This window comes from Enterococcus ureilyticus (assembly GCF_001730315.1).
Classification (GTDB): domain Bacteria; phylum Bacillota; class Bacilli; order Lactobacillales; family Enterococcaceae; genus Enterococcus_L; species Enterococcus_L ureilyticus.
Map to the genome: position 1 here is coordinate 1 of NZ_MIKC01000038.1, position 57671 is coordinate 57671.

Sequence of the window (57671 nt, forward strand, 5' to 3'; positions counted from 1 at the left end):
ACAACAATAAAAAAAGCCTGATAAGAATGTGCTACCCTTACCAGACCTAGATTTCTATTCAGTTATTTGGCTTACCAACACAATTTGACGTAGAACCCTTTTCTTATGATTCTTCATCTAATCAACAAATTCAAATTCATACTCACCAATTCGAACAATATCGCCATCTTTCGCTCCACGAGCTCGTAAAGCTTCATCGATACCCATACCGCGTAATTGACGAGCAAAACGCATAACACTTTCATCGTGTTCAAAGTTCGTCATTTGGAACAGTTTTTCTAATGATTCTCCAGATAATATCCAAGTTGCATCAGAATCTCGATCAATCGTAAATTCTGGTCCTTCTGGTTGGAATCCATAATGAACTGTATCTTCTATTATTTCTTCCTCATATAATGGAAATTCTGGTGTTACATCAATTAAATCGGCAGTTGCATTAAGTAATGGTTCAATCCCTTTACGCGACACACCAGAAATTGGAAAAATCGGCAAATGATCTGCGTACTCATCAGTCCGTTCTTTTTCAATTTGCGCTTTAAATTTCTTTAAATTCTCTTCCGCTTCTGGCATGTCCATTTTATTTGCTACAATGATTTGGGGACGTTCCATTAAACGCATGTTATGTGATGCTAGTTCCTTATTGATAGCAAGATAATCTTCATAAGGATCGCGGCCTTCCATCCCACTCATATCAATCACATGTAAAATAACTCTGGTACGCTCAATATGACGTAAAAACTGTGTTCCAAGTCCAACGCCTTGAGATGCGCCTTCAATCAATCCAGGTAAATCAGCTGCTGCAAAACTTCGTCCGTCACTGGTTGATACCATTCCAAGGTTAGGAACTAATGTCGTAAAATGATAGGCACCAATTTTAGGTCTAGCAGAAGAGATAACAGATAGTAAAGTCGATTTTCCAACAGAAGGGAAACCAACTAAACCAACATCAGCTAGCACTTTTAATTCTAATTCAATTTTTCTTTCTTGACCGGGTTCGCCATTTTCTGCGATTTCAGGAGCTGGATTTTTAGCAGAAGCAAAACGAATATTCCCGCGTCCACCGCGTCCACCTTTGGCTACAGTCAATGTTTGACCATTTTCAATCAAATCTCCGATCAGCGTCCCTGTTTCAGCATCCCGAACGGTTGTACCTGGTGGAACTTTTACAAAGGTATTTTCTGAGCCGCGGCCGTGCATGCCTTTACTCATCCCATTTTCACCAGGTTGTGCTTTAAAATGACGATTAAAACGAAAATCCATCAATGTACGTAATCCTTCTTCTACAACAAGAATCACGTCTCCTCCTTGACCACCATCTCCTCCGGCCGGTCCGCCGTCGGGTACATATTTTTCTCTACGAAAGGCAACCATTCCATCTCCGCCTTTACCAGCTTTGACATCGATTGTTACCTGATCTAAAAACATGGACATCTTTTGTCCTCCTATCTTAAAGACAATGACTAACGTGTTTCGTTTCCAAACATAAAAAGAAGCGATTCGATCTCATCATTGCTTTTGTTTACATTATTTACTGCTCTTTCACTTTTTAATACTGCGATTTCATTGAAAGCCTTTCTTATTGTAAAGGTTAAAGCTGAATTTGTCTAGCCAAACTCGTTTTTATGAACGAGAATCGATAGTCGTTAGAGCTATGACAACAGCACTACTACTTAGCTATCTCGAGCAATCATCCATGTCATCATGAAAAACAGAAATCACGACATTAAATGATTCATATCGTGTAACTAACTCGCTGATAAAACGATTCTCCTTCTGCAATAACTTGTTAATTGGTCTGAAGTACCTCTACAATTTGAACTCTATTCATAGCCCCGACTCCATTACTTATAAGAAGACAAGATTTTTGACAAAAGTTTGAAAAGCGTTCATGCTATAAGTATAGCGTATTTCATCGTTTTTTTAAACAAACGATTCGATGATGCTGCTCATTTTTTATTACCCAACAATAAGCTTGATTAAGCTTATTATGTATCTAATTTAAGGAGGAAATTTAGTATGACAGTAAAAGTAGGAATCAATGGATTTGGCCGGATTGGTCGTTTAGCTTTTCGTCGCATCAAAGAAGTCTCTGATGATATTGAAGTTGTCGCAATCAATGATTTGACTAGCCCGACCATGTTGGCACAATTATTACAGTTTGACTCGACACATGGTACGTATCCTGGAAAAGTTACCGCGACAGATCATTCAATCGTCGTTGATGGTCAAGAAACTAAAGTGTATGCCGAAGCTGATGCAAGTAAGTTGAAATGGGTCGAAGAAAATGGCGTCGATATTGTTTTAGAGTGTACTGGTTTTTACACGTCAGAAGCTAAAGCTCAAGCGCATATCGATGCTGGAGCAAAGCGAGTTGTAATTTCAGCTCCAGCTGGTGATATGAAAACCATTGTCTATAATGTCAACGATGACACGTTAACATCAGAAGATAAGATCATCTCTGCAGGCTCATGTACAACAAACTGTTTAGCTCCTATGGCTTATTTCTTAAATAATGAATTCGGTATCGAGGTTGGTACCATGACAACCGTTCATGCCTACACCTCTACTCAAATGTTATTAGATGGACCAGTTAAAGGCGGCAATTTACGAGCTGCTCGTTCAGCCGCAGACAATACGATTCCACATTCAACAGGTGCTGCCAAGGCAATTGGCTTAGTTATTCCTGAATTGAATGGAAAATTGCAAGGACATGCGCAACGAGTGCCAGTCGTTGATGGCTCTTTAACAGAATTGGTATCGATTTTAAAAACAAAGGTTACTGCAGATCAAGTAAATGAAGCAATCAAAAAGCATACCATTGATAATCCTTCATTCGGCTATGACGATCGTGAAATCGTCTCTGGCGATGTAATCGGCACAACAGAAGGCTCAATTTTTGACCCAACTCAAACTGAAGTTACGACTTCTGGGGATTATCAATTGGTTAAAACTGTTGCATGGTATGACAATGAGTATGGTTTCACCTGCCAAATGATTCGTTTACTGGAAAAATTTGCTAATTTGTAATATCTGGCATTTTTACATTTAAAGAACAACACAATAAGCTTTTCACGAATGTACAGGTCTTCGTGAAAAGCTTGTTTTATATTGAATCTTCATTTAAAGTCATTAAGCATGTTCCGCAATATATTTCACTAATTCCTCTGTCTCCTCCCAACCTAAACATGGATCGGTAATCGACTTGCCGAATATTTTCCCATCCGCTTCTTGACGACCGCTTTCAAGGAAACTTTCGATCATAAATCCTCGCACCCAATTTTTCATATCAGTATTCCAAGTCCGATTGATTAAGGTTTCTTGGACGATCCTGATTTGTTCGGTATGCTTTTTACCAGAATTGTCATGATTTGTGTCGACGACAATAAAAGGATTTTGATACTTACCCGCTTTATAAAGATCAACTACTTTTACTAAATCTTCATAATGATAATTTGGAATATTCTCACCATATTCATTTAAGCCACCTCTTAATACAACGTGTGCTAAAGGATTTGAACTTGATTCGACTTCAAGACCATTAAAAATAAATTCTTGTTTCTGTTGTGCAGCATATAAAGAATTAAATAAGACCTTCAAATTCCCACTGGTCGGATTTTTCAACCCTGTTGGTTGGTCAATCCCGCTTGCGACAAAACGATGCTGTTGATCCTCAACAGAGCGTGCACCAACAGCGATATAACTCACTAAATCTTGTACAAATTCTAAATTTTCAGGATAAAGCATTTCATCAGCAGTTGTTAAACCAGTTTCACTAATAACACGGTTATGCAAACTACGAACTGCTGCGATTCCTTTGATCAGATTACTTTTTCCTTCGGGATTTTGTTGGTGTAATAAACCTTTGTAGCCGTCGCCATTTGTTCTTGGTTTATTGGTATAGATTCGTGGTACCATAAAGATTTTATCTTGGACTTTTTCTTGTAATTTAGCGAGTCGAGTGACATACTCCATTACAGCTTCTTCGTTGTGAGCAGAACAAGGCCCAATTATTAGCAAGATTTTTTTACTTTTTCCTTCAATGATTTCTTTTAATTCTTGATCTCTAATTGCTTTTAATTGTTCTTGTTCAGGTGTTAATTTAGATAGTGCTTTTACTTGTTCAAAATTGATTGGTTCACTCAATGCTTTAAAACTCATACGATAACTTCCCTTCATTTTATCTGACACTCAAACAATAAAAGACTGATCTAGTAAATAAAAAAGGCCTCGTCTTTTCCATTTCTGAAAAAGGACGAGACCGATCGATCCGTGTTACCACCTTTGTTTACAATTCGTTTGCACTCATTGACTTATCAGGTACAAAATTATACCCTGGCACAATAACGGGTGCACTTAGCCGTCACAGCCTACTTGATTCGGTGTGAAGTTCAAAGAGGAATTCGGATACCTTAGGATCATGCGCCTCTCAACAACCGGCTACTTTCTGTTCACCTGTACTATCTTACTAGTTCTTATCAAAACTTTTATTGTTTATTGAAGTCATTGTAAGAGATTCTTTCAAAATTGTCAATCTTTTTCAGAAAGAAAGTCACTGAGAAAAAGTTTAATGAGTTTTATCTAAGTGACACTTCAATTGGATCAGCATCATGTCATAGGTAATTTTATTATAGAACTATCCAGGATTTAAAGCGCTGATGCCACCTCGTCAGTTGATTGATTCTTTTTCTTTTGTTGGCACTCTTGGCAAATACCATGAAAAGTGAGACGGTGATCCTTTACTAAAAAATGATAGCGTTGCTCCACCACTTCTTCCACTTCTCCTAGCAAATCTTCTTCCACCTCTTCGATGTTCCCACATTCTAAACATAACAGATGGTGATGGAAGTGTTTTGCTCCTTCTTTGCGCAAGTCATAACGAGCTAATCCATCATTAAAACTTACTTTGTCAACGACTTTTAAGTCAGTTAAAATTTCTAGTGTACGATAAACAGTTGCTAAACCAATCTCTGGGCTTTTTTGTTTTACTAAAAAGTAAATTTCTTCGGCTGATAAATGATCTTTCTCATTTTCAAGCAATACCAAAACAGTTGCTTCTCGTTGAGGCGTTAGTTTGAAACCAGATTCATGCAATTGTTGTTTTGTTTTTTTTAAAGCAGCAGTAGAATCCATAAATGCAGCCCCTTATTTATAATTATTTTAATCTAGATTTGAATTTCTATAGCACTAAATTATAATAAGTATAAAATAACTCGAATATTTTTGCAAGTGATTCTCAATTAGAATGAAAGATCTATTCTTTTTCTTGTTGTTCTTCTTTTAAAATTGTAAATCCTGCTTTTTGAATAATTTTTCCTTGTTTCAATAAATTACCGATTGCACGTTTGAATTGAGCTTTGCTGATACCAAAAGTTTGTTTGATCTCTTCTGGATTTGATTTATCTGTAAATGGAATCTTATGCTCAGCAGAGCGTTCTAAGAATGTCAAAATCATTGCAGCATCATCACTAATTGCTTCGTAGCCACGAGGTTTTAAAGAGATATTCACAATACCATCAGGACGTACACCAATCACTCGACCATTGATGCGTTCACCTAATCGAGGTTCTTGATAACGTTCTGAAGGGTGAATAAATGCAATATAAAAGTCATCGGTCAAAACAAATGAACCGATCATCTTTAAGCGATACACGATACCACTGATATTTTCATTTTTCAGCTCTTCTGTTCCTGGTTTTGCCATCGCCTTAAAAATCTTCTCATCGGCTAGTTCTCCCCAAATTCGTTCCTTATTATCAACTTTTAAGGAAACCATCAGCTGGTCGCCTTTTTTAGGCCATAATTCACGCATTACAGGCAGTTCATCTAAAGAGACAACAACATCCTTATCTTTTAATCCAATGTCCACAAAGGCACCTAAATCGCGCCTAGTGCCTGTGACTGTTCCAAACGCATATTGCCCGACTCGAGCAGTTGGAATATTTGTTGTCATTTCAGGTTCTTGTTTTTGGTTCATATAACCAAAGCCTTCTACAGCTTCCCCAATTTCATGCGTTCCTTCTTCCTTAGATAAACGCAAAGTAATCCCATTTTTTTGTAAAAAGTAATGGGTCTCATTTTCATCGATCACTAATGCTGTAAAAATATTCGCTAATAGTTCGTTCATACTATTCTCCTTCTGGCACTTAGCCTAAAAAAATCCGTAATACGGCAATTGTAATGATTCCTACTACAACTGTTTTCATTAAATCTTTTGTACGAATAGCAACAAGTAAAGTAGGAATACAACTTAACGCTTCTAACGTTTTCACTTTAGGAAAGCCTGTCGCCTGAACTTCTAAAATACTCTGAAATAAGAGTGCCGTCAAGATACAAATTGGAATATAAGATAAAAATCGAAGAAACCAATCTGGGAAATCCACACGTTTTGAAATTAGAAAAGGAAGTATCCTCGGTATCCAAGTGACGATCGAACAACCTAAAATTGTTAATAATACATAATTGCTACTCATGATGATTCACCATCCCAACTGTACAACCTAAAAGAGTTGCAAATAAAACGGATAGTTCTGGCGAAAGAAAACCCATTAATAAATAAAGTGATACGCAAACTGTGCCTAAAACGATCAACGTTTCTTTCGTATATTTCTTTATTGGTCCATCTACTTGCAAAACAAATAGTCCAGCAAACATTGCCACCAAAGCAAAATCTAATCCCAATAAATAAGGGTCAGGAATCCATGTACCTAAAACTCCACCAACGATTGTTGAAATAATCCAAGCTAAATAAGCCGTTATATTCAATCCATGCGTCCAAGCTGAACTGACTCGATGTTCGTTACTCAAAGCCCCCATCAGAACACCATATGATTCATCTGTCAATAGTGTACCAATACCAATGCTAGTAATCAGCGGCTCTTTTTTAAAATAGGACGCAACAGACATACTCATTAAGAAATGCCGTAAATTGACTAAAAATGTTGTAAAGATAATAGCTGAAATCGGTGAATGAATCACAAGCATACCACAGATTATAAATTGTGCTCCGCCAGCATAAACCAAAATCGACATTAACGCTATTTCTAAAACCGATAATCCGACGTTTTTACCAACTACACCTGCTGCAATCCCGATGCCCAAATAACCTAAAATGGTTGGTATACAAGCATAGACACCTTCCTTAAACGTTAGATATTCTTTTTTTTCCATACTGTTCTCCTTGCTTCTAAAATCAATCGTCATCGATTTTTCCTTTTATATGCAGTGGAAGAAAAACGAGGGTGAAACAAAAGGAAAAAACACTTTTGTCCCAACCTCACTTTTATTTTCACAAAAATTAAATACTATCTTCCAGCATTTCTTGAAGCATTACCTTTAAACCAACCCGTTTTGGCATTGATCGTCACAAGATATTGATCATCAGCTCCATAGAGATTGTAATAACCTTCACCATTGATGATTCTTGCTGGTTGTAACGAGTAGGCTCCGGCTGTTATATAGCCTCGTTCGATACACGTAGCAATTACTTTCTCCTGAACACCAGGTGCCCAACTCCAAGCAGGATTGCTCAGATCACTGACATCGTTGGAATCCACCGAATAAACTGGAGCCGTATAAACTCCTTGTGCATTAGGAGCAGAAAAAGTATCTGAATCTGGTTGAACACCTGCTGTTGTTTGTGTATTATTTTCTAGATTATCAGAAACTGCTGGTGTTTGCTCTGGCACAACTTGTTGCGTTGGAATAGATGCAGCCTCTGCATCGGCCAATGATTTATCTGCCTTAACTAAAACATCACTCAAGGGCTTCCGTAATTCTACGTTTTTAACTTGATCTACTTCATTTTTTGCCGTTGTATAATTTTCTCTTGTCAAAGCTTCTGTCAATGCATTATCCTTATAAAAAACATCGACCGCTGCTTTCGCTTTTTGTAATTGATCATACTGGCTCACAGCTTGATCAGTCGCTTGATTTAATAATGTATCAAACGCATCTTGCTCTTCACGCTTGGCAAGATCAATTTTTTTGTCTGCTTTGATTGTTGCATCTTTTAGCTTGCTACCATCAATGATTGGCTGAGTAAATAGTTCATTTACTTTTGTGATCGCTGCTTGTTTATCAATGACTTTATTATATGTTTCCTCTAATGCCTTATAATTAGACGTTTCTTTTAATGTATCTAAATTTTCTTTGATCGTTTTTGTGCTAACACTTACCATTTCGGGTTTTAAAAACAATTGTTTATCATCGGTAAAATAGCTATTTAACTCTTTTTCGGTTTGTATTACTAATTTGTCTTTGTTTTGTGTTACCTGCCCTTGGTCAGCAGATTTGTTCTGCATTTGATTATACGCAAACCATGAACCTCCGGCTAAGACAACAGCTGCCGCTAAAACAATAGAAAGTTTCTTATAATTGTTCGTTACGGCTGTAGTAACAGCCTTATTTTTGCTTTCTTCTTGCGTTTTATTTGTCTCGGTTTGCTTTTCAAATTGATCTTTTATGGTATTAGACACTTCAGGTTCTTTAAAGAAAATAGGTGCCGCATCCATCTCGATTTCCTCGGGCTTTTTACTTTTTGATGGAATCTCCGCTTGTTTATTCGGTAATGCTTTCGGACCAATCGGTGTTGTTACACCAGTTTCTGCAGGCTTAGTGAATTTTGTGATTTCATCTTTTGGTCTATCTTTTCTTATTTGTTCTGACTTTTCATTCGTTGAGCCATTCGTCTCATTTTCTAGTTCATTTGATTTCACTTCATCTTGTCCTATATGATTTGATTCTGACGGCTCATCGATTTTAACCAATTGATCACTTGCTAATTCGTTATTAGATTCTTTATTTGTTCGCACTGGGCTGTCTGATTGCTCGTTTTTATGTTCATTGATATATTGATTCAGTGCTGCAGTATTTTCCAGTTCTTCTTTTTTTGAGATCACTGGGCTTGTTTCTTCTTTTGTAGAGGATGACTCCTTTGTGTTTTGTCTAGTATTTTCCTCTGGCGTTTCTGTTTTAGTTTCTGCTATTCCTTCTGTTGCTTTTTCTTCTGTTTTCTCTTCATTGAACATCGTCATTACATGACCGATGCTCATATCTTTCAATTCAGACCATTCGATATTTTCATTTTGTTCTTTATTTAGAAAACTAGAAGTCTCTGCTTTTTTGTCTTGTTTCTGTTGTGTCTGCTCTTCATTAAATGAGTAACCACATTCAGAGCAAGTTTCTGCTTGATTATCTATTTCGGTGCCGCAATTCGGACATTGTTTCGTCATTCATTCCGCCTCACATTCTACTGATTCCTAAATCTAATCTACCATAAAATCTTGTTTCTTCCAATATGTACTTTATAACTTTTTTGTTACGATTGTTAAAAACAGCCCTTTCCGAAAGAAATCGAAAAGAGCTGTTCAAATTTTAAGAAAAACTTCTTATTCAAGAAAATCTTTTAATTGTTTAGAACGAGAAGGATGACGTAGTTTACGTAGTGCTTTGGCTTCGATTTGACGAATTCGTTCACGAGTTACACCAAAAACTTTCCCCACTTCTTCTAGAGTACGGGTACGTCCATCATCTAAACCAAAACGTAAACGTAAAACATTTTCTTCACGATCAGTCAGTGTATCTAAAACATCTTCTAATTGTTCCTTCAACAATTCATAAGCAGCATGTTCAGCTGGACTAGTTGCATCTTGGTCTTCAATGAAGTCTCCAAGATGAGAGTCATCTTCTTCACCAATTGGCGTTTCTAAAGAAACAGGCTCTTGTGCTATTTTCAAAATTTCGCGGACTTTTTCAGTTGGTAAGTCCATTTCTGCACCGATTTCTTCAGGCGTTGGTTCCCGACCTAAATCTTGTAACAATTGGCGTTGGATACGAATCAATTTATTGATCGTTTCCACCATATGCACAGGAATCCGAATCGTTCTTGCTTGGTCAGCGATAGCACGAGTGATTGCTTGACGAATCCACCAAGTAGCATACGTTGAGAATTTAAACCCTTTACGATAGTCAAATTTCTCAACAGCTTTCATTAGTCCCATATTTCCTTCTTGGATCAAATCCAGGAATTGCATCCCACGACCTACATAACGTTTGGCAATTGAAACAACTAAACGTAAGTTTGCTTCTGCTAAACGTTGTTTTGCTTCTTGGTCGCCTTCTTCGATTTTTAGTGCTAATTCGACTTCTTCCGCTGCAGTTAATAATTGTACACGCCCGATTTCTTTCAGGTACATACGAACAGGGTCATTGATTTTAACACCAGTAGGGGCAGATAAATCTTCCATTTGGGCTTTTTCAGCAACTTTTGCATCTTTTTTTAGACTATGTTCACTTGGATCACCATTCTCATCTACGACACTGATACCAGCATCTTCAACTTTTTGGATCAATTTTTCCATTTCGTCTGCATTCAATGTAAACGGCGTTGCTAATTTGTTTGTTAAATCATCATAAAGAACATTGCCTTTCGGTTTGCTCTCTTTGATAAAGGCCGCCAATGCAGCTGCATATTTTTTTTCTGTTTCTTTTTCCATGAAAGAAGGCCCCCTTCATTTTTCCATTCGATTAAATATATAAATAATAGTCAAATACATTATCTGGACATATTCATTATGACAATGTACGACTTTTTTGCAATTGTCTTACTAAGTTAATCACTTCGATCGCTAGTTCGTCTACCAATTGTTTATTCCCAAGACGTTCAGCTTCTTTTTTTTGCAATTGTTTTTGCTGAATCAAATCGTCTAAACTAGAATTTGCAATCACCCTTATCACATCCGCAATCTCTCTTTCAGAACTTTCTTCTGAAATCGTCTGTAACGAAATATCGATTGCCAATTTTTTTATCGTTTCTTCTTTTAAATAATCGATAAAATCTGCAAGTAAAAAGTCCGAGTGAACACTCATGTAGCTATCTAATAATAGGTAAAGCTCTTGATATTGATCATGTGCGAAATTAAACTCAGGTAATTGAATCAATTGATTTCGAACACTTTGTTCATTCATCAAACGATACAATAATGTACGTTCTGCTTTTTCTACTTGTGTTAACGGTAATTTATTTTGTGTAGAAGGAACAACGACTTCTTCAAACATTTCTGGCGGTTCCATTAGACCCGTCATTTCATCAAACGCTTGAGGCGGCGGTGCGACTTGTTGCTGTCTTTCCCTTCTCTTCGTAGAGCGTTGTTGTGTTTCCAGTTGTTTTAACTGTTCTTCTAAAGAGTGGAAGGACAACTGAAATTCTTGCGCCAACTGATTTAGATAACGATCACGCTCTAGAGGCGATTGAACTAGTAACAATTCCTGTAATAATTCATTGACATAATCGAGCTGCTCTTTTTCATTATTCATGTTTCTAGTCAAACGGTGATACTGCATTTTAAAGCTAAACACCGTTTCTCGACCATGGAGTGCTAACTCCCGAAAAGAGTCGTTGCCGTATTTTCTTAAATAATCATCTGGATCCAATTTTTCAGGAATACTTACGATACTTAATTGAAACCTGCTATGTTCACTTAATAATGAAATTGCTCGATTTGTTGCTTCTACTCCAGCAGTATCTCCATCATAGCAAACAACAAGTTCTTTTGCTACACGTTCAAGTTTACGAATCTGCTCATTAGTCAAACTAGTTCCCATAGAAGCAACGCCACTAGTGATACCAGCCTGCCATGCCGCGATCACATCCATAAAACCTTCAAATAAAAACACGGTATTTTCCTTACGGATTTCTTTGCGCGCTTTATCAAAGTTAAATAATGTCTCTCTTTTATTAAACAAGATGGTTTCCGGACTGTTTAAATATTTAGGCATATCGTCACCTGGAAAATCTTCTGTTTTAAGAAGTCTCCCAGAAAAGGCAATCACGTTTCCGCGATCATCGCTGATTGGAAACATCACTCGTTGATAAAAGCGATCTAAAAATTCACCATTATCTCTTTGGATAAACAATCCAGATTCTTTAGATAAATCTTCAGCGACTTCTTCATTTTGGAATACTTGACTTAAAAAGTCGCGTTTTTGAGGAGCAAAACCGATTTTAAATGTTTCAATGAGTTCTTTTGTTAACCCACGTTCCAATAAATAATTTAACGCCGGTTCACCTATCTGAGTATTCATCAAAACATGATGATATAAATCTGCTGCCTTTTTATGAAGTTCGATCAATTTGCGATTTTGTACGTTTTCCGTTGGGTTAGAATCCATCGTATTAGTCCAATCGATATTCACTGGGATCTGCTCTAACTCAGCAACTCTGCGGACAGATTCGGGGAAATTGATTCCTTCTATTTCCTGCAGAAAATTAAAAACAGTTCCACCTTTTCCGCAGCCAAAACAATGAAAAATTTGCTTGTCTTCTGCTACTGAAAATGAAGGGGAACGTTCTTCATGAAACGGACATAGACCCATATAATTCTTGCCGGATTTTTTCAATTGAACATATTGTCCAACTACATCAACAATATTCGTACGTTGTCTTACTTCCTCAATCACTTCTTGAGGGATTCTTTGTGCCACTGTTCTCACCTCCAAAATAGCGAAAAGCTAATTTATGCGATAGTCAGTAAAAAAGCACTGAAATCTTCAGCGCGACTTTTATAAAGACACAATTACACATATTTCATTGTATCATACTAAACATAATTTTCAAGTAAATTGCATCTTTATTTTCAAAACATTTGATTTCATCTGATTAGGTTTACATAATAATAGTATAGTAACCTTCGTATAATGAAAAAGAAAAAACAGATATACGTTCATCTGTCTTTTCTCTTTAACTTTTTCAACGTCTATCTCAAAATCACACTTTGGTTTGCGTATCTTGTGCAGTCCATAATTCTTTAACAACAGGAATATTTCCTAATTCTGTCATATTACTTGGTAAAATCACTGTGTTTGCATCACTGCTAACAACTTGTTTAAAGGCTTCTATTCCTAGGTAAGCCAACGCTTGTTCATTCAAATCACTATCTTTGATGGCTTGATTCAAAGCCAAAATACGTTGTCTTTCTGCTTCTGTTGTAATACGGATTCGTTCGGCTTCTGCATCAGCATCAATTTTCGTACGTTGCGCACGAGCTTCGGCATCGATTTTTGTTTGTTTTGCACGAGCTTCGGCGTCAATCTGCATCTGCGAAGCATTCGCTTCTGAATCCAAAATAATCGATTGCTTTCTACCTTCTGAAATCGTGATCGTCGATTCTTTATCTCGACTAGCTGTGATTAGTTTATTCATCGAATTGACAATTTCATCCGAAACAGAAATTTCACCAATATTGATTCGGTCGATCGACAAACCATAACCTGCCGTAATATCCTTTACACTTTCAAATAAACTAACATTGATTTCTTCTGTTCCATTCAGCACTTCATTTAAATCCATTTTACCGATGATTCCACGTAAGTTTGACTGACAATCTTGAATCATTGAGGTAACAGAATCTTCGTTATCATAGACAAACGCACGAACATCCGTCACGTGATATTTGATTGCTTCATCAACTTCAACAATTACATTGTCACGGGTGATTACACTTTGAGATTCAATTTCTAAAGGTGTTTGTTTTAAAGAAACACGACCACGTACCTTATACAAAACAGGAATTAGGAAATGAAGACCTGGATCGATCGTTTTAACATATTTCCCAAAACTTTCAACGATTTTCACTTCACCCTGTTGAACGATAATCACCATTTTTGAAATAAGGACCAAAATCAAAACAAGAACGAGGATAAAAATTAAAATATTAAGGATTATCAATATAATTCACATCACTTTCGAATAAATAATTGTTCACCGTTACAAATAATTCAGTACTGGAAAAATCTACTACTTCCAGCATCGCCCCCTTTTCAGGGATACCATTAATTACACGATACATATAAGGACTACCATATATTCGAATAACGCCATTAAAATTATCTGTAGCAGATCGAAAACATTTTCCGATAGTTTTGCGCATTTGATACTCTCCACTCATAGATACCCCTCCCTATTTCCATACCTTTTATGACATTTTAAAGATCCTTGATGGTTTTACCAGCTCGTTTCATTTGGAAAAGACCAATCATGATCCGAACCACGATATTAATAAGCATCATTACCGCAAATATCGGTAAGGTTTGCTGAGTTAAAAAGCCTACTTCTAAAATACTGTGGAACAGCATTGCCGCCACATAAATTCCACCTACGGTTGTGACTGCTAAGAAAATACGTAATGGATTGAACGGTAAACATGCCCGAACAACTGCCATACAACTAATTCCAATCAACAAGTAATACATTAGTGTTGTGGTATCCATTTGGCTAAAGCCTTGATTTTGTCCCATCAAATAAACTGTCACAATGTTTAATACAACTAAGACTGCATTAACGGATGCATTTCTTAGTGCAGTCGGTAAAAATTTCCCTTTAACTTTACGTTTGTCGCCTTCAAATGATAAGAAGAAGGCTGGATATCCTTCAATTGCCAAATCGATCAAGGTAATTTGGATTGGTATAAAAGGAAATGCGATTGTTGTAAAGACACAAATCATGGATAAAATAAATGAATAAATCGTTTTGATAAAGAAGACACTAGCAACTTTTGTCACATTGTTGACCACGCGTCGACCTTCAAACAAGACATCTGGCAGTGTTGTAAAATCAGAGTCTAATAATACTAAGTTTGAAATTTGTCTAGTAGCCCCATCACCTTCAGCCATAGCAATACTACAATCTGCTTCTCTCAATGCTAGGACATCATTAACTCCATCACCTGTCATTGCAACCACATGATCGTTATCCTTTAATTCTCTAACAATCGTTCTCTTTTGTTGCGGCGTTACTCGACCAAACACCGTATAGTCATGGACTGCTTGACGCACTTGCGCTTCTGTCTCCATCGTTGACATGTCAACATATGATTCATAGCCAAATAATCCAGCACGGCGAGCGATATTAGAAACTGTCACAGGATTGTCACCAGAAATCACTTTCAAGTCAATCCCTTCTTCACGTAAATAGGCTAATGTTTCACTAGCATTTTGACGAATCGGATCATCAATTTCTAAAACTGCTAATGGTTCTAAAAAAGGTATCTTTTCTTCATCTAATGATGTATTTTCTGCAATTCCTAACATTAGCACTCGATATCCCTCTTCTTGCGCTTCAATCACTTCTTTTGGTAAGCGATCGGCAGCAACCAGTTTTTCGGGCGCTCCAAGATAGACTGTTCCTAATTCGTTAAATTCAATTGCCCCCCATTTTCTTTCAGAAGAAAATGGCAGACTCTTTACTGCTCCATAACGATTGGAAAGATCGAAGTGATTCCGAATAGCTTGCATCGTGATATTATTATCTGTACTTTCCGCTAAATAACTACCGATGATTTGCGGAAAGTTTTCATGATAACTTGCATGTAAGACTGCTACTTTTTGAACTTTCATTTTTCCTTCAGTGATTGTTCCTGTCTTATCCAAACACAGTGTATCAACATGAGCTAATGTTTCGATTGAGTACATATCTTGAACTAAAATCCGTTTTTTCGCTAGTTTTACAACACCTGTTGTAAGGGTGATACTGATCAACAAGACCAATCCTTTTGGCAACATGCCCAATAAAGCAGCAGCAGATGCCACTACAGATGCTTCAATTCCAGAGTTACGAATCATGAAACCTTCCACAAATAAAATGATCCCTAAAGGAATAATCACTAAACTTGTGAATTTAGATACTTTGCGAATTGAATTTACTAATTCAGATTGAATTGGTTTATGCACTTTTGCTTCTGCTGTGATTTTAACCGCATAATTATCTGCTCCAACATGAACAACTTTTGCATAAACTTGCCCGCTTGCTAGAAAACTGCCTGATAGTAACACATCGCCAGCTATTTTTTCGATTAAATCAGACTCACCGGTCAATAAGGCTTCATTCGCTTCTGCTTTTCCTTCTATAACTTCCATATCTGAAGGAACTTGCTCACCAGCAGAAATCACAACAATATCATCCAGCACTAATTCTGTTGTATCGATCTCTACTTCTTTTCCTTCACGAATCACATGAACGCTTTCTTTAGAAACAATTGATAACTTCTGAACTAAATTTCTAGCATGAATTTCTTGATAGATCCCCATCCCCATATTGACTAGAATAATAGCTAAAAAAGCTAAGTTAGAATACGCACCCACAAAAAGTAGGCAGAGTGCAATTCCAAAATTTAAAAAGTTGAACAATGTCATGAGGTTATCATAAATAATATCTTTTGTTGATTTAGCCACATTTTCTTCATAATCATTCTGTAAACCTTGTTTTTTTCGTTCTTCTACCTCTATTTGAGTCAATCCTTGTTTCAGGTCAAACTTATTTGTCATGTATTTAATTCCCTACTTTCTCCTTGTTGAAACTATATCTTCTTTAGTTTACTTGTAAATAGAAAGAAGTTCAAGAAAATCCTTAAGAATTCGTACCATTCAATAGACGACATTCTTAAGGATCACTAATTTAGCCTTTAAATTATTTTAACCATTTAATAAATTGCTGGTTCATCTTGACCAGATCAGCATAAAACATGTTCCCGCCATTACTATATAAGAATCCTCCATTATAAATTAGCGCTTGCGGACGATAATATCGATAGGTTTGTTGATTCGTATTTCCAAGTAATGGTGATAACACTTCTTTTGAATATTCTTCTGCCAAGCGAACTGAATTTTTACCTCCCTGCTCTTTAACAAAGGCAATATAATCTAATCCAAAATTATACGCTTGAACAGCTGTCCATATATCACAGCCCGCTTCATTTGATTTTTCGATTGCTTGGGCTAAAAATGCGACCCCCGCATCAAGACTTTCTTCCGTGCTACCAATCATTTGTCTTTTACCGTAAGCACTCTCGCTACTTTGCATCAAATCTTCTGAAAGTCCTTTTGATTCAGTATAAATAATTGCTAACACCAAATTTTTGTATTCAGGAATATTATTTTTCTTTACTACTCGTTCTACTTCTGTTTCATAAGTCATAACCTGTTGAACATTTTGGCGAATTTTAAAACCAAAGTAGCCCAAACCGATGATCAATAACAGAAGAAATAACCAAAGTATTCTTTTTGCGATTTTCATCAATTTACTCATCTTATCATCCAAACTTTTTTTGTGTAGTTTTCATAATACGTTATTATTCAAAAAAAATCTAAAAAAAGGTTGATTCTTTATCATTCTTTAATAAAAATTTGCTACTATTCTTCTATCCATTTTAGTTTTAAATATTTTGAAAAACCGCTATACTAAACGAGATGGGTGGTAAGGATATGAAAAAAGAAAAGAAAGTTCTACTAACAAAGGATAAAAGCCTCATTTATTATGAAGTTTCAGGTCACGGCACCCCTTTATTCTTACTTCATGGAAATGGAGGAAGTGGGCGCTATTTTGAAAAACAAGTACCTGTATTTAGCCGCTATTTCACAGTCTATACGGTTGACAGTCGTGCCCATGGCCGTTCAACAAACACCAGCATTGATTTAACCTTTGAGCAAATGGCTGACGACCTTTATAATATCATGGTTCAAGAACAACTCCCTCAAGCAGATATTGTCGGTTTTAGCGATGGAGCAAATCTTGCCATGGTTTTTACAAAGAAATATCCTGAATCTGTTCATCGTTTAGTACTGAATGCGGGAAATACAATTGTTCAAGGGGTTCATTTTCCTGTAAGAATTCTGACGGCAATTGAATATATTTATCTTCGATTATTGGCTTTGTTCAGTCAAAAAGCGAAACAGCGACTGGCGATTGTTCGATTGATGGTACAGGATATCACCATTACTGCTTTAGATTTAAAGCAGATTTCCCAAAAGACTTTAGTACTCGTCGGCAAACATGATATTATCAAGCGTAGCCATTCAATGTATTTAGCCAAAGAAATTCCACATGCTACTTTTGTGCTAATTCCAAGACAAGGACATTCTTTTGCTAGAAAGGACCCCAAAACATTTAACCAAGAAATTCTATCATTTTTAAAAGAAAAGTAGGTGCAATTAAATGAAGAAAATGCTCCAATGGATCAAAGATCATTTTAGCTATTTTAAAACAATTTTTATTTTTTCAGTCATAATCATCGTTTTTCGTGAATTATTATCAATCAGTAAAACAATTTCATTCCAGCAACTTTCGGATATTTTTCAAGATCTTGCGCTCTGGAAAATCGGCTTAATGTTTTTGATTGGGCTAATTGCTGTTGTTCCAATGATTGGTTACGATGTGATTCTTAATAAGATCTTAAAACAACAACTAGATAAGACTTTTCTTATTGAAAGTAGTTGGGTAATCAATACGATTAACAATGTTGCCGGATTTGGTGGTTTAGTCAGTATCGGATTGCGCTCTGAGTTTTATGGAAAAGAGAAAGATGGCAAAGCCGTCGTTCGTGCATTGTCTAAAATTTTGATTTTTTTGATGTCCGGACTTTCTATTTATAGCCTTATGGCCTTCTTTCTTGTCATGTTTGTTCACACAAATCAATATTTACAGCAATATTGGATTTGGCTGATTGGCGGCGGTTTGTATTTCCCTGTTGTTTTGATTGTAAGTTTATTTAGAAAAGACGAATATATTGGGGATATTGATCGCCAAACACGCTTTGGGCTTATTCTAACTTCATTTTTAGAGTGGACAGGCGTTATAGGAAGTTTTTTACTGATTGGAATGTTGATGGGCGTTACAATGCATCCATTGCAAGTTGTGCCTCTTTTTATTGCAGCTTCCGTCATTGGAATCGTCTCGATGATTCCAGGTGAGCTGGGTAGTTTTGATATTATGATGATCATTGGTCTCTCAGCTTTAGGGATCAATCGAGAAGTCGTTGTTGCTTGGATATTACTCTATCGTCTTTTTTATTACATTGTTCCTTTTATTATCGGCGTTATATTTTTTATAAAGAATCTAAGTTATCGTCTAAATACACGTTATTCAGGAATCCCACGAGAACTGTCTACAGAAATAGCGCATAAGTTTGTTGTTTTCTTAATGTATTTTTCTGGAATCATGATCGTATTATCTGCTACTATTCCAGAAGCTTTTAGTCAGTTCAACTGGTTAAAGCAGCTAAATCCGCTTTCCTTTCATATTATTACGCAATTTCCGGCTATTTTATTAGGGTTTCTCTTACTCATTACAGGTCGAGGTATTGCCGCAAGGGTCAAGCGTGCTTACTTGCCCACAATTGGGTTGATTCTGGTAACTTTCCTTTATACATTTTTGAAAGATTTCAGCTGGGGTGTCCTTATTTTTCTTAGTTTATTACTTATTATTATTATTTTCTCCAAAAGAGAATTATTTAGAGAACAGTTAGTTTATTCTTGGGAAATGATCACAATTGATGGCATTATTTTCCTGACATTGACCATTTTATATCTTGTGATCGGCGTGTATAATTTACCTACCTTCCCTCATCATAATCGTCATTTTATTTCATTCTTTTTCTTTCCATCAGAAAAAATTTGGTTTTCCGGTTTTATCGGTATTTTATTAGTAACGTTGTTTAGTTATCTGTTTATCCGTTATCTTGAAGGGAAACGATACCAATTGGGCACTCCACTAGATGAAAAACGAGCCTTTACCCTTTTAACAACGTATGGTGGAAATACAGATAGTCAACTTATTTTTCTAAAAGATAAAGAGATGTATATCTATACCAATTCGGAAAACCAAGAGACTGTTTTGTTACAATTTAAGACATTCAATAATAAGTGTATTGTCATGGGTGATCCTTCTGGAAAGAAAGAAGATTTCCCAGAAGCAATTGAACAGTTTATTACCGAAGCAGATCGTTGGGGCTATCTTCCTGTTTTTTACGAGTCATCCGAAGAAGTTGTGATGTATTTACACGAATTTGGCTACGACTTTATCAAAATGGGGGAAGAAGCACATGTTGATTTAGCTAACTTCACTCTCTCTGGAAAGAAAATGAAAAGTGAACGGGCAGTCATGAACCGCTTTAAAAAAGAAAATTATCAATTTGAAGTCCTACAACCTCCATTTTCGAATGAATTAATGTCTGAGCTAAAACAAGTTTCTGATGAATGGCTAGGAAGTCGCAAGGAAAAAGGGTTCTCATTAGGCTTCTTTTCTGAAACTTATCTACAGCGTGGACAAATAGCTGTCGCTAAAAATCAAGAGGGGCGAATCGTTGCCTTTGCAAACATTATACCAACTTATACTACAGAAGAAGGAACGATCGACTTGATGCGTTACAGTAAAGAAGCACCTTCTGGCGTGATGGATTATCTATTCATTTCTTTATTCAACTATATGAACGAGGAAGGTTTTACGTATTTCAATTTAGGAATGGCTCCTTTATCTAATGTTGGTACTTCAAAAAAAAGCTTTATTCAAGAACGAATTGCTTATTTAGTATATGAATTCGGTTCACGTTTTTATTCGTTTCGAGGGTTACGTGATTATAAAGAAAAATATGCGGCGGAGTGGGTTTCACGATATACGTTATACTCTCGGGATAGTTTTATCGCCTACGTTATGATCGCCTTATTGATCATTGACAATGCACCGATTGAAAAACAGAAAAAGATACACGGTGTTCGTCGTATTCTTAGAAACAGATATCAACGTTAAACAAAAAAAGAGCTGAAGTCATTCAGTTCTTTTTTGTTTTATCATCACTTCAAATGAGTGATTCAGACAAGCCGTACCAGAGATACTGATTTCGTGGTCACCATTATCAGCCTTTACAATATGAACCAAAACTTTTCCTTCTCTTTGTACATGTTGTCCTTGGTTAACCTGGATCATTTTGCTATGATCATTTTCATAAACGTGGTTCAGCAAATAAGCTCCCATGACACCTGAAGCTGTTCCTGTCACTGAGTCTTCCGTTGTCCCAGAAAAGGGCGAAGAAAAGTGTCTAGCCGTATAAACCGCTTCATCTTTTGAAACAACAGCAAAAGGATGGATTGAAGATTTAGGGATTTCCTTTAAAATATCTGGAAATACTGTAGGGTTAGGAATCATTTTATCTAAAACTTCTGGCGCAATAACAGGTACTAGTAAAGTCCATGATCCAGTATTGCCATACTGAATCGGCCAATCAGCATGAAGATCTTCTAAGTTAATACCAAGACTTTGGCATAAGGCGGAGCGATCCCCTTTAAAATCGATAAATTGCGGTTGCGCTTGTTTCATTGTGATTCTCTGCGTTTCTTCCTCATAGATGATCGGCAAAATACCTGCACCGGTTTCGATTTCTAATTGACAGCTGCCTTTTTTGTTAAATAAAGCAAAGATGGCCCCGATTGTCGCATGTCCGCAAAGTGGCGTCTCATGACCAGGAGTAAAATACCTTAATTTAATGGCTGCACGATCACTTGAGCATACAAAAACAGTTTCATTAAAACCAACTTCTCTTGCAATTTCCTGCATTTGCTCTACACTATATGAATCACCGTTCAGTACCACACCTGCTGGATTGCCTTTTCCTTGAGTATTTGTAAACGCATCTACTCTTAAAACCGTACTTTTCATTCTCCTTAACTCCCTTTTCTTTTTAACAGATAGTATATCACAAATACTAAAAGTGTACTTTCCGTTGTTAACAAAAAAAGAATCTCTGATATGTTTATCAAAGATTCTCTTTTTGCTATTTTTCAATTTCAGTTACAATACCAGACCCAACAGTACGACCACCTTCACGAATGGAGAATGTTGTTCCTTGTTCTACCGCTATCGGATGTATTAATTCAACATCGATCGTAACGTTATCTCCAGGCATGACCATTTCAACACCATCTGGCAATTCTACTACACCAGTAACATCTGTTGTACGGAAATAGAATTGCGGACGGTAATTTGTAAAGAATGGTGTATGGCGTCCCCCTTCTTCTTTCGTCAAAACATATACTTCTGCAATAAATTTTGTGTGCGGTGTAATAGACTCTGGTTTTGCGATCACTTGGCCACGTTCGATTTCATCCCGAGTGATTCCTCTTAAAAGAACGCCGACGTTGTCACCTGCTTCACCATAATCTAAGGTTTTACGGAACATTTCAATTCCTGTCACTACAGCTTTTTGCGTATCAGGTTTGATTCCGACAATTTCGATTTCATCTCCAACACTTACTTTCCCACGATCAATACGTCCAGAAGCAACAGTTCCGCGACCTGTAATAGAAAAGACATCTTCCACAGGTAATAATAGTGGTTTGTCCGTATCTCTTTCTGGTGTTGGAATATACTCGTCCACAGTATCCATTAATTGCATAATTGCATCTTCAGCCGTAGGATCTCCTTGTAAAGCTTTCAAAGCAGAGCCTTTGATGATTGGTGTATCGTCTCCAGGAAAATTATATTCATTCAGTAACTCACGCACTTCCATTTCAACTAAATCGATCAGTTCTTCATCATCAACTAAATCGATTTTGTTAAGGAAAACGATTAAATATTTTACACCTACTTGACGAGATAACAAAATATGCTCACGTGTTTGTGGCATCGGTCCATCTGTTGCTGATACGACTAAAATCGCACCATCCATTTGTGCTGCCCCTGTAATCATGTTTTTAACGTAATCCGCGTGTCCGGGTGCATCAATATGAGCATAGTGACGAGCTTGAGTTTCATATTCCACATGTGAGGTGTTGATTGTAATACCTCGCTCACGTTCTTCTGGTGCTGCATCAATACTAGCATAGTCTTGAGGGTTTGCTAGGCCTTTTTTTCCTAATACTGTGGTGATTGCAGCGGTCAATGTTGTTTTACCGTGATCGACATGACCAATCGTGCCGATATTTACATGTGGTTTACTTCTGTCATAATGTTGTTTTGCCATAATTTACAAACCTCCTATTTTCTTCTAAAGGTTTCTGAAGAATCAACATGAATTGACCTTCTCTGACCTTCATAGTGTTATTATATTCCTTTTTTTAAAATACACAACTTATTTGCTTACTAATTATAAGTAAATGAAAAAGAGCAGAATTTACTCTACTCTTTTTGATAAGACATTCAACCTGTTACTCTTTCTTTGTAAAACTGATCCATTTTTTCCTCAACTGCCTCACCGCAAAGATTGGCAAATTCGGCGGATAATCGTCTAAGCTTAATTGCATCGTCTAAAGATAAGTCTTCCGTTTGAAATTTTTGGATCAAGCCTAATAATTGTTCAGTCTTCTCCTTCATACCACTACCACCTTTATTCTCCATCAACCACTTGTTCATATACCTTTTTGTCATAAACAGTTAAAATAAACTGTTCTTTGTAAGTCTCTGTTATGGCTTTTATTGATTCTATCAAGTGAGACTCACAATCAATGTAAAGAATAATCGCTTCAAAACGATCTTTCGTCTCACTTAAAAAATGGGTTAAATCGTCAAGTGTATTGTGTTTTGTCATTGTTTCATAAGCAGGCATTTGCTTTGCACGAATAAAATTATGCGGAATTTCTCCAGGATACCCAACGATCGCAATTTTATTTCCTGTATGTTTCTTTTTTACTAAATCCCAAATCTTATCAATTTTTCTCGGATTGTTCCCTCTAATAATAATCATGTAATTTTGCTCCTTCATCTTTATCATATTTATTCAATATGACACAAAGAAACCGTATGATCATCAACTGGCACTTCTTTGTGTCCAGCCTTATTCATGCAAGATAATCTCCTCCTAAATTATAAAGTGATAAGAACTTATTCTATATTGTCAAAAAAACAGGAAAAAATGAAGGCGACGTTTGTTGTCACAATCATTTTTTATTTTTTCAAAAGGAAGTCCTTGAAACTTTAAAACATAAAACAAGTACACATTAACCATATCATAGAAAAAAAATAAAGCAATAGTACAAAAAAACTATCTGAGAATAATCTCAGATAGCCATTAATGATTATTTTACTGTTACTTTTCCAATCAAATTATTAGCAGAAACTGTTTGATTTGTTTTTGTTAAATCGTAGTTTTCTACAACATCTTGATTAGTGAAAACAACAATCAAGTCAGTTTTTTTACCAGCATTTGCTAGTGCTGCTAAATCGATTGTCGCTATTTTATCCCCTTGTCTCAGTACTTGACCTTCCTCAACGTGTAAAGTAAATGGTGCCCCTTTTAGCTCGACGGTATCTAAGCCCATGTGTAACAAAACTTCAATGCCAGAATCTGTTTGAATTCCTAAAGCATGTTTTGTTGGGAAAATACTGGTGATCTTACCTGCAACAGGTGTTGATACTTCTCCATCAGTCGGAATAACCGCAAAGCCATCACCCATCATTTTTGCTGAAAAAACATCATCTTGAACTTCTGAAATTGGAATAAGCCTTCCGTTTGCAACAGCATATAATTCCGTTTCTTTTGCAGTTACTTTTGGCGCTTCTGTTTTCACTTCAGGCTTGCTTACAGGTTCACCTGTGACCAAAGCTGCACCATTGTGTATTTTGTTCATTTCATCTGCTACGAATTGAACTTCTGTACCAACGATTACTTGAATATTTGTGCCATCAATTACTTTCACACCTGGAACGCCAGTTGCTTTGATTTTTGCTTGATCAACTTTGCTTGTGTCATTTACAGTTAAACGTAAGCGAGTTGTACAATTATCAATGGAAGTAACATTTGCATCGGCACCTAAACCTTGATAGATTTTATTTGCTAAGACTGCAAATTTGTTATCACCAGTAGTATCTAAATCAGGTGTTTCTTCGCCTTCACCTTCTTCACGTCCTGGAGTCATTAAATTGAATTTAGTGATGGCAAAACGGAACGCAAAGTAATAAATTGCCGCTACGACAACACCTTGAACAACTAACATCAATGGATGATTGGCTACTGGATTTTTTAGACTTAAGAAGAAGTCAACAAACCCTGCACTAAATGCGAACCCTGCTGTCCAATGCATAAAAGCAGAGAATGCTAAAGATAAACCAGTAAGCACAGCATGTACCACATATAACGGCCATGCAACAAACATAAATGAAAATTCTAATGGTTCAGTTACACCTGTAAAGAATGAAGCAAAACCGGCTGCTAACATTAAAGAAGCCGTTACTTTTTTCTTTTCAGGACGAGCACATTGGTAAATTGCGAATGCCCCTGCAGGTAATCCAAACATCATTACTGGGAAAAATCCAGCTTGATACATACCTGTTTGACCAATAATCGCTTTGCCTGAATCTAACGCTTGTTGTCCTGCTAAGAAATTCCCAATGTCATTGATATTGGCAACATCAAACCAAAATACTGAGTTCAAAGCATGGTGCAAGCCTGTTGGAATCAACAAACGGTTGAAGAATCCGTATAAACCAGCTCCAACAAAACCTAAACTAGAAATAGCTTCACCAAAAGCGACTAAGCCATTATAGACAACAGGCCAGATAAACAACAATACAAATGAAATTGCCAACATTGCAATAGCTGACATAATTGGAACTAAACGTTTACCACTGAAGAACGAAAGTGCCATCGGTAATTTCACATTCGAAAAGCGATTGTATATTGCCGCAGCTGTTAAACCAGCAATGATTCCAACAAATACGTTATTGCCCATACTGTTAAATGCTGGATTTACATCCGCAATGTCACTTAATCCCATAATTGCTTGCACAGAAGCTGTTCCTAACACTGTCTTCGGAACTAAATAAGCGACTAAACCAGCAAGAGCTGCTGCTCCATCTTTATCTTTTGACATCCCCAATGCTAAACCAACAGCGAATAATAATGCCAAGTTATCAAGAATAGCTAATCCACCATTCATTAAAAATGTTGTAGCCGCACTAGGACCCACTGTCCCCACGATCCAGTTTGCGATTCCTACCAATAGAGAAGCAGCTGGTAATACTGCTACAGGAAGCATTAACGAGCGTCCCATTCTTTGCATATATGCTTTCATTTTTGTCTCTCCCCTTGACTTTTATTTGATCATCTTCAACCGTTCGATATGAATGGCAAGATAACCTAATTCTTCATTTGGTACTTGATAGTGAAAATTTCTCATTAATAAAACTTGGACTTTTTTTGATACCTCATAACTTTCTGCGTATTTCTTACGCACGACATCCAAAATTTCATCATCCAATACAGCGTACTGGCTTTGCTGAAAGCGGTGAATAAACAAACGTAAATGATTAACCAGCCGCGAATAGCTCAAACTCATCTTTTCATCATGAATATTGATTCCTAATTCTTGCTCGATTAAATGAATAATTTCAGAAACAATTGTGACTTCACGAATACTTTTACTATTATCCGTGCGCCCACTACGAGCACTGTGAATATGGATTGCAATATAACCGGCTTCGTCATAGCTAAATGGAATTCCTAATGTTTGAGTCAAGTAGTCGACTGCCCATTGGGCAATCGAAAATTCTTCACTGTAAAGAATTTCAATTTCATTCAAAAGCTTATTTCTCACAATGATCTTATTTTGAATGTTCTCTGCTGCAAATGCAATATGGTCACTTAAACCAATATTGATATGTTCATTCAGCTTTTCACCAAGAATCGTTTCAGCATGTGCTATAATTTCTTCTGTGACAAAAAAATACTTTTCATCGATTTGCGATAATAAAACTTGAAGTTTTTTTAAGCCTTCTGGTTCCATTACAAACATTCGTTCCACTTGTTGCGGGAATAACAAATCATTTTTCTTCTTGTTAAAACCCACGCCTTTTCCAACTGCCACTTTTTCCTGCCCAGCGTCTATGACGAGTACAGCGTTTTGATTGAGCACCTTTTTGATTTTCATAAACATTCCTCTTCTGCAGAAGTAGATTGTCCGTTTTCTTGCTAAAGGACAACAAAAAAAGCATAGAACAATCCCGCCAAAATATGAGTATATCATATTTTAAAGAAATTCTTCCATGCCTAGTATTATCTAGTCACATGAAAACGCTATTTACTTTGTTAACAATCATAGTTTACAAAGATATAGACCATTTGTCAATGATTTTATTTTATAAAAGTTGATTGTCTAAGTCAAAAATCAGAAAATAAAAGAAAATGCTCTCAAATCGAGAACATTCCTTCTATTCAATTACTCTTCTTCAGAATATTCATCTTCATCTTCATCATCAAAGTCATCATCGACATCGTCTTCATCAATGATTGTCAAATCTTCTTCGATTCCAGGTAATTCTTCCTCTTCATCGTCTGAATCTGCTCCGATTTCTTGAAGATCAGAGTTATATGCTTTGATCTCTACATCTTCTTCATCGTCATCATCATCATAAAGAATATCGTCGTCATCGTCCGTTAATTCAGCATCTTCCGGATCATCATCATTATAGTCGATCACGTCTTCGTCATTTGCATCAATAATGAACGCATTGACTTTCTTACGCTTTCTACGACGTGGCTTATCTTCTTCATCTTCCTCTAAGCCGTGCGTTACTTCTTCATTGATAGAATCAAATGGATACCATGAGCGCAAGCCCCAACGGTTATCTCCTAGTGAGATAAAACTGCCATCAATATTTAAGTCAGTATAAAATTGTGCTAAAGAGTCACGAATTTCGCTGTCAGATTTTCCAAGATAATTTTGGATTTGGTTTACTAAATCAGAGAAGTCCATCACATCTTCACGTTGTTCTAAAATTGCGTGCGCAACTTCGATCATGGATAATTCATCTTTGTTCAACCCGTCAAATACATTAATTTCCAAACGGTACACGTCCTTTCACAGTCTACTCCTTATCATACAAAAACATCAAGAAAAAATCAATTGATTCTTGCATAATTAGGCAGTAAATTCTAGTTCTAAATGATATTCCCCTATTTTTTCGGCTTGAGAATACAAATCATAATCGATCAAAATACTACCTGCAACTGGCTGGTCCTTTAAACTAAAACGCAGATTACGCGTAAAAGTCGTGATTTGAAACAATCCATAAGGCGTTTTATAACTTGTATCCAACCTCTCTTGGTAGGCAAATTTCAAACGCATCCTCATACCACCTGAACGAATCAACTGGATTTTACCATCAGGCTCAACCTTGATCGTAACAGGGACAGGATCTCCTTCTTCTTGTTCTTCTTTATAACGAATGTATAATGTATCACCTATTTTTACGATTTGACCTTCTAGATCAAAATAAAAATTTTTCTTCTCACCTGCTTGATCGACAATAGTTTTTAATTGAATCGATACAGGTGTTCCTTGTGACAAATCCATTTGAAGCACTCTCCTTATTTTAAAAGTGTAACGGGCTTTTTCAGCTCTGTCAGAAAAATAGGGAAATAACAGAGCGGCACTTTTTGCCACAATCATATTTCTTTATTTTTCTGAGGAACTAGCTTGCAATGCTAGATATGATTAAACACAGAACAAACTCATTTGTATTTTAACTTCATACTAATGCATCAGTCAAGGTTAAACCAAGGCTTCGGCAATTGTCTGATCAATAACTAAAATAGTCAAGCAGTTTCCCAGCAATAACGGCTTGATACTTTCAGCTTTTTCTACCCCACAACCAATGACCATCACATCAGGTATTTCCATTAAATCTTCCACTTTGACACCCAACATTCGTTTGCTTATTTCATTGTTTACTGTTTTGCCATTTTTGTCAAATAAGGAGGCTACTGCATCACCTTTTACCCCAGTTTCTTTTATCACTTGTAGTTCTTCTGTCTCGATATAACCAAGACGCATCCACGTAGAGCTTTCAATAGGATTCCCTACGCCAATGATTGCAAAGTCAACATTCTTTGCTTGTGCCATCGCACGACCAACTAGTTGTGACTTGTTTAGAACATTTGCTAATTCAATACTTTCTGCTAGGGCCGGTGCATAAAAATACTGACAACGGCTATAGATTTTTTCAGCTAATCGGAAGACTAAATGATTGGTGTCAAAATACAGATGCTCACTTGAAATACCTCCTACAAGCGGACAAACATTCATCGTTGGAAATGAGCAATAGGGCATTTCATCGATCATATCTGCTAAGGTCGTTCCCCAAGACAAGCCTACACTCATATCAGCTGTCAAACGGTCTTTAAAATAATATGCAGCTGCCCGACTTACTTCCTTTTGAATGGTTTCAGATTTTTTTTGCTCATTAGTTGGTATCACAATAACGTCACTAAGTTGATATTTTCGCTCTAAGCGTAAAGCCAAAGCAACTGCATAAGCAGATTCATCTTTGATTGAAACTGAAACGATTCCAGATTCCCTTGCCTGGTGTAAAATTTTTGAAACAACAGGTCGAGAAATGCGCATTTCTTTTGCGATCATTGCTTGAGTCAAACCTTGTTCATAGTACATTGTAACGATTTTTAAGATTTTTCTGCGATCTTCACTGATTTTCATCGTTGAAGCCCCGCTTTACTAATACATTGATTTATTGCAGCAACTAATGTATCGACTTGGGGCGTTGCACGCATCTCTAATAATTTTTGAGCAGGCATAGGAACAAACTCACCACCTAAGCGAATAATTGGGCTTTTCAACTTCATAGCAATTTTTGATTCAGCAATTATTGCTGTGATTTCTGCACCAAAGCCACTATTTTTAACCGCTTCAGTTGCAACGATCACTCGTTTTGTTTTTTTAACAGAAGCTAAAATCGCTTCTTTATCAAGTGGAACTAAGGTTCTTGGATCGATAACTTCGATTGAGACCCCTTTTTCTTTTACAATCTCAGCAGCTTGTAACGCTTTATTGACCATTATTCCTGTAGCAACGATCGTCACATCATCCCCAAGGCATTTAACATCTGCTACACCAATCGGAATAGTATAAGGAGTCGCTGGAACACTTCCTACAGTTTGGTATAATAATTTGTGTTCATAAAACATCACAGGGTTATTATCTTTTATGGCGGCATGCAGCAATCCTTTTGCATCGTACGCATTACTTGGCTGAATTACTTTTAGCCCAGGTATATGAGCCATCCAATTTTCTAAACTCTGTGAGTGCTGAGCGGCTGCTCCTGTTCCTGAACCAGCTGCAGTTCGCATCACTAACGGAACTTTGGCTTTTCCGCCATACATATAATGGATTTTAGCCGCTTGATTAACCAGTTGATCCATCGCAATAGTAATAAAATCTGAGAATTGTAATTCTATTACAGGGCGCATTCCTGTCATCGCAGCTCCCACTGCAGCTCCCGCCAGTGCGCTTTCAGAAATTGGCGTATCGCGAACTCGCTGTTTTCCAAATTTTTTCTGAAGGTCTTTGGTAGCACCAAAGCCACCACCATAAATACCGATATCTTCTCCCAAAAGAAAAACATGTTCATCTTGGCTCAACGCTTCATCTAACGCTTCATTGATTGCTTGTAAATAAGAGATTATTCTCATAAGGTATCCTCCGCGTAGACATGCGTCCACAAGTCTTCAACTGTCGGTTCACTATCATGTTTCACAGAAGCAAGTAGGTCTGCAAATTCTTTTCGAATCACCTCTTCCATTTGCCGAATCTCGTTCGCTTCAATTTCTCCATTTTGAATCAGTTTTTTTTCTAATCGTACAATCGGATCATTGTTTTCTTGCCAGTCTCGGCATTCAGCTTCGGATCGGTAAAGTAATTTATCTGATTTAGAATGCCCTTTATGACGATACGTCAGTGCTTCAATCAAGGTTGGTCCACTACCGTTTCGCGCCTTTTCTACGGCTTGCGCAACAGTTCTGGAAACCTCGGTCAGATCATTACCATCGATCGTTATCCCTTCAATACCATAACTTTTACCACGTTGCGAAAGATGGTCAATATTGACCATTTGCTCAATTGAGCTGCTCATTCCATATTGGTTATTTTCAATGAGATAAATCACAGGCAACTTCCAAATAGAAGCTAAATTCAATGCTTCATGAAAACTGCCTTCATTCACAGCGCCATCGCCAGCGTAACAAAGTACTACTTGATCTGTATTTTGCATTTGGGCACTCAGCGCAGCACCGGCGGCAATTGGAAAACCAGCTCCGACAATCCCATTTGAACCAAGATTTCCTATATTCAAATCAGCGATGTGCATACTACCACCCTTGCCTTCATTCGTTCCAGTTTTTTTCCCTAACATCTCAGCAAACATACTTCTTATATCAGTTCCTTTTGCAATACAATGGCCATGATTTCGATGGGTGGAAACAATCCAATCAGTCTGTTTTAAGCTACCTGCTCCGCCAACTGCCGTAGCCTCTTGTCCGATACACAGATGCATCGTGCCATATAATTCACCTGCATCAAAAAGTTCTTGGATCATTTCTTCAAAAATTCGAATTTCCCACATTCTCTTCAAAGCTTCTGTAGCAACAATCGGTCTAGTCACTGGAATCTTGTCCACTTTTCGCTTCAACTCCTCACTCCTTTTACATTTGTTCTCTCCTGAATCATATGTAAATATTCTATAGTTTTCTTAGCTGGATAGCAAGATTTTCTCTTCAATTTTTTGATTTCCTTAAAAATTGCCTATTTCCTTGTTATTTCTATTCAGATAAGCATGATTTTTCTCATAAATCGTATATAATAGAAAATGGAGGTGGAACAAATGTTATTTCACGATGAAGAAGCGATGTTATTTTGTATGCATTGCCAAAAAGAAACACTCCATGATATTCAATATATGAATGAAATCATTTCTAGCATTGAATGTATCGAGTGCCATAATCAAATGAGCATCGATATTGATGCAATGAATCAATTTTATCATTACCTCTATGAACGCTTAGTCTCAAAACCTGGTCGCCTGACAGAAGAAGCACGGGAAGATTTCAGTAAATTTTTAGCCACCATGCCAATGAGAATTATTAGTAAGCCAATGCGTTTTACAAATGAATATAATCAAATGAATAAAGAAGTGAAGGATTACGTTTCTCGCGTAAAACAGGATGAAGAATACGATGACTAATTTAACGCAATTATTTACAACCAATACAGTCTTTTTATATGATCAGAATTGCTTAACAGCAAAAGACTACTTTTTGCCTTTTGCCTTAACAGATACCTTTACCACATTTTCTGGAATCAATCAGCAACCGTTGATCCATTTTTGGCAACTTGACCAAGCAATGATCTTGGGAATGAAAGATACACGTGTGACTGATCTGAAAAAAGGACTTATTTCTTTAAAGGAAAATGGCTATAAAACTGTGATACGTAATGCAGGTGGATTAGGCGTGATTGCTGATTCTGGTATTTTAAATGTTTCACTGATTCTGCCAAATGCTGGAAGTAAAAAAATCAGCATCGATGAAGCGTATCATTATATGTGGCATTGGATCAAACGAGCATTCGGTGACATAACCCACGATATTGAAGCCTTCGAAATAACTGATTCTTATTGTCCCGGGACGTTTGATTTGAGTATTAACGGTAAAAAGTTTGCTGGTATCGCGCAACGCCGTGTAAAAGACGGTATTGCAATCATGATTTATTTGAGTATCAATGGTAACCAACAAAAACGCGGTGAAATCGTTCGAGATTTCTATAGAATTAGCTTACAAGATGACTTCGGGAAAAATGGGTATCCTCCTGTTGATCCAACAGTTATGGCGAATTTAGAAGAGTTGCTTAACGAAAAATTAACAATCGAAGTGGTGAAAAAGCGATTGATCAACGTATTAATAGATGACACATCGGTTGTCATAGACAGTCAAGCATTACCAAAATTGCTTAAATCTGATTGCTTTACTGCCGAAATCGACAAACAATTAGAGAAAATGAAGCAGCGAAATCAATTATTAGATGAAACGATTACTAAAAAGGAGTGAAAAAATGCCAACCCTGTATAAACATCAAATTTTACCGATTGAAAAGGTTTTTAGAGATCCAGTTCACAATTATATCCACGTTCAGCATCAGGTTATTTTGGATTTAATTAATTCTGCAGAAGTACAAAGACTACGTCGGATCAAGCAATTAGGTACCTCTTCTTTTACCTTTCACGGAGCAGAACATAGCCGTTTTGCCCATTCCCTTGGCGTTTATGAAATAACGCGTCGTATTTGTGATATCTTTCAGCGGAATTATTCAGCCGAACGTTTAGGCGAAGAAGGATGGGATGATAATGAACGTCTCGTTGCTTTGTGCGCTGCCTTACTTCATGATGTTGGTCACGGGCCCTATTCGCACACATTTGAGCACATTTTCCAGACGGATCATGAAGCAATCACAGTAGAAATTATTACATCTCCTGAGACAGAAGTTTTCCAAATATTAAATCGAGTTGCAGCTGATTTTCCAGACAAAGTTGCAAGTGTTATCACAAAAAAGTATCCTAATCCGCAAGTGGTTCAAATGATTTCCAGTCAAATTGACGCCGATCGGATGGATTATTTATTACGAGATGCCTATTTTACAGGGACAGAATATGGAACGTTTGATCTAACTAGGATTTTACGCGTAATCCGACCTTATAAAGACGGATTAGCCTTTGCGATGAACGGCATGCATGCGGTAGAAGATTATATTGTCAGCCGCTACCAAATGTATGTACAGGTGTATTTCCATCCTGTTTCTCGTGGTATGGAAGTTATTTTAGATCACTTACTTCATCGAGCAAAAGAATTATATGAACAGCAGCCTGAGGATTATCAACTGCATTCTCAACTTTTAGTCCCTTTTTTTAAAGGAAACTTCTCATTACAAGAATATTTAAAGCTAGATGACGGTGTCCTGAATACTTATTTTACGCAATGGACTTCCTTGCCAGATCCAATCTTAAACGATTTAGCAAACCGGTTTTTAATACGTAAACCATTAAAATCTGCGACATTTTCTGGAAATCGTGATTCCGTGACGATCCGACATTTACAAGCATTAATCGAGAAAGTCGGTTATAATCCTAAATATTATACAGCGATCAATTCAAGTTATGATTTACCATATGATTTTTACCGTCCAGAAAAAAATAGTCATCGTACCCAGATTGAAATCATGCAAAAAGATGGCACATTGATTGAATTATCAAAAGTCAGCCACTTAGTTGCAGCTCTTGCCGGTCAAACGCAAATCGACGAACGCTTTTATTTCCCAAAAGAAATGGTCGATCCTAAAAGGCAGAATCATTATGATTTGTTTGATGATACCTACCGTGAGTTTGCGTCCTACATTCATAATGGCGCATTGGTTGAAGTTGAAGGAAAAAATAAAGAATAGGTTTACAGGAGGAAATTATGACAGTTAAATTAGTGGCAATCGATATCGATGGAACATTACTTGATTCAAACAGAAAGATCACACCGAAAGTTAAAGAAACACTGCAAAAAGCAAATGCAAATGGTATGTATATCGTGTTATGTACAGGCCGTCCTTTGCCAGGCGTGACAGAACAATTAGTAGAATTAGACTTATACGGAGACAACGATTATGTGATCACTTATAATGGTTCTTTAGTTCAAGCGACAAAGTCAAACGAAATCATCTCTCAATATACCTTAAGCTATGATGACTTTTTAGAAATTGAATTGACCGCTCGAAAAGCTGGTGTGCATTTGCATACAATTGACGATAAAGCAATTTATACGGCAAATCGAGATATTGGTAAATACACAGTGCATGAAGCTTACCTTGTTGACATGCCTTTAAAATACCGTACGGTAGAAGAAATGACACCTGAATTATCAATTATTAAAATGATGATGATTGATGAGCCTGAAGTTTTAGATAAAGCAATCAGCCAACTTTCAGCTGATTTTCTTAATAAATATACAACTGTAAAAAGTACTGATTTTTATTATGAAATTTTAAATAAAAAAGCAAGTAAAGGGAATGCTTTAGCCAAATTAGCGGAACATTTAGGTATCTCCCAAGCAGAAACAATGGCTATCGGAGACAATGAAAATGATCTGTCCATGATCGAATATGCAGGAATTGGTGTTGCTATGGGCAATGCCACAGACAGTGTAAAACGTGCAGCTGATGTTCAGACTACGAGCAATGACGAAGATGGTGTTGCAGAAATTTTATTGAAATATATATAAATCTAAGAATCGCTCATTCACAATAAGAAAATAAGCAGAGATAAAACTCAGATTGGTTTATTCTTTGCTTATTTTTTTGTCTGCCATTTTTTCACTGCCCACTTGTGGCTACCTCTTTTTAGCAAATCAATTCCTGTATCTACTTGGACCCAACTAATCGTATTTGTTTTTTCTAACGGAGCACATATTTGCCGCCAACTATCTGCAACAAAGAAATATCCTGGATTATAATAATCTGTATTTCGATGTCTGGAGTGGAAATATTCGTCGGCCTGCCCTAGGTAATGTCCAATGACTACTTCAAAGCCCAGCTCTTCGATCATTTCTCGATGAATCGCAAGTTCTTTCGTCTCACCTTGTTCAATTTCTCCGCCTGGTAAAAAGTATGCCCCATTAGGTGCTTGAACTAACACTATTTCTGTTGCATTATGTCGTGATATCACAATATAAGCACCCATTCTTTTTTTATAAGTCAGTGTTTCTGATTTTTCACCAAATGACGGTGTTTCCATAAAAACAACTCCTTTTTCGTTTAAACTAATTTTACATGAGAATTTTCTCATGAACAAGTAATATCGTATCATTTCACTCACAATTTCATTAAAGTCTATGCTACTATAAAAATATCAGCAGATTAATTGATTCATTCTGCGATAAGATTCATTTATGAAAGGAAGATGACTCATATGAAAATGGCTCACACTTGTGTTCGTGTCAAAGACTTAGAAGCGTCGCTAGAATTTTATCAAAAGGCATTCAATTTTGAAGAAAGCCGCCGCCGCGATTTTCCAGAACATAAATTTACTTTAGTTTACCTTACTTTACCAGGAGATGGTTATGAACTAGAGTTAACGTATAACTATGATCATGAAGCCTATCACTTAGGAGATGGTTATGGACATATCGCTATAAGTACGGATGAAATCGAAAAATTGCATGAAGAGCAAAAAAACGCAGGATTTACTGTTACCGATATGAAAGGCCTCCCTGGAACACCACCATCGTATTATTTTATTACAGATCCAGATGGTTATAAGATCGAAGTTATTCGCGCTCGCTAAAAGATAGATAGCTACTCGTTTTAGGTTTCCCTAATAAATGAGTAGCTGTTTTTTATTGACATTTTAATCACCAAATCATTTTTACCCTATTTTTTTAAAAAAGTGATACACTGATATTCTACATATTAATTGAGGACGTGATCAGATGACAACCACTATCGGCATAGCCGGAAACCAAATTATTCAATCCGTTGATGTTTTCAACGGTAACCATGTATCTTATACACCACAAGGATTCGTGACAGCGATACAACAAGCAGGAGGCTTACCTATGATTTTACCTATTGGAAAAGCTGAAACTGCTGCAGGATATATTTCGAAAATCGATAAATTATTATTAGCGGGCGGGCAAGATATTTCTCCTGACTTTTTTGGGGAAGAACCTCATCCAAAATTAGAAGAAACTAATCGCAATCGTGATCTTTTTGAAATAGCCTTAATCAAAGAAGCAATCAAACAGCATAAACCTATTTTCGCTGTTTGTCGAGGGATGCAGTTGATTAATATTACTTTAGGAGGAACCTTATTTCAAGATCTTTCATTATACCGTGACTGGACAGTAAAACATGGACAACAACCTACCCAACCACAATTTGCAACACACGATATTCATGTAGAAAGAGACAGTATTTTATATCAACTTTTTGGATCTAATTATCGTGTTAACTCTTATCATCATCAGGCCATCAACCAATTAGCACCCACTTTAAAAATAACAGCAAAAGCATCTGATGGTATTGTAGAAGCTGTTGAATCCGTTACAAAGGAGCAACGGATTCTAGGCGTCCAATGGCATCCTGAGCTGCGTTTTGATATAGATGCTAAGGAATTCAAACTCTTTAACTATTTTGTCAATCAATTTTAAATAATAGTAAAATAGCAGGAGAACGTTTGATACAGTTCTCTTGCTATTTTGCTTTATTCATTTTTAAAAATCAAAGTTTTCTGGATCTGGACCTAAGCGTTCATTAGTATTTAATTGATCAATTTGTTTAATATCTTCTTGCGTTAATGCAAAATCAAAAACATCAAAATTTTGCTCGATTCGATCTTGATGAACTGATTTTGGAATCACAATGATATCACTTTGCAAATGCCAACGAATGATCACTTGAGCTGCCGTTTTATTATATTTTTTGCCAATCTCAATTAAAGTTGGGTTCGCTAAAATCTTTCCTTGCCCTAAAGGAGACCAGGCTTCAACCGCAATCTTATTTGCAGCTAAAAATTTACGTAACGGTTCTTGTGTCAAAGTAGGATGAATCTCAATTTGATCAACCATTGGAACAATTTTGGCTATTGTCAATAAATCTTCAATATGATGTTCGTGAAAATTAGATACCCCAATAGCTTTTGCACGACCACTTTGATAAATTTCTTCCATCGCACGCCAAGAATCTTTATATTTACCTTCAACAGGCCAATGAATCAAATACAAATCAACATAGTCTAGTTGAAGTTTGGCTAAGCTCTCGTCAAACGCTTGTAAGGTTGATTCGTAGCCTTGATCAGCATTCCATAGCTTAGTTGTTACAAATATCTCATCTCGCGGAATTCCTGCTTGACGAATTCCTTCGCCAACACTCGCTTCATTTTTATACGCGGCAGCAGTATCGATTAAACGATAGCCTGTTTCTAAAGCCCATTTTACAGAATCGACTGCTTCATCTCCATCTTTTACTTGCCAGACACCCAATCCTAACCGTGGTATGCTAGAACCATTGGCCAATTTTTTTGTTTCTTCAAAAGACATTTGTTTCATTCCTTTCCTAAACAATTCCTACATTTATATTATACTCTTTAAAACACCCATTGGAAAACAACTGGCTTATCTCTACTGTGAGTTATAAGCTGATTATTGCATTAGTAGCGCAAAACTTTTAGCACATAAAAAAATAATTTCCTAATTAACTTCGAAACTTGTTGTATAATTCTCCATTTGTGTTTTGCGCCCAACTCAGTATTTATTATCCGCTTTATTGCATTGATTTTTACTGCAACATCTTTAATTGTTATTTCAGTAAAAACGCGCAATTTGCTTAGCACTTCTTGCTGATCAATATCATATTTTGTCAGCTGATAGACTTCGATCAAGCGGTTTAACTTTTCGTCATACTGGGCATCCGTTGCATATTTCCCAGTTAGCGATTTGGTAGCTTCTGGATAATTCTTAGTTTGACTTTTCCAGACACTTTGATAATATAAAGTGTTCCCAGTTACGCCCATTTTTAAAAGCATGGCATAGTCTTCCAAAGACTCCTTATAGGACGAATATTGGCGAAACTTTGAATCAATGGTGAACAAATTTCCTTGACCGTCGTCTTCTTGTGTTTTCATCACAACTTTGGCACCTTTATAATCTCCTTTGATTCCAAATAGATTATAATACGGTGGAATCGATAGAGCACTATTTCCTGCTTCTGATTCTAAAATTGCTTGTGCTATCATGACCGAGGCATACAAATCATGATAACTAGCTATTTTACTAGCTTGTTCTCCTATTTTATTGACAAATTCTTCAATTGATTGGCTTTTATCAGTCATCGTTTCTGAAAAATCAGATACAGTTTCTTCGCTCTTTATTATTTCATGAATATCATCAGAGATTTCTACAGACTGGGCTAAAAATCGTGCGTATTTAGATGATCGATTCTTCCTCTCACTGATCGTGTCAGTCTTTATTATTTTGATTGTTTTTAATCCTGTTCTTTCTTTCAATGTACTGCTAAGTTTTAGAGCTGGTGCAGCAATCATCAAAGTTGGCATTACTAAGCCTAAAATCATTATCAATAATACTTTATTGTTCATCCGCCTCTTCCCTTCGTGATTTTGTTCTCTAAAATAACAATACGCAATTCTTTAGCTTTTTGATCATAAAAGGTTATATGCTTTTTTTACTTTTAATGAAAAAAAAAACAACGAGTTTCGCTCGTCATTTCCTTTTAGTAGTGAAATATATGATTAATTAATCTTCTTCAGGCAATTCTATTTTCTCGATTTTATTAAAATCATCCAATTCTGAATCAATACTAATAACAACCCGTCCTTTTTTATTTTCTCCAACAATTTTGATATTTATTTCTTGGACGTTGAACGTTTTTTTATCCGCACGTATATCCATCTCAATGGTTAAGTCTTCATCGATATCAAAACCAGTAAATGAAACATTATAATATTTCTTTAATGTTTTAAATAATTTTTTATCATAACCTTCATAAACCAGATGATAATCCTCGTCCGTTGTCTCAAGATCTAATGAATCTGAAACAAGACTTAGTAATTCTAAAGGCACGCTGTAATCAATTTGCTTACTAAATTCTTTAGCATCCACTTTAGCGGTCTTTTTCCAAACCCCTGGGCGATCTTCTAAGTAAGCTTTCCCATCTTTTATAATAATTTCAAGCTCTTCCTCATCTGCATTCAATACATCAATTTGGAAACTATCATTTTTGCGGTCAACTTCAGAACTCATTTCAACAGTTGAGCTATTTTTTTGACCTAACGCATTAATTTTTACACTAAGATCCATTTCCAATGAATAGCTATCCACTTTGGCCTCCTGCGTATCCATGCGTTTAAGTACATTTTCTTTTGTAAGTGGTTTATTACAACCTGATAACACAAATAATAAAGCAACGACCAAAACAATTTTTTTCATTTTAACTCTCCAAACTCTCATATTATTAGATTTAACTATATCCCCTAACAACCATTATACTAAAGCTAATTCAAAAATACGAGAGCTTTTATAAAGTTATGCTTTTATCTTTCTGATCCAACCAGCTGGCGCAGCTATATCACCAAACTGAATGCCTGTCAGTTCATCATATAATTTTTGTGTCACTGGTCCGACTTCTTGTTCACTATAAAACACATGGAAATCTTTATACGTTTGTATCCCGCCGATTGGTGAGATCACAGCCGCAGTCCCACAAGCACCAGCTTCTTTAAATCGATCTAAATCATCAATAAAAACAACCTCCTCAACTGCTTCTAGTCCAAGATTATGTTCTGCTAAATGAAGAAGAGAGTATTTAGTAATACTTGGCAAAATAGACGGAGATAGTGGAGTAACAAAGCGATCATCTTTCGTAATACCAAAGAAATTAGCTGAACCAACCTCCTCAATTTTCGTATGCGTAATTGGATCAAGGTAGATACAATCTGAAAAGTGTCTTTCTTTTGCTTCTTCTCCTGGTAGAAAACTTGCTGCATAGTTTCCTCCAACTTTAATCGCTCCGGTTCCTTGAGGTGCTGCACGATCATAATCAGAAAATATAAAGTTTGTCGGCGTTAAACCACCTTTAAAGTAGGCTCCAACAGGCATACAAAAAACAGTAAAAAGATATTCAGGTGCTGGGCTTACTCCTATGCCTGCCCCGACACCGATTAATAACGGGCGGATATATAGTGTTCCGCCACTGCCATATGGTGGAACAAATGCTTCATTTGCTTTTACAACTTCTTCTATAGCATGAATGAATTTTTCTTCGGGTACTTCAGCCATCAATAAACGTTTAGCACTTCGATTCATTCGTTTTGAATTTTCATCAACTCTAAATAAATTGATGGAACCATCTTTACATCGATAGGCTTTTAACCCTTCAAAACATTGCTGCCCGTAGTGTAGTGCTGCCGAACCTTCATTGATATGCAACGTACTATCCTCTGTTAATTTACCATCATCCCACTGGCCATCTTTCCACATCGAAATATAGCGAAACGGGGTTTTTATATAATCAAAGCCTAAATTATCCCAATCAATTGTCATATGATCACTCCTTATTTTCAGAATATTGTAACACATTTCCAATGATTTTGTTAAGCTTTTTCCATAAAAGGTGACATCTTTTTTTAATTTCAAGTATAATGATAAAATGAATATAGATTAAAAAGAAAGTTGGGATCTCTTTGTTTATTTTCGGACAAGCACTATCCAGTTCCACCATTGAAAGTACCATGGATTCTACACTGGATATAAAAACGGTCACTGAAAAAAAAGTTAATGCTTTACAACGCTTTTGGAACGGCATCAATTGGGATCAAATTATTGCTACTTTGATTGAAAAAACAATTTATCTTTTATTTTTGATACTTCTTTTTGCCTTTTTAAATCGAGTAGGAAAGTCATTAATTGATCAAGCTTATGGAAATTACAGTAAGAAACAAACACTCAGTGAGAGTCGTTTGAAAACCTTACATACATTGATTAACAACGCTTTTCAATATACACTCTTTTTCTTTTTTGTCTATTCTTTGTTAACGGTAATCGGTGTACCTGTTGGTTCACTTCTTGCTGGAGCCGGGATCGCTGGTGTGGCTATTGGCTTAGGTGCTCAGGGTTTTATGAATGATATTATTACGGGTTTTTTCATTATTTTAGAACAACAAATGGATGTTGGCGATTATATTCGCTTGAGCGCTTTAGGTATTGAAGGAACGGTCACAGCGGTTGGACTTAGAACAACTCAAATGAAAGCTTTAGATGGGACGGTTCATTTTATTCCAAACCGAAATATCACAACCATCAGTAATCTTTCTAGATCAAATATGCAAGTCTTGATCGATGTTCGTATTATACCAGACGAAGGATATGATGCGATTATCGCTGTGATTGATCAAGTAAACGAAGAACTAAAAGAAAAATACACTGAAAGTATTCAATCGGGTCCTACAATTTTTGGAATGGTCGATCTTGGAAATGGAAACTTTGCAATTCGTACCACGATGTATGTTTTAAACGGAAAACAAGCCTTGGTCAGAGAAGAATTTTTAACACAGTATGTAAAAAAATTATCTGAAGCAAACTTCACAATTCCAAATACACCGATTACTATAAAGTAATCATTGAAAATATTCCAATCATACTAGATAAAAACAGGCAGAAACTTCACTCATTGAGCGTTGTTTCTGTCTGTTTTGGATTGGCTTATTATTCTTCAATACTTGCCAATAACTGTTCCATTGTGTCTTGATTTGTTTTTGCTTTGCTCTTGAATGTCCATGAGATACTTTGAACAAAATGTTCTTTACCTTCTAAAATATCAATATCATAGAAAAATTTAATTCCATCAACCGCTTGGTAAAACGTATAATTGGTTCCTTTAAGTCCGTTTCTAGTCACTTCTTTTTCTTGAACCTCATCAGGTTCATCGATCATCTGTTCTATAATTAATTCTTTATAGAAATCAAGGCTCTCGAAGTCCTCTTTATTTTCTCCAATGACAACATAATAAATAGTGTTTTTCATATTACTTAATGCAACGGAGGCATCTTCATGTACCTCTTCAACCTCTAATTCTTTCCAACCCTTGATTAAATCAACTGAGAACATCGCCTCTTCTATTTCAAAATATATTTTTTTATCAGTTGTTCCATCGTCATTTTTTTGACTCACTCGATCGGTTATCCCTACTTCTTTTTTTCTATTATAAAAATTAGTAGTTGAGCAACCTGTTAATAATAAACTTCCTACAATAATTCCAACGATACTACCCTTTTTCAAATTTCCAACACTCCTAAATTAAAATAGCTATCAGTTACTTATCCAATGATTTCAGAAATTTACTGATATGTGTGACTGCAAATGGAATTGCTTCTTCTTTTGGATCGAATTTTGCCGAATGTAACCCATAAGGACTATCGACTCCCAACCAAAACATCGTTCCTGGAACCTTAGATAATAAATACCCAAAATCTTCACCTGTCATGGCTACTTCTGCCACTTCAAATAAAACATCTGGCTCATTTTCCATATAGGACATGAAGTTTTCTGTTGTCTGCTGGTCGTTGATTACCGGCAGATATCCTTTTTGCTCTAAAGAAACAGCTACTTCACAATTAAAAGATTTAGCGATCCCTGCACCGATTTCCCTGATTCTAATTTGAGTCAGCTGATTCATCGCATCTGTCAACGTTCGAATCGTACCAGAAATCGTCGCTTTTCCAGCAATCACATTTGTCGCAGTTCCTGCATTGAACGTCCCAAAAGTGACTACTGCTCCTTCGATGGGGTTGACATTTCGGCTGACAATTGTTTGTGCTTGTTGCACGAAACTCATCCCTGCTATGATCATGTCATTTGATGCCTGAGGGAATGCTGCGTGGCCACCTTTTCCAGTTAAAGTAACTTGAACCTCGCAAGTTGCGGCAAAGAGTGTACCGACTTTCGTTGTAATCTTTCCTACTGGCAAATCAGGGTTGACATGAAGTCCATAAAACTCATCTGGTAACCAAGAACCAAATGCGCCAGCCTCATACATTAGCATACCTCCAGCTTCATTTTCTTCTGCTGGCTGAAAAAGGAATAGATAATTATTTTTTGGCTGATTCATCGTTAGCTGCTCCAACAATCCCAAACCGATTGTCATATGAAAATCATGCCCACATGCATGCATCGATCCTACATGTATAGATTGAAAATCAGAGACAACTTCTTCTGTTATTGGTAAGCCATCAATATCTGCACGCCATCCAATTGTTTTAGTTGGTGCAGTTCCATGCACAAATACTAAAATTCCAGTTTGCCATGTTTTCACTTCGATAAAGTCTTTCTCAATTGATGAAATGATTCTTAGCAAAAATTGTTGTGTCTTTACTTCTTCTAAGCCAATTTCTGGTATTTGATGCAGCTGTCTACGAATCTTGATCAATTGTTTTTGAATCACTACTTATCTGCCTCATTTCTATTTCTCTATGACTTATTGTTGAATAAAAACAGGTTTCTGTCAATCCTTCTTTATAATAAATTTCACAATTTTGCACTATTTTCCCAAAAATTTATATGTACTCGATAAAATTTTTAGCAAATTCACTTATTTTTTCTAAATCGATTCCTTTTAGTTTATTTTCCTCACTGATTGGAACCCATGACGGTTTATATCCACCAAAAGAAGTGATTTCAATCGATGCTTCTCTAACAGCTTTTGAAATACTATCAACAATTACTTGTTCTGTTGTTTTTGGTTTTGAATTACATAAGTAACATGCAACCGTTTTAGACAACAACTCAATTTGATTCTTCTTCAAGAAATCTCTGATTGGTTTATACATTTTATCGTTTCGGACACCAGCGCCAATAATAACATGACTAAATTCAGCTATATTTGGTTGCTGTTGCTTGATATCCAAAAGAGTGGCTCCACTTAACTCCGTACTTAAAAAATAAGCACATTCTTTAGACGCACCCGATTTTGTTCCATATACAATCAATAATTTCATATATTCTATCCTCGATTCCTCCTTTGCTTTACACAGAATACTCTGTTTGTTATGATAAAAATATTAAAATATATTTCGATTAAAAAGAATCTCGTTTAACGAGATATATTAAGCGTAAAGCGAGGAATCTAATTTGTCAAACAATCAAATTTCAAAAAATACTAATGCTATCAACCAACTTACCTCTTTATTACGAGGTTACGGTTCACGTTCTATTTTACATCAACAAGCTATCATTCAGTCTTTAGGAATCCCCACAAATGATTACATTTCAATTGACTTATTAAATGAATCAGGTCCTATGACAGCTGGTGAACTAGCTGAAAAAACTGGCTTATCTACTGGAACTATCACGGCTTTAATCGACCGATTGGAAAAAATAGGTTATGCCCAGCGAGAAAAGGACCCTAATGATCGAAGACGAGTCATTATTGTACCTACATATGAAGATAAAGAGGAAATAAAAAAAGCTTACCAGCCTTTGGATAGTGCTATGAGAAATCTAGCTCATGAGTACTCCGAAAAAGAGTTGCAATTAATGAATGAATTTTTATCAAAAGCAATCTCAGTATTAGATAGTCAGCTACAACAAAAGTGATTGATCATTGGACCTACAAGCTACTAAAGGACGTATCAAACTTTTTATGTTAAAGCACGTTTTTATTGTTGTTTCTCTTCGCTTACCTATGCTAGTAACAGTTGCTATTTTAGATAAAAATAAAGTGAGGGGGACATAACTCTTCGAGTCATATCTCACTCACTTAAAATTCGTATAAACAGCAGAAGTAGAAGTCTTCCTCCATGTTTCTGGGGTTTGAGCATTTACGTGGTATCTAGTTCATTCTTTAACCATTTAAGCAAAAAGCTGTGGTTTATTACTATAATTTGCGTAATTCTTCCATCATATTCGTTTTACTTTTCGTCTTAGCATCGATATCTTTGATTTTTGTAGCTGGCACACCAGCTACAACCGTATAAGGTGCAACATCATCAACTACAATGGCACCAGCTGCAACAACTGCGCCTTCACCAACACGAATACCTTCTAATACAACAGCATTCGCACCAATCAAAACATTGTCTTCGATGATAACTGGCTCTGCACTAGGCGGTTCGATCACACCAGCTAGGACAGTTCCTGCACCAATATGACAGTTTTTCCCAACGGTGGCACGTCCACCTAAGATAGCCCCCATATCGATCATCGTTCCTTCGCCTATCACTGCACCGATATTGATCACAGAACCCATCATGATTACAGCATTGTCACCAATTTCTACTTGATCTCTGATAATGGCGCCGGGTTCGATCCGTGCATTGACCTCTTTAATATCTAACATTGGAATAGCAGAGTTACGCGAATCGTTTTCAATCACGTAATCTATGATATTCTCCTTATTCGCTTCCAAAAATTCTTTGATTATCTTCCATTCACCAAACAAAGTGCCCGTTTTACAATTAGTAAATGCTTGAATCTCTTCTGGAAATGTTACTTCCTTGAGCTTGCCTTTTAACGTGACCTTTACTGGTGTTTTTTTCTCTGCGTTTCCAATATAGTTAATGATTTCATATGCGTCCATAACATAACTCCCTTCAAATTAAGTAACAATGGTGCTACTTATAAGGTATTAGCTTATCAAAAAATCAAAGAAAAGTGAATAGTTATTTATCAATATTTAGATCACTTTCATTTCTATAGATTCATCATCTGATTTTGGTAAGATGATATTTTTTCTTTCTAATTCATGAGCCATGTGATTAATCGCTTTTAATAATTCTTTGCGCGTGATGATTCCTTTAAAACATTGATTATCATCTACAACAGGAAGAAACGCAGCATCTACAAGCAAATGTAGAACATCTTCCAATTCCCATTCTTCCCCGATGATCGGGACGTTGACTTCCATAACATCAGCCACTGTAAAATCTTTTAATTTATCGAAATCAACCGATGTGATATCAAACATTTTATCCACAACATCAGATAAACTGATCAATCCCACAAAACGATCGCCTTTATCTAAAACAGGGATTTTTGAATATTTCACTTGAGATAATACCAATAGAGCGTGACTTAGCGGATTCAAACACATGACGTTTGCAACATTTTCCGCAGGGATCAAAAAGGTATTTTCTTTTTCTAATAATAATTCTTTTACAGCAGTTCCAATCATTGGAGTGCCTCCATTTCATTTTCTTTGCCACATTAACCATTGTACCGAAAACGAATGCAAATGTCTTGGAATTCAAACTTTTTTCATAACTCTTAAAAAAAATTAAGGTTTGACCTTAGTTTCTTCACACTTAGTTTTTAACAACATTATCTAAAAATTGGTTGGCCTATAACTCTTTGAGTTAGTCCAATATTATGCGTATTTCAAATAAGAAGCAGAATTTCCAGCAATCTTCTAAAACCCACGTAATGCATTTTTGCATTGCGCGGGTTTTAGTCTAAACTCTCTTTAAAAAAACTTTTGAAACTATGATTTAGTAAATACAAAATGTAAGTCATTATATGGCTCGTGATTTCGACCATAATATTGAATAATCAACTGATTTTCTGTACTTTCAATGATCGCATAAGATTTCAATTGAATCATCCCTCTAGGTTGGCTGATGCTGCCTGGATTCAAATACAATACATTTGCTCGAATTTCACAGCCAATTTCATGTGTATGACCAAATAATACTATATTTGCCCCATGCTTTTCAGCTTGTAAAGCAAGAGAAGTCAATCCAGAGCGAACATTCGCCAAATGGCCATGGGTCATAAAAATAATGTCCAATCCAGTACGTTCTACGATTGAATCTGGAAACTCAGGATCATAATCACAATTTCCCTTTACAACAATGAAGTCTTTCCATAGTTCATCAGTAGGTTCCAATTCTGAATCACCGCAGTGAAACATTTTATCTACTTTTCCTTGATAGTTTTTTACTAAATCAACTAAAATATCACGATCACCATGATTATCACTTACAACTAGATATTTCATCCAAGACCTCCTAATTCTCCAACCAATTTTTCCATTCTTTTCTCAATTTTGCAACTGCTTTCCCGCGATGACTGATTTCATTTTTACGCTTATCTGATAGTTCAGCAGCTGTTTGTTTTTCTTCCGGAATGAAAAATAAGGGATCATAACCAAACCCGTGCTCACCACGAGGAATCGTCCCTATTTCCCCAGACCAGTCCCCTTCAACAACTAAACTTTCTTTGTTAGGCGCCGCAAAAACTAGGGTACAATGGAATGTTGCCGTTCGTTTGTCCTGCGGGATACCTGTCAATTCATGCAGCAGTTTAGCATTATTTGCAGCGTTATTCGTTGGTTCACCTGCAAAACGAGCTGAAAATATTCCTGGCATACCATCTAAAGCATCAACAATCAAACCAGAATCATCGGCTAAAACAGGTTGTTTTAAGATAGCTGCAATCGTCTCAGCCTTTAGGCGAGCATTTTCTTCAAAGGTTTTGCCAGTTTCCTCTACATCCGGAAGTTTGGGATAATCCAACAAAGTTTTAACCTGATAGCCCTTTTCAGCAAAAATTTTCGTAAATTCTTTTGCTTTGCCTGGATTTCTTGTAGCTATAACAATGGTGTTTTCTTCTGTACCATTCGTTATTTCAGGCGATTGGCTCATCAGGGCTTCTTTTTGATAGGAAATTAAATGTTCGATTCCTGTTTTCCCATAGAATAATAATGAATTTAGCTCATCACCAGAAAAAGTTGACTCTTCTCCAGTTCCTTGAACCTCAACAAAATTACCCGATTCAGTCATCACTAAATTCATATCCACTGCCGCAGCAGAGTCTTCTACATAATCCAGATCAAGCACACAATTTCCCTCATTTAGAATACCTGCACTTACAGCAGCTAGATATTCTTTGATGGGATTCTCTTGCAAGACCCCTGTATTTAATAGCTTATCTACGGCGAGTTTCATTGCTACAAAAGCGCCTGTGATGCTTGCTGTTCGTGTTCCTCCATCAGCTTGAACAACGTCACAATCGACTACGATACTTCGTTCTCCTAGCTTTTGCAAATCAATCACAGCTCTTAAAGAACGGCCAATCAATCGTTGAATTTCCATTGTCCGACCAGTTAGTTTTCCTTTTGCACTTTCTCGGATATTACGCGTATTCGTAGCTCTTGGCAACATACTATATTCCGCAGTCACCCAACCTGTCCCTTCACCTCTTAGAAAGGGCGGAACCTTTTCTTCTACAGTTGCAGAGCAAATCACCTTGGTGTCCCCAAAAGATATAACAACCGAGCCTTCCGGGTGCTTATAAACATTTGTTTCTATTGTGATTTTTCTTAATTCTTTTGCTTGTCTTCCGTCGTGTCTGATCATGCATAACGCCTCCTAAATTTGAAAAATGTATGACTTTGTCTGGTATTGTTCTGAAAATAAAAACAGGAACAATTATTTTCATCCTATTAATCCTCAAAAGGAGATAGTTTAATTTGTTGAACATTGATTGCTTCTTGTTTTAACCAATCATCTGCTATTGCCTTAAACATTTTTGCTGATCCTGTTGTAAAAAAATCGTTTGGTTCATTTTTGAATTGCGGACTATTTGCAATGTCAAAATAATCTAATAACATACTAACTTCACTTACTGTTTCAGCACCAGAGTCAATTAATTTTACTTTACTTCCCATTACATTTTGAATCAACGGTCGTAGTATCGGATAGTGGGTACAGCCTAAAATCAATGTATCTAATTTCTTCAATTGAAGCTGACCTAAGGTTTCCGATACGACTTTTTTTGCCACAGACGAATGTGACTCATTACTTTCAACGATCGGAACAAATTTAGGACAAGCTAAGCTTGTTATAATTGTGTTTGGGGCTTTTCTTTTGAGTGCCGCTTCATATGCATGACTCTTAATCGTCCCTGCTGTTCCGATGACACCAATCCGATTATTTTCCGTAGCTTTTAAAGCCGCTCTAGTCCCTGGTAAAATGACACCCACTACAGGAATATCTAATTTTGCTTTGATTTCATCTAACGCAACAGCTGTCGCTGTATTACAAGCGATTACTAACATTTTAATATTTTTTTCTAAAAGAAAGTGAGTCATCTCCCATGTAAATTGAATGACTTGTTCACCTGGTCTTGGTCCATAGGGACATCTTGCTGTATCCCCAAGATAAATCAATCGTTCGTTCGGCAATTGCCTTAATGCCTCTTTTATCACCGTAAGTCCACCGACTCCGGAATCTATAAAACCTATTGCTTCATGATTACTCAAATCAATCAAACCTTTACAGTATTTTTTCAACACTCTTATTTTCTACTTTTTACTACTTTATTTCAAGTTTTATTGTCGTACTTCTTCTATTATAACATTTTTTGTTAAAAGTTTTCTTATGTTAGAACCTCTATTATTGTGCTTTTTTGCTCCTTGCTAAAAAAAAACTAGTATTCTCTTTTTTCATATGTTATAATTTCTAACATTAACAAACGAATAGATTTATGATGAATAGATTAAATATAAAAGAAAACTGTTTTTATAAAAAGACAATGTGAAATGGAATGATATTGCTATTAAAGGTTATTATATATATGTATAATTTCTTAAAAAGACTCTTTCTATTTTCTCAGTTTAAATCAATGCTAGTGATTTTTTAATTTTTGATCTATCCTTCCACCTACTCACCAATCTACATTCATTGAATATGATGTGATAATTTTATACATAAAGGAGAATGACTATGATTTCGTTGGACCATGTTAATAAGTTTTTTGGGGATCATCATGTATTAAAAGATGTTTCCTTAAACGTCAACGAAGGAGAAAAGATTGTAATCATCGGACCTTCCGGTTCCGGTAAAAGCACTTTGATCCGCTGTATCAATCGTTTAGAAAAGGTCAGTGACGGCCACATATTGGTAGACGGTATCGATATTACCGAACCCAAAGCCCCCGTCCAAAAAGTTAGGCAGAAAGTTGCTATGGTTTTTCAAAGTTTCAATTTATACGCACACAAAACAATCATTCAAAATTTGACTCTTGCACCCATAAAGGTCAAAGGAGTCAGTAAAGAAGAAGCAACCAAAACAGGTATGGAGTACTTAGAACGAGTCGGTTTAGCTGACAAAGCCAATGCCTATCCTGCTCAATTATCAGGTGGCCAACAACAACGCGTGGCGATTGCAAGAGCTTTGAATATGCATCCAGAAATCATTCTTTTTGACGAACCCACCTCAGCACTTGATCCAGAAATGATTCAAGAAGTATTAGACGTGATGGTCGATTTGTCCAAACAAAACATTACGATGATTTGCGTTACTCACGAAATGGGTTTCGCACGTCAAGTAGCTGACAAAGTTATTTTTATGGATGATGGGCAAATCATTGAAACGGGAACTCCCGAACATTTCTTTACCAATACTAAAAATGAACGCGCTAAAGAGTTTTTAAGTAAGATTATCCATAATTGATTTTTTAAATAGAACAAAACATTACTGAGGAGGAATTTTAAATGAAAAAAACAAAAAAATTATTAGGTGCCTTATCCCTTGCTTTGTTACTCGGTTTAATCGTCGGCTGTGGTGGTAGTGAAGACAAAAAAACGACAGCTTCTGGAACTGATCTTCAAAAAATCAAAGATGCTGGTGTAATTAAAGTTGGTGTTAAAGAAGACGTGCCCAATTTTGGCTATATGAATCCTGATACGAATAAAAATGAAGGGATGGAACCCGACATCGCTCGCTTAATTGCAAAAGAACTAACTGGTAGTGAAGATAATGTAGAGTTTGTCGGTGTAACTGCAAAAACTCGTGGTCCTTTACTGGATAATGGCGAGCTTGATATGGTCATTGCTACATTTACCATTACTGACGAAAGAAAAGAAACCTATAATTTCACCACTCCATATTATAAAGATGAAGTTGGTTTCCTAGTACGAAAAGATGACAAATTCACAGATACCGCAAGTTTAGACGGAAAAACAATCGGCGTTGTTCAATCAGCAACGACAAAAGAAGCCATTGAAAAACAAGCGAAAGAATTAGGTGTCACGTTTAAATACCAAGAACTAGGCTCTTATCCTGAGTTAAAAACAGCCTTAACGTCAAAAAGAATTGATGCGTTTTCAGTGGATAAATCGATTTTAACTGGTTATGTCGATGACAGTACAGAAATTCTTAAAGATGGTTTTTCACCGCAAGAATATGGCATTACTACAAAGAAGGCAAACACAGAACTAAATGAGCAATTAAACAAGTCCATTGAAAAATGGAAACAAGATGGTACTTTAGATAAAATTTACAAAACGTGGAATCTAGACTAACTCTTCTCGTTTCTATGTTATTTTGTTAAGGATTGGGAGGAAACTATATGTTCATTATAGCGAATGCAGGACCTTTTGCACTCTATCGCTGGGAAGCATTATTCAAAGATTGGCGATTATTTGCTGATGCTTTCCTATACACCATTTTATTGGCGATCGGTTCATTGATCGTTGCGATGCTATTAGGTATCTTTTTTGGTAGCTTATCAACAATGCATAATAAACTATTAAATTTAATTAGTCGGATTTACGTGGAATTTTTTCAAAATACCCCTTTATTAATTCAGTTCATCGTTGTCTATTATGGCTTTCCGTTAATTAGTCCGATGCTGACTTTTTCAACGACTACTATTGCAATTATTTGTGTTGGTCTTTATCATGGCGCTTATATTTCTGAGGTCGTGCGTTCTGGTATTGGCGCTGTTCCTAAAGGACAATTTGAAGCCGCTTATTCTCAAGGTTTTTCTTACGGCAAAACAATGCGTTATGTTGTATTACCTCAAGCATGGCGGATCATGTTACCACCATTGACCAACCAAATTGTAAACTTGATCAAAAATACATCCACTGTGGCCATTATCTCAGGAGCAGATGTGATGTTTACAGCAAATAGTTGGTCTTCCATTAATTTAAATTATATCCCAGCCTTTGCAGTAGCAGGATTTCTTTACTTTATCCTGTGCTTTCCTTTGGCTAACTTCGCTCGAAAATTGGAAGAAAATAATAAAAAAGCTTATACCAGATAGGAGGTTCGCAAAATGTCTTTCTCAGACCAAATGAGTCAACTTCTGACCGGCAATAATTTGCGCTTTTTATTTGATGGTTTGAAGCTTACTCTTTATATTTCTTTTGTATCAATTGTTCTAAGTACAATTTTTGGAACAGTATTAGCTGTTTTAAGAAATCAAAAATCAGGTCCTTTAAAATTTTTAGCTAGTTTATATATCGAAATCGTGCGGAATATTCCTAACTTATTGTGGATTTATGTTATTTTTTTGATTTTCAAAATAAAGTCTACTCCCGCAGGGATTGTTAGTTTCACCGTTTTCACTACTGCAGCATTAGCGGAAATCATTCGTGGCGGTTTAAATGGTGTTGATAAAGGACAAAAAGAAGCTGCTCGTTCGCAAGGATTTAGTAATTTCCAAATTCTTCTGTATATTGTTTTACCACAAGCGATTCGAAATGTGTTACCGTCAATTGTTTCTCAATTTGTGACAGTAATTAAAGATACTAGCTTCTTATATTCTGTTATTGCTTTGCAAGAATTATTTGGGAAATCCTATATCTTAATGGGACGTTATGCTCAAACTGGACAGGTTTTTGCAATTTACGGTTTAGTTGCTCTAATGTATTTTGTCATTAATTTTTCCATTTCGCAATTTTCCAGATGGTTATCCCGAAACTGGGCATAATCAATTGATAGATAAAGAAAGAAGCCAAGCTATTTTTAGTTTGGCTTCTTTTTCTGTTATCTAATTATTACGTTAAATGCTTCAACTAAGGCTTTCTCAACTTTTTCCATCGATTGATTGATCTCTTCATCCACTAATGTCGCTTCAGGATTTACAAAAGTCAAACTATAAGCCATTGATTTTTTCCCTTCGGCAATGTTATCTCCTTGATAAACATCAAACAAATGGACAGTCTGTAAGAATTTTCCAGCGTGTTTTGAAATCGTTCCAATTAATTCTTGACTTGTTACCGATTCATCTACAAGTAAGGCAATGTCTCTTGAAACTACTGGGAATTTTGAAATTTGTTGATAAACAAATGCATCATTTTCAGCTTCAACAATTGCCTGAAGATTCAATTCAGCAACATACGTTTCTGGTACTTCGTATTCTTTTGCAACTGTCGGATGAACTTGTCCAACAAACCCGATGATCGTCTCATTAAGTTTTATCAACGCTGTTCTTCCAGGATGCATCTCTGGGTTTGCTTTTGTCGCCTCATAAGAGATTTCATCTGCAAGCCCAACAGAATCGAATAAAACTTCCAGCATTCCTTTGATTGTATAAAAATCAACAGGAGTTTCTTTCGTTTCCCAATCCTTGACTTCTCGATTTCCAGTTAAAATAATCCCTAAATGGTTTTCTTCATAAGGTAAGTCTTTCTTAGGATCATTGTCTTGATAAAACACGCGTCCGTTTTCATAAAGAGCAATATTTGTATTTTTACGCGCCACATTATAAGCAACATCATCTAATAAACCTGAAATAAGATTCATTCGTAAAACTGAACGGTCTTCACTCATTGGCCATTGTAGACTTGTCGTTAGACTTTCTCTCATCATGAATTGACGAGATTTTTTCTCTGTTGTCAAAGCATAGCTGATTGCCTCACTAGCACCTGTGCCTTCTAATAAACTTTTGATTTTTCGAACCAACAGTTGTCTACTAGTTAAACTTCCTGCCACAGTTTCACCTTTTGGTAGTGTTGAGGGTAAATTATCATATCCATAGATTCTTGCTACTTCTTCGATTAAATCAGCTTCAATTGTAATATCCCAGCGTCTCGGCGGAACCGTTATAGTATATTTCCCTTGATCTAGTGTATAAGTAAAACCTAATGTATCGAATATTTCGCTAACAGCCGCTTCGTCTAAACTGGTCCCTAAATATTCATTGATACGTGGCACAGTCACACTTACAACAACCTCTTTAATCGTTAATTCAGAACCAATACTTCGACCAGAAACAACCGTTCCACCAGCCAATTTGGCAATCATTGCAGCAGCTACATCACCTGCCTCTCCAATTGTCGCATGATTGATTCCTTTTTCAAAACGACTAGAAGATTCACTACGTAAATTAAATTTTTTCGATGTTTTACGGACAGCTAGTGAATCAAACAAGGCTGATTCTAGAGCAACAGTTGTTGTCTCCTCTGTAATTTCTGAATCGGCACCACCCATAACGCCAGCCAAAGCAACAGGAACTGTTCCATTGGTAATGACAATATTTTCCTCAGAGATTTTTCTTGTTTCACCATCTAAAGTTACAAGTTCTTCTCCCGATTTTCCACGTCTTACTAGGATATTTTTGCTGTCTAATTTATCATAATCAAAAGCATGTAACGGTTGTCCAAAAAGTAACAGAATGTAGTTTGTTACATCAACAACATTATTGATTGGGCGAATCCCCTCATTCATCAAACGTGTTTGTAGCCAAAGAGGGCTTTCAGCAATTTTCACCCCTTTGATCACTCTGATTTGATAAGCGGGAACCTCTTTTTTATCTTCTACTTCTACAGAAATGTAATCAGCTGCACTTTCATTAGTATCTTCTTTTAAGACCTCGTCATTAAAATCAGGTGTTTGTCGATAAATTGCGCCTACTTCATAAGCGACCCCACGCATACTTAAGGCATCAGCCCGATTTGGTGTGATCGATAACTCAATGATAGAATCATCCATATCAAGATAAGAAAAGACAGCATCACCATTGACAGCGTCGTTTGGCATATAATAAATTCCTTCAGAGTAAGCCTTAGGGATCACACTGTCAGAATAACCCAATTCTTGTAAAGAACAAATCATGCCATTAGAAACTTCACCGCGCATTTTTCCTTTTTTTATTTTTTGATTTCCAGTAATTCGTGAGCCAGGTAAGGCTACGATTACTTTAATACCAGCTTTTACATTCGGCGCACCACAAACGATTTGGGACAACTCTTCTTCCCCAATATCTACTTGGCAAATCGATAGATGATCTGAATTAGGATGTGGAATACATTCTTTCACTTCACCAACGACTATTTTTTTTAAGCCTTCCTCAGGTACTTCAACACCTTCAACTTCTATTCCAGTCAAAGACATTTGATCGGACAACTCTTTTGCAGAAATTTTTGAAAGATCTAAATATTCACTTAACCATTTATAAGAAACTAACATCGTCGACTACTCCTTTACCTTGAACTGATTTAAGAAACGTAGATCATTTTGATAGAAATGACGAATATCATTGACGCCATAACGTAACATAGCCACTCTATCTGGCCCTAAGCCAAAAGCAAAGCCAGTATATTCGGTTGGATCAATTCCTGACATTTGTAAAACATCAGGATGAACCATCCCAGCACCAAGAATCTCAATCCAACCTGTTTGCTTACAAACATTACACCCTGCTCCGCCACATTTGAAGCAACTAACGTCCACTTCAACGGAAGGTTCAGTAAATGGAAAATAACTTGGGCGCAGACGAATCTTACGGTCTTCACCAAACATTTTTTGCATCACAACTTCTAAGGTTCCTTTAAGATCGCCCATTGTAATATTTTTATCGATAACAAGCCCTTCGATTTGGTGGAATTGATGACTATGCGTGGCGTCATCAGTATCTCTGCGGAATACTTTCCCTGGAGAAATCATACGTAACGCACCTTTTGAAAAATCATGTTTTTCCATAGTTCTAGCTTGTACGGGTGACGTATGAGTTCGAATCAAAATCTCATCAGAAATGTAAAACGTATCTTGCATATCACGAGCTGGATGATCTTTTGGCAAGTTCATCCGTTCAAAATTATAATGATCAGATTCTACTTCATACCCTTCTATTACTTGATAGCCCATCCCAACAAAGATATCTTCGATTTCTTCCATAACTTGAGATAATACATGTCGTGTACCATGTACCATTTGTTTTCCTGGTAATGTTACATCAATTGTTTCATGCTCTAAAGCAGCGTTTAAAGCTTCAGACTCTAAAATTACTTTACGTGAGTCAATCGCTTCAGTTAATAAATCACGAATCTCGTTAGCGAAGCTTCCAACAATTGGTCGCTCCTCTGCTGAAAGATCTTTCATTCCTCTTAATACTTCTGTGATTGGCCCTTTTTTACCTAATATTTCTACTCTAATTTGGTTTAGTGCTTTAAGATCCGCAACATGTTCAATGTTTACTAAGGTTTCATCTCTTAGAGCTTCTAACTGAGCTTTTAATGTCATTTTTCTATTCCTTTCTTTGGCTTAATATTAGAATTGCTTACAACGGCTAGGTGAACTAAAAAAACGATAGCCCGCTCCTCTATCAAGGAACGAGCTATCGTGTTACCATCCTACTTCATGAAAAAAAATCATGCACTCAATTCTTATAACGGCTTTCACCGGTCTGAACCTCTAGAACAAACAAACTCCGGAAGTGAACTTCATTTTTCGAATACGTAACCTGTTTACAGTCTAAGACAGGTTTTCCCTTGTTCGTATCAACCAAACTACTCTTTTCCATCATCGCTTTTTATTATTCAATTGACTACAGTTTACAAGAAATCAAGTCTGAGGTCAACCGCATTCTTCAGCTGTGACCCATTTTTCTGCCCATTCTTGGATTTGTTCCATTGCTTGTTGTAGGTCTTTGCCCTTATTTGTGAGGAAATATTCTAGACGACTACTCTCGTCACAGCGCACTGCTTTCGAGATGATTCCTTCTGCCTCTAGTTCTTTCAAGCGTTCTACTAACACTCGATCACTAAGTTCAGGAATCTTCTGTCTTAACTCACCAAATCGTTGAGGGCCATTTTCCAACAAGACGTCAATAATCAAACCATTCCATTTTTTTCCTAAAATCGCAAAAGCTTTCTCAAATTTAGGACATAATAAAAAGTCGGTTGTTTTTACTTGCTCCATTTTCCTCACCTCATGCATTGAGTATAGCACACAACTTACAATTTGTAAGTAGATTTGCTTTTGTTTTAATTCATTTTTTCAATGATCTTTTCCTGATCCATATCAATGATGATCCCAGCAGATAATAAGACTAAAAAGACTTTGGTCACTTCTTTATTCGTCGCTTGAGCTAATGCTTTTCGATATAAATTGAGCTGACCACGGTAACGTTGAATAATTTTTTTGATTTCTTGGGTATTTTCACTATCTTGAACAAAGTCCGTTTTGTAATCATAAAGTATACAATTTTCCTCTTGTTCAATATACCCGTCTATCATACCATGAATCAATAAATCATCTTGTGTTTCTTTTGGATAGTCTTTGATTAGTTCCTCTGCTTTTAACAACATTGAAAAAGGTTGCTCTCGTACTACTTGTGCTGATTGTTCTAGCAATTGCTTTCCTAAAGTTGTTTGATAAAATGATAGAACTTGATCGATATTGATTTGCTTTGCTACATTTTCTTGAATAATATTCGTTTGAATCAATTCTTCGATCAATTGAAGAATGCTGTTTTTCGTTGGTACCTTCTCTAAATCTAAGAGCTGTAATAGATAGTGTG

56 protein-coding genes (1 of these 56 running past the window's edge) are annotated in these 57671 nt (G+C 36.4%); 15 read left to right on the forward strand and 41 right to left on the reverse strand.

Annotation, left to right across the window (positions count from 1 at the left end):
* Positions 1 to 117: 117 nt before the first annotated feature.
* Positions 118 to 1431 carry a GTPase ObgE gene (obgE, locus tag BCR24_RS11555; protein WP_069640678.1) on the reverse strand — a complete coding sequence of 438 codons (1314 nt, stop codon included), beginning with the start codon at positions 1429 to 1431 and terminating at the stop codon, positions 118 to 120.
* Between the two features lie 585 nt (positions 1432 to 2016).
* Here obgE and gap point away from each other — a divergent pair.
* Complete coding sequence (gap, locus tag BCR24_RS11560; RefSeq protein ID WP_069640679.1) at positions 2017 to 3027, forward strand: type I glyceraldehyde-3-phosphate dehydrogenase; 1011 nt, start codon at positions 2017 to 2019, stop codon at positions 3025 to 3027.
* 102 nt (positions 3028 to 3129) lie between these two features.
* Here gap and BCR24_RS11565 read toward each other — a convergent pair whose 3' ends face one another.
* The 12 genes from BCR24_RS11565 to BCR24_RS11620 all read right to left on the reverse strand — a co-directional run bounded on the left by BCR24_RS11565 (position 3130) and on the right by BCR24_RS11620 (position 17077).
* Positions 3130 to 4158, reverse strand: coding sequence for a 3-deoxy-7-phosphoheptulonate synthase (locus BCR24_RS11565; RefSeq protein ID WP_069640680.1), 1029 nt, complete (start codon positions 4156 to 4158; stop codon positions 3130 to 3132).
* Positions 4159 to 4644: 486 nt separating this feature from the next.
* Complete coding sequence (fur, locus tag BCR24_RS11570) at positions 4645 to 5130, reverse strand: ferric iron uptake transcriptional regulator (protein ID WP_069640681.1); 486 nt, start codon at positions 5128 to 5130, stop codon at positions 4645 to 4647.
* Positions 5131 to 5251: 121 nt separating this feature from the next.
* On the reverse strand, positions 5252 to 6124 hold the full coding sequence (locus BCR24_RS11575; RefSeq protein WP_069640682.1) for a CvfB family protein: 873 nt from the start codon (positions 6122 to 6124) through the stop codon (positions 5252 to 5254).
* 19 nt (positions 6125 to 6143) lie between these two features.
* Positions 6144 to 6470, reverse strand: coding sequence for an AzlD domain-containing protein (locus BCR24_RS11580; RefSeq protein ID WP_069640683.1), 327 nt, complete (start codon positions 6468 to 6470; stop codon positions 6144 to 6146).
* Positions 6463 to 7167, reverse strand: a complete 705-nt coding sequence (locus BCR24_RS11585) for an AzlC family ABC transporter permease (RefSeq protein ID WP_069640684.1) — start codon at positions 7165 to 7167, stop codon at positions 6463 to 6465. The genes BCR24_RS11580 and BCR24_RS11585 overlap by 8 nt, the downstream gene beginning before the upstream one ends.
* Positions 7168 to 7301: 134 nt before the next feature.
* Positions 7302 to 9230 (reverse strand): cell division site-positioning protein MapZ family protein, encoded by a 1929-nt coding sequence (locus tag BCR24_RS11590; protein ID WP_069640685.1) that lies wholly within the window; start codon positions 9228 to 9230, stop codon positions 7302 to 7304.
* A 156-nt stretch (positions 9231 to 9386) separates the two neighbouring features.
* Positions 9387 to 10493 carry an RNA polymerase sigma factor RpoD gene (rpoD, locus tag BCR24_RS11595; protein ID WP_025868903.1) on the reverse strand — a complete coding sequence of 369 codons (1107 nt, stop codon included), beginning with the start codon at positions 10491 to 10493 and terminating at the stop codon, positions 9387 to 9389.
* Between the two features lie 76 nt (positions 10494 to 10569).
* Complete coding sequence (gene dnaG / locus BCR24_RS11600; RefSeq protein WP_069640686.1) at positions 10570 to 12480, reverse strand: DNA primase; 1911 nt, start codon at positions 12478 to 12480, stop codon at positions 10570 to 10572.
* Between the two features lie 283 nt (positions 12481 to 12763).
* Entirely contained in the window at positions 12764 to 13657 is an 894-nt protein-coding gene (locus BCR24_RS11605) for an SPFH domain-containing protein (RefSeq protein ID WP_379896854.1), read from the reverse strand.
* Positions 13658 to 13709: 52 nt separating this feature from the next.
* Positions 13710 to 13943: a hypothetical protein gene (locus tag BCR24_RS11610; protein ID WP_083244395.1), complete on the reverse strand. Its 234-nt coding sequence runs from the start codon at positions 13941 to 13943 to the stop codon at positions 13710 to 13712.
* Positions 13944 to 13980: 37 nt separating this feature from the next.
* Positions 13981 to 16317 carry a cation-translocating P-type ATPase gene (locus BCR24_RS11615; RefSeq protein WP_069640688.1) on the reverse strand — a complete coding sequence of 779 codons (2337 nt, stop codon included), beginning with the start codon at positions 16315 to 16317 and terminating at the stop codon, positions 13981 to 13983.
* A 142-nt stretch (positions 16318 to 16459) separates the two neighbouring features.
* Positions 16460 to 17077: a lysozyme family protein gene (locus tag BCR24_RS11620; protein ID WP_069640689.1), complete on the reverse strand. Its 618-nt coding sequence runs from the start codon at positions 17075 to 17077 to the stop codon at positions 16460 to 16462.
* A 176-nt stretch (positions 17078 to 17253) separates the two neighbouring features.
* Between BCR24_RS11620 and BCR24_RS11625 the strand changes: the two genes are divergently transcribed.
* Both BCR24_RS11625 and mprF read left to right on the forward strand, forming a co-directional pair.
* Positions 17254 to 17973, forward strand: coding sequence for an alpha/beta fold hydrolase (locus BCR24_RS11625; RefSeq protein WP_069640690.1), 720 nt, complete (start codon positions 17254 to 17256; stop codon positions 17971 to 17973).
* Positions 17974 to 17983: 10 nt separating this feature from the next.
* Positions 17984 to 20572, forward strand: a complete 2589-nt coding sequence (gene mprF / locus BCR24_RS11630; RefSeq protein WP_069640691.1) for a bifunctional lysylphosphatidylglycerol flippase/synthetase MprF — start codon at positions 17984 to 17986, stop codon at positions 20570 to 20572.
* An 18-nt stretch (positions 20573 to 20590) separates the two neighbouring features.
* On the opposite strand, the gene BCR24_RS11635 is transcribed toward mprF, so the two are convergent.
* The 11 genes from BCR24_RS11635 to BCR24_RS11680 all read right to left on the reverse strand — a co-directional run bounded on the left by BCR24_RS11635 (position 20591) and on the right by BCR24_RS11680 (position 31234).
* Positions 20591 to 21478: a PhzF family phenazine biosynthesis isomerase gene (locus BCR24_RS11635; RefSeq protein WP_069640692.1), complete on the reverse strand. Its 888-nt coding sequence runs from the start codon at positions 21476 to 21478 to the stop codon at positions 20591 to 20593.
* Positions 21479 to 21593: 115 nt separating this feature from the next.
* The gene (tuf, locus tag BCR24_RS11640) at positions 21594 to 22781 is read right to left on the reverse strand and encodes an elongation factor Tu (RefSeq protein WP_069640693.1); all 1188 of its coding nucleotides are present in this window, start codon (positions 22779 to 22781) and stop codon (positions 21594 to 21596) included.
* Positions 22782 to 22957: 176 nt separating this feature from the next.
* Complete coding sequence (locus BCR24_RS16910; RefSeq protein ID WP_167351680.1) at positions 22958 to 23131, reverse strand: hypothetical protein; 174 nt, start codon at positions 23129 to 23131, stop codon at positions 22958 to 22960.
* Positions 23132 to 23144: 13 nt separating this feature from the next.
* Positions 23145 to 23501 carry a hypothetical protein gene (locus BCR24_RS11645; protein ID WP_069640694.1) on the reverse strand — a complete coding sequence of 119 codons (357 nt, stop codon included), beginning with the start codon at positions 23499 to 23501 and terminating at the stop codon, positions 23145 to 23147.
* Between the two features lie 331 nt (positions 23502 to 23832).
* Positions 23833 to 25827 carry an N-acetylglucosamine-specific PTS transporter subunit IIBC gene (gene nagE / locus BCR24_RS11650; protein ID WP_069640695.1) on the reverse strand — a complete coding sequence of 665 codons (1995 nt, stop codon included), beginning with the start codon at positions 25825 to 25827 and terminating at the stop codon, positions 23833 to 23835.
* A 21-nt stretch (positions 25828 to 25848) separates the two neighbouring features.
* Positions 25849 to 26682, reverse strand: a complete 834-nt coding sequence (locus tag BCR24_RS11655) for a PRD domain-containing protein (RefSeq protein WP_069640696.1) — start codon at positions 26680 to 26682, stop codon at positions 25849 to 25851.
* 288 nt (positions 26683 to 26970) lie between these two features.
* Positions 26971 to 27597, reverse strand: coding sequence for a DNA-directed RNA polymerase subunit delta (gene rpoE / locus BCR24_RS11660; protein ID WP_069640697.1), 627 nt, complete (start codon positions 27595 to 27597; stop codon positions 26971 to 26973).
* A gap of 75 nt (positions 27598 to 27672) precedes the next feature.
* Entirely contained in the window at positions 27673 to 28107 is a 435-nt protein-coding gene (locus BCR24_RS11665; protein ID WP_069640698.1) for a YwiB family protein, read from the reverse strand.
* 198 nt (positions 28108 to 28305) lie between these two features.
* Positions 28306 to 29247 (reverse strand): sugar-binding transcriptional regulator, encoded by a 942-nt coding sequence (locus tag BCR24_RS11670; protein ID WP_069640699.1) that lies wholly within the window; start codon positions 29245 to 29247, stop codon positions 28306 to 28308.
* Positions 29244 to 30239, reverse strand: coding sequence for an alpha-ketoacid dehydrogenase subunit beta (locus BCR24_RS11675; RefSeq protein ID WP_069640700.1), 996 nt, complete (start codon positions 30237 to 30239; stop codon positions 29244 to 29246). The genes BCR24_RS11670 and BCR24_RS11675 overlap by 4 nt, the downstream gene beginning before the upstream one ends.
* Positions 30236 to 31234, reverse strand: coding sequence for a thiamine pyrophosphate-dependent dehydrogenase E1 component subunit alpha (locus BCR24_RS11680; protein WP_069640701.1), 999 nt, complete (start codon positions 31232 to 31234; stop codon positions 30236 to 30238). Before BCR24_RS11680 ends, BCR24_RS11675 begins: the two co-directional genes overlap by 4 nt.
* A gap of 192 nt (positions 31235 to 31426) precedes the next feature.
* Between BCR24_RS11680 and BCR24_RS11685 the strand changes: the two genes are divergently transcribed.
* The 4 genes from BCR24_RS11685 to yidA are packed head-to-tail and all read left to right on the forward strand — an operon-like array spanning position 31427 to position 34859.
* Complete coding sequence (locus BCR24_RS11685) at positions 31427 to 31786, forward strand: hypothetical protein (RefSeq protein WP_069640702.1); 360 nt, start codon at positions 31427 to 31429, stop codon at positions 31784 to 31786.
* Entirely contained in the window at positions 31779 to 32648 is an 870-nt protein-coding gene (locus tag BCR24_RS11690; RefSeq protein WP_069640703.1) for a lipoate--protein ligase family protein, read from the forward strand. Before BCR24_RS11685 ends, BCR24_RS11690 begins: the two co-directional genes overlap by 8 nt.
* Before the next feature lie 4 nt (positions 32649 to 32652).
* Positions 32653 to 34035, forward strand: a complete 1383-nt coding sequence (locus tag BCR24_RS11695; protein ID WP_069640704.1) for an HD domain-containing protein — start codon at positions 32653 to 32655, stop codon at positions 34033 to 34035.
* A gap of 17 nt (positions 34036 to 34052) precedes the next feature.
* Positions 34053 to 34859 carry a sugar-phosphatase gene (yidA, locus tag BCR24_RS11700; RefSeq protein WP_069640705.1) on the forward strand — a complete coding sequence of 269 codons (807 nt, stop codon included), beginning with the start codon at positions 34053 to 34055 and terminating at the stop codon, positions 34857 to 34859.
* A gap of 68 nt (positions 34860 to 34927) precedes the next feature.
* Here yidA and BCR24_RS11705 read toward each other — a convergent pair whose 3' ends face one another.
* Positions 34928 to 35371 (reverse strand): NUDIX hydrolase, encoded by a 444-nt coding sequence (locus tag BCR24_RS11705; protein WP_069640706.1) that lies wholly within the window; start codon positions 35369 to 35371, stop codon positions 34928 to 34930.
* A gap of 174 nt (positions 35372 to 35545) precedes the next feature.
* Here BCR24_RS11705 and gloA point away from each other — a divergent pair, with 174 nt between their 5' ends.
* Together gloA and BCR24_RS11715 are read left to right on the forward strand one after the other, a co-directional pair.
* Entirely contained in the window at positions 35546 to 35920 is a 375-nt protein-coding gene (gene gloA, locus BCR24_RS11710) for a lactoylglutathione lyase (protein WP_069640707.1), read from the forward strand.
* A gap of 145 nt (positions 35921 to 36065) precedes the next feature.
* Positions 36066 to 36785 (forward strand): gamma-glutamyl-gamma-aminobutyrate hydrolase family protein, encoded by a 720-nt coding sequence (locus tag BCR24_RS11715; protein ID WP_069640708.1) that lies wholly within the window; start codon positions 36066 to 36068, stop codon positions 36783 to 36785.
* A 63-nt stretch (positions 36786 to 36848) separates the two neighbouring features.
* Here BCR24_RS11715 and BCR24_RS11720 read toward each other — a convergent pair whose 3' ends face one another.
* From BCR24_RS11720 to BCR24_RS11735, 4 genes are all read right to left on the reverse strand, one after another.
* Positions 36849 to 37673, reverse strand: coding sequence for an aldo/keto reductase (locus BCR24_RS11720; protein ID WP_069640709.1), 825 nt, complete (start codon positions 37671 to 37673; stop codon positions 36849 to 36851).
* Positions 37674 to 37783: 110 nt separating this feature from the next.
* A complete protein-coding gene (locus BCR24_RS11725) occupies positions 37784 to 38728 on the reverse strand; it encodes a glucosaminidase domain-containing protein (RefSeq protein ID WP_069640710.1) in 945 nt (314 codons plus the stop codon).
* Between the two features lie 157 nt (positions 38729 to 38885).
* Entirely contained in the window at positions 38886 to 39578 is a 693-nt protein-coding gene (locus tag BCR24_RS11730; protein WP_069640711.1) for a DUF6612 family protein, read from the reverse strand.
* 96 nt (positions 39579 to 39674) lie between these two features.
* Complete coding sequence (locus tag BCR24_RS11735) at positions 39675 to 40691, reverse strand: branched-chain amino acid aminotransferase (RefSeq protein WP_069640712.1); 1017 nt, start codon at positions 40689 to 40691, stop codon at positions 39675 to 39677.
* 140 nt (positions 40692 to 40831) lie between these two features.
* Here BCR24_RS11735 and BCR24_RS11740 point away from each other — a divergent pair, with 140 nt between their 5' ends.
* On the forward strand, positions 40832 to 41764 hold the full coding sequence (locus BCR24_RS11740; protein WP_069640713.1) for a mechanosensitive ion channel family protein: 933 nt from the start codon (positions 40832 to 40834) through the stop codon (positions 41762 to 41764).
* An 88-nt stretch (positions 41765 to 41852) separates the two neighbouring features.
* On the opposite strand, the gene BCR24_RS11745 is transcribed toward BCR24_RS11740, so the two are convergent.
* From BCR24_RS11745 to BCR24_RS11755, 3 genes are all read right to left on the reverse strand, one after another.
* Positions 41853 to 42425 (reverse strand): hypothetical protein, encoded by a 573-nt coding sequence (locus BCR24_RS11745; RefSeq protein ID WP_069640714.1) that lies wholly within the window; start codon positions 42423 to 42425, stop codon positions 41853 to 41855.
* A gap of 34 nt (positions 42426 to 42459) precedes the next feature.
* Positions 42460 to 43587, reverse strand: coding sequence for an N-acetyldiaminopimelate deacetylase (locus tag BCR24_RS11750; protein WP_069640715.1), 1128 nt, complete (start codon positions 43585 to 43587; stop codon positions 42460 to 42462).
* A gap of 112 nt (positions 43588 to 43699) precedes the next feature.
* Positions 43700 to 44140, reverse strand: coding sequence for a flavodoxin domain-containing protein (locus BCR24_RS11755; RefSeq protein ID WP_069640716.1), 441 nt, complete (start codon positions 44138 to 44140; stop codon positions 43700 to 43702).
* A gap of 133 nt (positions 44141 to 44273) precedes the next feature.
* Between BCR24_RS11755 and BCR24_RS11760 the strand changes: the two genes are divergently transcribed.
* Entirely contained in the window at positions 44274 to 44738 is a 465-nt protein-coding gene (locus BCR24_RS11760; protein WP_069640717.1) for a MarR family winged helix-turn-helix transcriptional regulator, read from the forward strand.
* A gap of 280 nt (positions 44739 to 45018) precedes the next feature.
* Here BCR24_RS11760 and dapD read toward each other — a convergent pair whose 3' ends face one another.
* The 5 genes from dapD to racE form a co-directional block, all read right to left on the reverse strand.
* Positions 45019 to 45720, reverse strand: coding sequence for a 2,3,4,5-tetrahydropyridine-2,6-dicarboxylate N-acetyltransferase (gene dapD, locus BCR24_RS11765; RefSeq protein ID WP_069640718.1), 702 nt, complete (start codon positions 45718 to 45720; stop codon positions 45019 to 45021).
* A gap of 96 nt (positions 45721 to 45816) precedes the next feature.
* Positions 45817 to 46314, reverse strand: coding sequence for a cyclic-di-AMP-binding protein CbpB (gene cbpB, locus BCR24_RS11770; protein WP_069640719.1), 498 nt, complete (start codon positions 46312 to 46314; stop codon positions 45817 to 45819).
* A 306-nt stretch (positions 46315 to 46620) separates the two neighbouring features.
* Positions 46621 to 47136 (reverse strand): metallophosphoesterase, encoded by a 516-nt coding sequence (locus BCR24_RS11775; RefSeq protein WP_069640720.1) that lies wholly within the window; start codon positions 47134 to 47136, stop codon positions 46621 to 46623.
* A gap of 10 nt (positions 47137 to 47146) precedes the next feature.
* Positions 47147 to 48496: a ribonuclease PH gene (gene rph / locus BCR24_RS11780; protein WP_069640721.1), complete on the reverse strand. Its 1350-nt coding sequence runs from the start codon at positions 48494 to 48496 to the stop codon at positions 47147 to 47149.
* An 86-nt stretch (positions 48497 to 48582) separates the two neighbouring features.
* Positions 48583 to 49407 (reverse strand): glutamate racemase, encoded by an 825-nt coding sequence (racE, locus tag BCR24_RS11785; RefSeq protein WP_276308289.1) that lies wholly within the window; start codon positions 49405 to 49407, stop codon positions 48583 to 48585.
* Positions 49408 to 49864: 457 nt separating this feature from the next.
* Here racE and BCR24_RS11790 point away from each other — a divergent pair, with 457 nt between their 5' ends.
* From BCR24_RS11790 to BCR24_RS11805, 4 genes are read left to right on the forward strand one after another with little or no spacing between them, the layout of a single operon-like run.
* Positions 49865 to 50593 carry an amino acid ABC transporter ATP-binding protein gene (locus BCR24_RS11790; protein ID WP_069640722.1) on the forward strand — a complete coding sequence of 243 codons (729 nt, stop codon included), beginning with the start codon at positions 49865 to 49867 and terminating at the stop codon, positions 50591 to 50593.
* A 41-nt stretch (positions 50594 to 50634) separates the two neighbouring features.
* Positions 50635 to 51444 (forward strand): transporter substrate-binding domain-containing protein, encoded by an 810-nt coding sequence (locus BCR24_RS11795; RefSeq protein WP_069640723.1) that lies wholly within the window; start codon positions 50635 to 50637, stop codon positions 51442 to 51444.
* Between the two features lie 47 nt (positions 51445 to 51491).
* Positions 51492 to 52190 (forward strand): amino acid ABC transporter permease, encoded by a 699-nt coding sequence (locus BCR24_RS11800; RefSeq protein ID WP_069640724.1) that lies wholly within the window; start codon positions 51492 to 51494, stop codon positions 52188 to 52190.
* A gap of 30 nt (positions 52191 to 52220) precedes the next feature.
* A complete protein-coding gene (locus tag BCR24_RS11805) occupies positions 52221 to 52859 on the forward strand; it encodes an amino acid ABC transporter permease (RefSeq protein WP_069640876.1) in 639 nt (212 codons plus the stop codon).
* 56 nt (positions 52860 to 52915) lie between these two features.
* Here the strand turns inward: BCR24_RS11805 and pheT are convergent, their stop codons facing one another.
* The 4 genes from pheT to addA all read right to left on the reverse strand — a co-directional run.
* Positions 52916 to 55339 carry a phenylalanine--tRNA ligase subunit beta gene (gene pheT / locus BCR24_RS11810; RefSeq protein WP_069640725.1) on the reverse strand — a complete coding sequence of 808 codons (2424 nt, stop codon included), beginning with the start codon at positions 55337 to 55339 and terminating at the stop codon, positions 52916 to 52918.
* A 6-nt stretch (positions 55340 to 55345) separates the two neighbouring features.
* Positions 55346 to 56392 carry a phenylalanine--tRNA ligase subunit alpha gene (gene pheS, locus BCR24_RS11815; protein ID WP_069640726.1) on the reverse strand — a complete coding sequence of 349 codons (1047 nt, stop codon included), beginning with the start codon at positions 56390 to 56392 and terminating at the stop codon, positions 55346 to 55348.
* 333 nt (positions 56393 to 56725) lie between these two features.
* Positions 56726 to 57070: a winged helix-turn-helix transcriptional regulator gene (locus BCR24_RS11820; protein ID WP_069640727.1), complete on the reverse strand. Its 345-nt coding sequence runs from the start codon at positions 57068 to 57070 to the stop codon at positions 56726 to 56728.
* 65 nt (positions 57071 to 57135) lie between these two features.
* Positions 57136 to 57671 carry the final stretch of a helicase-exonuclease AddAB subunit AddA gene (addA, locus tag BCR24_RS11825; protein WP_069640728.1) on the reverse strand. Its footprint extends 3262 nt past the window's final position, so 536 of the gene's 3798 nt are visible here — the last part of the coding sequence; its start codon lies off the right edge, out of view — the gene reads right to left on this strand; the stop codon is at positions 57136 to 57138.

What these genes read in the sequence shown, in the direction of transcription:
- yidA (WP_069640705.1), top strand. Translation starts at nt 34,053, where the DNA reads ATGACAGTTAAATTAGTGGCAATCGATATCGATGGAACATTACTTGAT.
- BCR24_RS11575 (WP_069640682.1), bottom strand. Translation starts at nt 6,124, where the DNA reads ATGAACGAACTATTAGCGAATATTTTTACAGCATTAGTGATCGATGAA.
- gap (WP_069640679.1), top strand. Translation starts at nt 2,017, where the DNA reads ATGACAGTAAAAGTAGGAATCAATGGATTTGGCCGGATTGGTCGTTTA.
- BCR24_RS11715 (WP_069640708.1), top strand. Translation starts at nt 36,066, where the DNA reads ATGACAACCACTATCGGCATAGCCGGAAACCAAATTATTCAATCCGTT.
- BCR24_RS11805 (WP_069640876.1), top strand. Translation starts at nt 52,221, where the DNA reads ATGAGTCAACTTCTGACCGGCAATAATTTGCGCTTTTTATTTGATGGT.
- rph (WP_069640721.1), bottom strand. Translation starts at nt 48,496, where the DNA reads ATGATCAGACACGACGGAAGACAAGCAAAAGAATTAAGAAAAATCACA.
- tuf (WP_069640693.1), bottom strand. Translation starts at nt 22,781, where the DNA reads ATGGCAAAACAACATTATGACAGAAGTAAACCACATGTAAATATCGGC.
- BCR24_RS11795 (WP_069640723.1), top strand. Translation starts at nt 50,635, where the DNA reads ATGAAAAAAACAAAAAAATTATTAGGTGCCTTATCCCTTGCTTTGTTA.
- BCR24_RS11625 (WP_069640690.1), top strand. Translation starts at nt 17,254, where the DNA reads ATGAAAAAAGAAAAGAAAGTTCTACTAACAAAGGATAAAAGCCTCATT.
- BCR24_RS11665 (WP_069640698.1), bottom strand. Translation starts at nt 28,107, where the DNA reads ATGGATTTGTCACAAGGAACACCTGTATCGATTCAATTAAAAACTATT.
- BCR24_RS11690 (WP_069640703.1), top strand. Translation starts at nt 31,779, where the DNA reads ATGACTAATTTAACGCAATTATTTACAACCAATACAGTCTTTTTATAT.
- BCR24_RS11615 (WP_069640688.1), bottom strand. Translation starts at nt 16,317, where the DNA reads ATGACAAATAAGTTTGACCTGAAACAAGGATTGACTCAAATAGAGGTA.
- mprF (WP_069640691.1), top strand. Translation starts at nt 17,984, where the DNA reads ATGAAGAAAATGCTCCAATGGATCAAAGATCATTTTAGCTATTTTAAA.
- BCR24_RS11610 (WP_083244395.1), bottom strand. Translation starts at nt 13,943, where the DNA reads ATGAGTGGAGAGTATCAAATGCGCAAAACTATCGGAAAATGTTTTCGA.
- BCR24_RS11580 (WP_069640683.1), bottom strand. Translation starts at nt 6,470, where the DNA reads ATGAGTAGCAATTATGTATTATTAACAATTTTAGGTTGTTCGATCGTC.
- BCR24_RS11605 (WP_379896854.1), bottom strand. Translation starts at nt 13,657, where the DNA reads ATGGTGATTATCGTTCAACAGGGTGAAGTGAAAATCGTTGAAAGTTTT.
- BCR24_RS11790 (WP_069640722.1), top strand. Translation starts at nt 49,865, where the DNA reads ATGATTTCGTTGGACCATGTTAATAAGTTTTTTGGGGATCATCATGTA.
- BCR24_RS11655 (WP_069640696.1), bottom strand. Translation starts at nt 26,682, where the DNA reads ATGAAAATCAAAAAGGTGCTCAATCAAAACGCTGTACTCGTCATAGAC.
- BCR24_RS11705 (WP_069640706.1), bottom strand. Translation starts at nt 35,371, where the DNA reads ATGGAAACACCGTCATTTGGTGAAAAATCAGAAACACTGACTTATAAA.
- BCR24_RS11590 (WP_069640685.1), bottom strand. Translation starts at nt 9,230, where the DNA reads ATGACGAAACAATGTCCGAATTGCGGCACCGAAATAGATAATCAAGCA.
- rpoD (WP_025868903.1), bottom strand. Translation starts at nt 10,493, where the DNA reads ATGGAAAAAGAAACAGAAAAAAAATATGCAGCTGCATTGGCGGCCTTT.
- fur (WP_069640681.1), bottom strand. Translation starts at nt 5,130, where the DNA reads ATGGATTCTACTGCTGCTTTAAAAAAAACAAAACAACAATTGCATGAA.
- BCR24_RS11670 (WP_069640699.1), bottom strand. Translation starts at nt 29,247, where the DNA reads ATGAAAATCAGTGAAGATCGCAGAAAAATCTTAAAAATCGTTACAATG.
- BCR24_RS11675 (WP_069640700.1), bottom strand. Translation starts at nt 30,239, where the DNA reads ATGAGAATAATCTCTTATTTACAAGCAATCAATGAAGCGTTAGATGAA.
- BCR24_RS11620 (WP_069640689.1), bottom strand. Translation starts at nt 17,077, where the DNA reads ATGAGTAAATTGATGAAAATCGCAAAAAGAATACTTTGGTTATTTCTT.
- pheS (WP_069640726.1), bottom strand. Translation starts at nt 56,392, where the DNA reads ATGACATTAAAAGCTCAGTTAGAAGCTCTAAGAGATGAAACCTTAGTA.
- BCR24_RS11735 (WP_069640712.1), bottom strand. Translation starts at nt 40,691, where the DNA reads ATGACAATTGATTGGGATAATTTAGGCTTTGATTATATAAAAACCCCG.
- BCR24_RS11565 (WP_069640680.1), bottom strand. Translation starts at nt 4,158, where the DNA reads ATGAGTTTTAAAGCATTGAGTGAACCAATCAATTTTGAACAAGTAAAA.
- BCR24_RS11695 (WP_069640704.1), top strand. Translation starts at nt 32,653, where the DNA reads ATGCCAACCCTGTATAAACATCAAATTTTACCGATTGAAAAGGTTTTT.
- BCR24_RS11635 (WP_069640692.1), bottom strand. Translation starts at nt 21,478, where the DNA reads ATGAAAAGTACGGTTTTAAGAGTAGATGCGTTTACAAATACTCAAGGA.
- pheT (WP_069640725.1), bottom strand. Translation starts at nt 55,339, where the DNA reads ATGTTAGTTTCTTATAAATGGTTAAGTGAATATTTAGATCTTTCAAAA.
- BCR24_RS11585 (WP_069640684.1), bottom strand. Translation starts at nt 7,167, where the DNA reads ATGGAAAAAAAAGAATATCTAACGTTTAAGGAAGGTGTCTATGCTTGT.
- BCR24_RS11645 (WP_069640694.1), bottom strand. Translation starts at nt 23,501, where the DNA reads ATGATTATTATTAGAGGGAACAATCCGAGAAAAATTGATAAGATTTGG.
- BCR24_RS11775 (WP_069640720.1), bottom strand. Translation starts at nt 47,136, where the DNA reads ATGAAATATCTAGTTGTAAGTGATAATCATGGTGATCGTGATATTTTA.
- gloA (WP_069640707.1), top strand. Translation starts at nt 35,546, where the DNA reads ATGAAAATGGCTCACACTTGTGTTCGTGTCAAAGACTTAGAAGCGTCG.
- BCR24_RS11820 (WP_069640727.1), bottom strand. Translation starts at nt 57,070, where the DNA reads ATGGAGCAAGTAAAAACAACCGACTTTTTATTATGTCCTAAATTTGAG.
- BCR24_RS11755 (WP_069640716.1), bottom strand. Translation starts at nt 44,140, where the DNA reads ATGAAATTATTGATTGTATATGGAACAAAATCGGGTGCGTCTAAAGAA.
- BCR24_RS11730 (WP_069640711.1), bottom strand. Translation starts at nt 39,578, where the DNA reads ATGAAAAAAATTGTTTTGGTCGTTGCTTTATTATTTGTGTTATCAGGT.
- BCR24_RS16910 (WP_167351680.1), bottom strand. Translation starts at nt 23,131, where the DNA reads ATGAAGGAGAAGACTGAACAATTATTAGGCTTGATCCAAAAATTTCAA.
- BCR24_RS11725 (WP_069640710.1), bottom strand. Translation starts at nt 38,728, where the DNA reads ATGAACAATAAAGTATTATTGATAATGATTTTAGGCTTAGTAATGCCA.
- BCR24_RS11800 (WP_069640724.1), top strand. Translation starts at nt 51,492, where the DNA reads ATGTTCATTATAGCGAATGCAGGACCTTTTGCACTCTATCGCTGGGAA.
- BCR24_RS11685 (WP_069640702.1), top strand. Translation starts at nt 31,427, where the DNA reads ATGTTATTTCACGATGAAGAAGCGATGTTATTTTGTATGCATTGCCAA.
- nagE (WP_069640695.1), bottom strand. Translation starts at nt 25,827, where the DNA reads ATGAAAGCATATATGCAAAGAATGGGACGCTCGTTAATGCTTCCTGTA.
- dapD (WP_069640718.1), bottom strand. Translation starts at nt 45,720, where the DNA reads ATGGACGCATATGAAATCATTAACTATATTGGAAACGCAGAGAAAAAA.
- obgE (WP_069640678.1), bottom strand. Translation starts at nt 1,431, where the DNA reads ATGTCCATGTTTTTAGATCAGGTAACAATCGATGTCAAAGCTGGTAAA.
- cbpB (WP_069640719.1), bottom strand. Translation starts at nt 46,314, where the DNA reads ATGATTGGAACTGCTGTAAAAGAATTATTATTAGAAAAAGAAAATACC.
- BCR24_RS11720 (WP_069640709.1), bottom strand. Translation starts at nt 37,673, where the DNA reads ATGTCTTTTGAAGAAACAAAAAAATTGGCCAATGGTTCTAGCATACCA.